This is a genomic window from Slackia isoflavoniconvertens (assembly GCF_003725955.1).
Classification (GTDB): Bacteria; Actinomycetota; Coriobacteriia; order Coriobacteriales; family Eggerthellaceae; genus Slackia; species Slackia isoflavoniconvertens.
Window position 1 is genome coordinate 172,605 of the sequence record NZ_QIBZ01000001.1, and the last position, 57,671, is coordinate 230,275.

General features: G+C 58.8%; 45 protein-coding genes, 2 tRNA genes, 2 other RNA genes and 1 riboswitch (1 of these 50 only partly in view). Of the genes, 42 read left to right on the top strand and 7 right to left on the bottom strand.

The features are described 5' to 3' along the window. Positions 1–2 precede the first annotated feature (2 nt). Positions 3–361, bottom strand: an RNA gene (gene rnpB / locus DMP05_RS00805) — RNase P RNA component class A. 108 nt (positions 362–469) lie between these two features. Here rnpB and DMP05_RS00810 point away from each other — a divergent pair. The 5 genes from DMP05_RS00810 to DMP05_RS00830 all read left to right on the top strand — a co-directional run bounded on the left by DMP05_RS00810 (position 470) and on the right by DMP05_RS00830 (position 4,335). Next, complete coding sequence (locus tag DMP05_RS00810; protein WP_161957430.1) at positions 470–1,123, top strand: thiamine diphosphokinase; 654 nt, start codon at positions 470–472, stop codon at positions 1,121–1,123. A gap of 61 nt (positions 1,124–1,184) precedes the next feature. Beyond that, a riboswitch (TPP riboswitch) is annotated at positions 1,185–1,294 on the top strand. After that, positions 1,285–2,160 carry a hydroxyethylthiazole kinase gene (gene thiM / locus DMP05_RS00815; protein WP_123218727.1) on the top strand — a complete coding sequence of 292 codons (876 nt, stop codon included), beginning with the start codon at positions 1,285–1,287 and terminating at the stop codon, positions 2,158–2,160. Its footprint overlaps the riboswitch before it by 10 nt. 2 nt (positions 2,161–2,162) lie before the next feature. Then, positions 2,163–2,846 (top strand): thiamine phosphate synthase, encoded by a 684-nt coding sequence (gene thiE / locus DMP05_RS00820; RefSeq protein WP_123218728.1) that lies wholly within the window; start codon positions 2,163–2,165, stop codon positions 2,844–2,846. A 156-nt stretch (positions 2,847–3,002) separates the two neighbouring features. After that, on the top strand, positions 3,003–3,803 hold the full coding sequence (gene thiD / locus DMP05_RS00825; RefSeq protein ID WP_123218729.1) for a bifunctional hydroxymethylpyrimidine kinase/phosphomethylpyrimidine kinase: 801 nt from the start codon (positions 3,003–3,005) through the stop codon (positions 3,801–3,803). A 169-nt stretch (positions 3,804–3,972) separates the two neighbouring features. After that, positions 3,973–4,335, top strand: coding sequence for a hypothetical protein (locus DMP05_RS00830; RefSeq protein ID WP_123218730.1), 363 nt, complete (start codon positions 3,973–3,975; stop codon positions 4,333–4,335). Between the two features lie 13 nt (positions 4,336–4,348). Here the strand turns inward: DMP05_RS00830 and DMP05_RS00835 are convergent. The 3 genes from DMP05_RS00835 to DMP05_RS00845 all read right to left on the bottom strand — a co-directional run bounded on the left by DMP05_RS00835 (position 4,349) and on the right by DMP05_RS00845 (position 5,930). Next, positions 4,349–4,425 (bottom strand) — tRNA-Glu (locus DMP05_RS00835). 5 nt (positions 4,426–4,430) lie between these two features. Next, positions 4,431–4,504 (bottom strand) — tRNA-Gln (locus DMP05_RS00840). 46 nt (positions 4,505–4,550) lie between these two features. Beyond that, complete coding sequence (locus DMP05_RS00845) at positions 4,551–5,930, bottom strand: CCA tRNA nucleotidyltransferase (protein WP_161957431.1); 1,380 nt, start codon at positions 5,928–5,930, stop codon at positions 4,551–4,553. A 371-nt stretch (positions 5,931–6,301) separates the two neighbouring features. On the opposite strand from DMP05_RS00845, the gene DMP05_RS00850 reads away from it, so the two are divergent. From DMP05_RS00850 to DMP05_RS00985, 29 genes are all read left to right on the top strand, one after another. Continuing rightward, positions 6,302–8,710, top strand: a complete 2,409-nt coding sequence (locus tag DMP05_RS00850; RefSeq protein WP_161957432.1) for a BTAD domain-containing putative transcriptional regulator — start codon at positions 6,302–6,304, stop codon at positions 8,708–8,710. Between the two features lie 162 nt (positions 8,711–8,872). After that, entirely contained in the window at positions 8,873–11,665 is a 2,793-nt protein-coding gene (gene secA, locus DMP05_RS00855) for a preprotein translocase subunit SecA (RefSeq protein ID WP_123218785.1), read from the top strand. Positions 11,666–11,913: 248 nt separating this feature from the next. After that, complete coding sequence (prfB, locus tag DMP05_RS00860) at positions 11,914–13,008, top strand: peptide chain release factor 2 (RefSeq protein WP_123218733.1); 1,095 nt, start codon at positions 11,914–11,916, stop codon at positions 13,006–13,008. 97 nt (positions 13,009–13,105) lie between these two features. After that, on the top strand, positions 13,106–13,939 hold the full coding sequence (locus DMP05_RS00865) for a transketolase (RefSeq protein ID WP_123218734.1): 834 nt from the start codon (positions 13,106–13,108) through the stop codon (positions 13,937–13,939). Continuing rightward, positions 13,939–14,880: a transketolase family protein gene (locus DMP05_RS00870; protein WP_123218735.1), complete on the top strand. Its 942-nt coding sequence runs from the start codon at positions 13,939–13,941 to the stop codon at positions 14,878–14,880. The genes DMP05_RS00865 and DMP05_RS00870 overlap by 1 nt, the downstream gene beginning before the upstream one ends. Positions 14,881–15,166: 286 nt before the next feature. After that, a complete protein-coding gene (gene ftsE, locus DMP05_RS00875) occupies positions 15,167–16,174 on the top strand; it encodes a cell division ATP-binding protein FtsE (protein ID WP_425303942.1) in 1,008 nt (335 codons plus the stop codon). Then, positions 16,167–17,075 (top strand): permease-like cell division protein FtsX, encoded by a 909-nt coding sequence (gene ftsX / locus DMP05_RS00880; RefSeq protein WP_123218736.1) that lies wholly within the window; start codon positions 16,167–16,169, stop codon positions 17,073–17,075. The genes ftsE and ftsX overlap by 8 nt, the downstream gene beginning before the upstream one ends. Positions 17,076–17,225: 150 nt before the next feature. Further along, entirely contained in the window at positions 17,226–18,350 is a 1,125-nt protein-coding gene (locus tag DMP05_RS00885; RefSeq protein ID WP_244594984.1) for a S41 family peptidase, read from the top strand. Positions 18,351–18,634: 284 nt separating this feature from the next. After that, positions 18,635–20,791, top strand: a complete 2,157-nt coding sequence (locus tag DMP05_RS00890) for a ribonuclease R family protein (protein ID WP_123218737.1) — start codon at positions 18,635–18,637, stop codon at positions 20,789–20,791. A gap of 81 nt (positions 20,792–20,872) precedes the next feature. Continuing rightward, positions 20,873–24,136 (top strand): DEAD/DEAH box helicase, encoded by a 3,264-nt coding sequence (locus tag DMP05_RS00895; RefSeq protein WP_123218738.1) that lies wholly within the window; start codon positions 20,873–20,875, stop codon positions 24,134–24,136. Positions 24,137–24,242: 106 nt separating this feature from the next. Next, positions 24,243–24,707 carry an SsrA-binding protein SmpB gene (smpB, locus tag DMP05_RS00900; RefSeq protein WP_114615995.1) on the top strand — a complete coding sequence of 155 codons (465 nt, stop codon included), beginning with the start codon at positions 24,243–24,245 and terminating at the stop codon, positions 24,705–24,707. 68 nt (positions 24,708–24,775) lie between these two features. Beyond that, on the top strand, positions 24,776–25,504 hold the full coding sequence (locus tag DMP05_RS00905) for a hypothetical protein (protein WP_123218739.1): 729 nt from the start codon (positions 24,776–24,778) through the stop codon (positions 25,502–25,504). A 140-nt stretch (positions 25,505–25,644) separates the two neighbouring features. Continuing rightward, positions 25,645–26,013: a transfer-messenger RNA gene (gene ssrA / locus DMP05_RS00910) on the top strand. After that, positions 25,980–26,252, top strand: coding sequence for a hypothetical protein (locus tag DMP05_RS09780; RefSeq protein WP_153070631.1), 273 nt, complete (start codon positions 25,980–25,982; stop codon positions 26,250–26,252). The genes ssrA and DMP05_RS09780 overlap by 34 nt, the downstream gene beginning before the upstream one ends. A gap of 58 nt (positions 26,253–26,310) precedes the next feature. Further along, complete coding sequence (murI, locus tag DMP05_RS00915; protein WP_114615998.1) at positions 26,311–27,210, top strand: glutamate racemase; 900 nt, start codon at positions 26,311–26,313, stop codon at positions 27,208–27,210. Positions 27,211–27,279: 69 nt separating this feature from the next. Continuing rightward, on the top strand, positions 27,280–28,005 hold the full coding sequence (gene rph / locus DMP05_RS00920; RefSeq protein WP_123218740.1) for a ribonuclease PH: 726 nt from the start codon (positions 27,280–27,282) through the stop codon (positions 28,003–28,005). Between the two features lie 68 nt (positions 28,006–28,073). Next, positions 28,074–28,664 (top strand): RdgB/HAM1 family non-canonical purine NTP pyrophosphatase, encoded by a 591-nt coding sequence (gene rdgB, locus DMP05_RS00925; protein ID WP_123218741.1) that lies wholly within the window; start codon positions 28,074–28,076, stop codon positions 28,662–28,664. Between the two features lie 183 nt (positions 28,665–28,847). Next, complete coding sequence (locus tag DMP05_RS00930) at positions 28,848–29,276, top strand: universal stress protein (RefSeq protein WP_123218742.1); 429 nt, start codon at positions 28,848–28,850, stop codon at positions 29,274–29,276. A gap of 121 nt (positions 29,277–29,397) precedes the next feature. Then, on the top strand, positions 29,398–29,835 hold the full coding sequence (gene mscL, locus DMP05_RS00935) for a large conductance mechanosensitive channel protein MscL (RefSeq protein ID WP_123218743.1): 438 nt from the start codon (positions 29,398–29,400) through the stop codon (positions 29,833–29,835). Between the two features lie 488 nt (positions 29,836–30,323). After that, the gene (rpsA, locus tag DMP05_RS00940; RefSeq protein ID WP_114616003.1) at positions 30,324–31,538 is read left to right on the top strand and encodes a 30S ribosomal protein S1; all 1,215 of its coding nucleotides are present in this window, start codon (positions 30,324–30,326) and stop codon (positions 31,536–31,538) included. Between the two features lie 774 nt (positions 31,539–32,312). After that, positions 32,313–37,280, top strand: coding sequence for a DUF4430 domain-containing protein (locus DMP05_RS00945; protein WP_123218744.1), 4,968 nt, complete (start codon positions 32,313–32,315; stop codon positions 37,278–37,280). Positions 37,281–37,286: 6 nt separating this feature from the next. After that, positions 37,287–38,255: a DUF4430 domain-containing protein gene (locus DMP05_RS00950; protein ID WP_123218745.1), complete on the top strand. Its 969-nt coding sequence runs from the start codon at positions 37,287–37,289 to the stop codon at positions 38,253–38,255. 1 nt (position 38,256) lies between these two features. Beyond that, positions 38,257–39,123, top strand: a complete 867-nt coding sequence (locus tag DMP05_RS00955) for an energy-coupling factor transporter transmembrane component T family protein (protein ID WP_123218746.1) — start codon at positions 38,257–38,259, stop codon at positions 39,121–39,123. Further along, positions 39,120–40,619: an ABC transporter ATP-binding protein gene (locus DMP05_RS00960; protein WP_244594985.1), complete on the top strand. Its 1,500-nt coding sequence runs from the start codon at positions 39,120–39,122 to the stop codon at positions 40,617–40,619. The genes DMP05_RS00955 and DMP05_RS00960 overlap by 4 nt, the downstream gene beginning before the upstream one ends. Next, entirely contained in the window at positions 40,619–41,512 is an 894-nt protein-coding gene (locus DMP05_RS00965; protein ID WP_123218748.1) for an ECF transporter S component, read from the top strand. Before DMP05_RS00960 ends, DMP05_RS00965 begins: the two co-directional genes overlap by 1 nt. 228 nt (positions 41,513–41,740) lie before the next feature. Continuing rightward, a complete protein-coding gene (locus DMP05_RS00970) occupies positions 41,741–43,096 on the top strand; it encodes a cytosine permease (protein ID WP_123218749.1) in 1,356 nt (451 codons plus the stop codon). Between the two features lie 148 nt (positions 43,097–43,244). Continuing rightward, positions 43,245–44,351, top strand: a complete 1,107-nt coding sequence (locus tag DMP05_RS00975; RefSeq protein WP_123218750.1) for an S-methyl thiohydantoin desulfurase family protein — start codon at positions 43,245–43,247, stop codon at positions 44,349–44,351. After that, the gene (locus DMP05_RS00980; RefSeq protein ID WP_123218751.1) at positions 44,344–45,432 is read left to right on the top strand and encodes an S-methyl thiohydantoin desulfurase family protein; all 1,089 of its coding nucleotides are present in this window, start codon (positions 44,344–44,346) and stop codon (positions 45,430–45,432) included. The genes DMP05_RS00975 and DMP05_RS00980 overlap by 8 nt, the downstream gene beginning before the upstream one ends. A gap of 367 nt (positions 45,433–45,799) precedes the next feature. Further along, the gene (locus tag DMP05_RS00985) at positions 45,800–47,359 is read left to right on the top strand and encodes a hydantoinase/oxoprolinase family protein (protein WP_114616011.1); all 1,560 of its coding nucleotides are present in this window, start codon (positions 45,800–45,802) and stop codon (positions 47,357–47,359) included. 103 nt (positions 47,360–47,462) lie between these two features. Here the strand turns inward: DMP05_RS00985 and DMP05_RS00990 are convergent, their stop codons facing one another. From DMP05_RS00990 to DMP05_RS09730, 3 genes are read right to left on the bottom strand one after another with little or no spacing between them, the layout of a single operon-like run. After that, positions 47,463–48,638, bottom strand: a complete 1,176-nt coding sequence (locus DMP05_RS00990) for a toxic anion resistance protein (protein WP_123218752.1) — start codon at positions 48,636–48,638, stop codon at positions 47,463–47,465. A gap of 41 nt (positions 48,639–48,679) precedes the next feature. Then, on the bottom strand, positions 48,680–49,843 hold the full coding sequence (locus DMP05_RS00995) for a 5-bromo-4-chloroindolyl phosphate hydrolysis family protein (protein WP_123218753.1): 1,164 nt from the start codon (positions 49,841–49,843) through the stop codon (positions 48,680–48,682). A 59-nt stretch (positions 49,844–49,902) separates the two neighbouring features. Next, on the bottom strand, positions 49,903–50,091 hold the full coding sequence (locus DMP05_RS09730) for a hypothetical protein (RefSeq protein ID WP_148039670.1): 189 nt from the start codon (positions 50,089–50,091) through the stop codon (positions 49,903–49,905). Positions 50,092–50,243: 152 nt separating this feature from the next. Here DMP05_RS09730 and DMP05_RS01005 point away from each other — a divergent pair, with 152 nt between their 5' ends. From DMP05_RS01005 to DMP05_RS01040, 8 genes are all read left to right on the top strand, one after another. Beyond that, entirely contained in the window at positions 50,244–51,440 is a 1,197-nt protein-coding gene (locus DMP05_RS01005; protein WP_123218755.1) for a putative ABC transporter permease, read from the top strand. Positions 51,441–51,448: 8 nt separating this feature from the next. After that, positions 51,449–52,042: a hydrogenase maturation protease gene (locus tag DMP05_RS01010; protein ID WP_123218756.1), complete on the top strand. Its 594-nt coding sequence runs from the start codon at positions 51,449–51,451 to the stop codon at positions 52,040–52,042. A 3-nt stretch (positions 52,043–52,045) separates the two neighbouring features. Beyond that, a complete protein-coding gene (locus tag DMP05_RS01015) occupies positions 52,046–52,513 on the top strand; it encodes a DUF2628 domain-containing protein (protein ID WP_123218757.1) in 468 nt (155 codons plus the stop codon). Between the two features lie 568 nt (positions 52,514–53,081). Then, complete coding sequence (gene pyrR, locus DMP05_RS01020; protein ID WP_114614952.1) at positions 53,082–53,669, top strand: bifunctional pyr operon transcriptional regulator/uracil phosphoribosyltransferase PyrR; 588 nt, start codon at positions 53,082–53,084, stop codon at positions 53,667–53,669. Positions 53,670–53,674: 5 nt separating this feature from the next. After that, positions 53,675–54,604, top strand: coding sequence for an aspartate carbamoyltransferase catalytic subunit (locus DMP05_RS01025; RefSeq protein WP_123218758.1), 930 nt, complete (start codon positions 53,675–53,677; stop codon positions 54,602–54,604). Next, positions 54,604–55,896, top strand: coding sequence for a dihydroorotase (locus tag DMP05_RS01030; protein ID WP_123218759.1), 1,293 nt, complete (start codon positions 54,604–54,606; stop codon positions 55,894–55,896). The genes DMP05_RS01025 and DMP05_RS01030 overlap by 1 nt, the downstream gene beginning before the upstream one ends. 106 nt (positions 55,897–56,002) lie before the next feature. Next, entirely contained in the window at positions 56,003–56,797 is a 795-nt protein-coding gene (locus tag DMP05_RS01035; RefSeq protein ID WP_123218760.1) for a dihydroorotate dehydrogenase electron transfer subunit, read from the top strand. After that, positions 56,797–57,671, top strand: partial view of a dihydroorotate dehydrogenase gene (locus tag DMP05_RS01040; protein ID WP_123218761.1) — the 5' portion only. It continues 40 nt past the right edge of the window; 875 of the gene's 915 nt are visible here — the first part of the coding sequence; the start codon lies at positions 56,797–56,799; the stop codon falls past the right edge of the window. Before DMP05_RS01035 ends, DMP05_RS01040 begins: the two co-directional genes overlap by 1 nt.

Sequence of the window (57,671 nt, forward strand, 5' to 3'; positions counted from 1 at the left end):
AATGCCTTAGCGGGCCTATGAGCCGGGTTCTGTCGTTGAAGACGGCCATTTATCTAGGACGTGCGTTACCACACGCCTCAAGCAGGCTACCCGCATGCACGGAGAGGCTCAACCGTATCGCATGCCTATTCGCCCTTGCTTCGGATGGGGTTTACCAAGCCACGCCATTACTGACGTGCTGGTGCGCTCTTACCGCACCTTCTCAGCTTTTCTCTTAACGCCCGAAGGCGCCAGTGGGAGTTTAAGTTTCTTCAGCACTTTCCATCGGGTTTCCCCGCCCGGCCGTTAGCCGGCATCCTGCCTCAAGAAGCCCGGACTTTCCTCGTTGGCGCAAGGCCACCGCGACCGTCCAGCCCGCATAGCGTCGGCTATTGTATCATTGCCTGCGCCGTATGTCGTGCATTCTGCACGGTGTTGCTACAATCTTGAGCAAAAGCCGCGGATCATGAACCGGGTTAGAAGGGAAGATATGCCAGAGAATCGTTTTTCATGTGCGCTTGTCGGTGCCGCGTCCTTTGATGCCGACCATTTTTCTGCCGAACATTTCGATAAGGCGATTGCGGTCGACGGTGGTTTTTCCTCGCTTTGCGCGATTGGCGTAACGCCCGATTTCGCCCTGGGCGATTTTGATTCGTTGGGGCATGTTCCGCAGGGCGTTCCTATTGAGAGGCATCCCGTTATGAAGGATGACAGCGATACCGCGCTTGCGCTCGAGTGGGCGCTCGCGCATGGCATGCGCGAGGTTGCGGTGTATGGCGCACTTGGAGGAAGGCTCGATCACACGCTTGCAACGCTTTCGGCCTTGGTGGGCGCGGCGCGCGCGGGCATGCATGCCGTCGCGGTAGGAGAGGGCAATGTCGTGGTCGCGCTCGCAGGCGGCATGTCGCTTGAGATTGCCGCAAAGGACGCGGGCACGTTCTCGGTCTTTTCTGCGCCCGACGCCTCGTGCGGCCTTACGGAGCGCGGCCCACTGTATGAAGTTGAGAACGCGACGCTTCGAAACGACGTGACGCTTGGCCTTTCCAATGAATTCGTGGGCAAGCCTGTGTCGATTTCTCTTGAGCGGGGCGCTGTCGTGGTCGTTTTGCCGCGAATGCCCTTGAGCGACATTCGCATCGGCTAAACGCGGCGCTGCCGTTTGCGGATTTTTGTGCTCCTTTCGCCGCGTGCGCCGTATAATTCACTTCGACATAACGGGGAGCTCGCCGAAGCGGGCTGAGAGGGGGCTTCTTGGCTCCGACCCACCGAACCTGATATGGGTAATGCCAACGAAGGGAGCATCGCATGACTGCGAACAATTCCACATATCAAACTGCATCTGAAATCACCGAATCCATCAAGGCGTTTGCCGATGATGTGCGCGCGACGACCCCGCTCGTCCACTGCATCACGAATTACGTGACCGTGGAGAGCTGCGCGAACGCCGTGCTCGCCGTGGGCGCAAGCCCTATCATGAGCGACGAGCCTGCCGATGTTGTTGACATCACGTCCATTTGCAACGCGCTCGTGCTGAATATTGGCACGCTCAATATGCAGACCATCGCCGGCATGAAGGCTGCGGGTGCCCGAGCCGCCGAACTCGAGCACGCCATTGTTCTTGACCCGGTAGGCGCGGGAGCTTCGGCGCTGCGCACGAAAACCGCAGGTGAGCTGCTTGACTCGCTGCCCGTCGCCTTGGTGCGCGGCAATATGAGCGAAGTGAAGGCTCTTGCCGGCCAGGCTGCCGCCACGCAAGGCGTCGATGTGAACCCGGCCGACGCCGTGATGAGCGAGGAAGATATCGCCGAGGCGGCTGCTTTCGCTCGCGATTTCGCCGCGAAGGCCAACTGCGCCGTTGCTATCACCGGCCCCATCGACATCGTCGCCGATGCGAATCGTGCATTTGCCGTTCGCAATGGGTCCGCGTTCCAGGGTCGCATCACGGGTTCGGGCTGCATGCTTTCCGCCATCACCGGCGCATATATGGCGCGCGCGAACGGCAACGCCGTTGAAGCCGCCCTTGCCGCGGTGGTGCACATGGGCGCTGCCGGCCAGGCTGCACAGGCGCGCATGAAGGAAGGCGACGGCACGGGAAGCTTCCACACCTATCTCATGGATGCCCTGTCGCTGCTTGAGGGCGACGATTTGGCCAAGGCCGCTTTGGTTGAAGAGGTTCGTTAACCATGACGGCGCTCACGCCGCGCGAGCGTTTTCGCCGTGCTCCCGAGTCGCTTTTGCTGTATGCCGTTTCCGATGATGCGTGGCTGGGCGAGCGTACGCTTGCGTCATGCTGCGCCCAGGCGGTGCGCGGAGGGGCGACGTTTCTGCAACTTCGTGCAAAGCGTGCCACAACTAAGGAGCTCATAAGCGCGTATGCGGAAATTCGCGACGAGCTCGAACGCGAAGGCCTTGCTGGGAAAGTTCCGTTTGTAATCGACGACGACGTAGAGGCGGCTCTTGCCGTAGGTGCCGATGGCGTGCATGTTGGCCAGTCGGATGAGTCGTGCGCGAGCGCGAGGGCACGTTTGGGCGAGGGCGCCATTGTGGGCGTGTCGGCGCAAACGGTGGAGCAAGCTCTTGCCGCGCAGGCTGCAGGCGCCGACTATTTGGGCGTGGGGGCGTTGTTCAAGACAGCAACCAAGCCCGAGGCGGCCGATGTGTCTTTGCGCACGCTGCGGGAAATATGTGCTGCCGTGAGCATTCCCGTGGTTGGCATTGGCGGCTTGAATGCGAGCACGCTTGCGTCGCTCGCCCATACGGGCGTGCATGGCGCTGCGGTCGTGTCGGCGATTTTTGCTGCGGGCGACATCGTATCCGCGACGCGGGACTTAAGACGCATCATGGATGGCGTTGACCTGCTCGTGTAGTTGCTTGCGAGCGGTTCGAACAGCGGGATAATCGATTGAATGGGACGGAAGCCGGCTTGCTGGCTTCCGTTTTCTTGCGGGCGCCTTTTCCGCCTTTATGCCCGGCGAATTGTATTATGGGTGCATGAGATTGCCGAGTTGCGTGTGAGGAGAGCTATGGGCTTTAAGATCCCTTCGGTCGTAAGTATCGCCGGTTCCGATTCCTCGGGTGGGGCGGGCATTCAGGCCGATTTGAAAACCATCGAGGCGTTGGGGCTGTTCGCCCAAACCGCGATCACGGCGCTTACCGCGCAAAATACCATGGGGGTTTCGGGCGTGCTCGATGTTCCGAGCGAATTTGTGGTGCAACAGATTGATGCGGTGTTCGAAGACATTCGCCCTGGCGCCGTGAAAATCGGTATGGTGTCATCGGCGTTGAATGTGGTTGCAATTGCGGAATCGCTGCGCGCGCATGCGGCTGAGAACATCGTGGTCGACCCCGTTATGGTGTCGACGAGTGGAAGCCGCCTTATAAGCGATGGCGCCTCTGAGGCGCTTACAGGGCGCTTGTTTCCGCTTGCGAGCGTGATAACGCCCAACATACCCGAAGCGGAAGTGCTCTGGGGGAGGAGCATAGCGACGAAGCGTGATATGGAGGCTGCGGCGGGCGAGTTGTCGGAGCGTTTCGGCGTTGCGGTTCTTGTGAAAGGCGGACACGGCATAAGCGATGCCGATGATGTGCTAGCTGAGCGCGGGTTTACGTGCTGGCTACCAGGTGAGCGCATCGAAAACGACAATACGCATGGCACGGGATGCACTCTTTCGAGCGCGATTGCGTGTGGGCTCGCGAAGGGTTTCACCGTGTTTGAGGCGTGCGAATATGCGAAGCGCTATATTTCGGGAGCGCTTGCTGCTCAGCTGGATTTGGGCAAAGGCTCGGGTCCGCTCGATCATATGTGGGAATATAGAGGTCGGTAATCGAGAAAACCGCTTACCGACCCAATGTGCCGTTCGCCAGTATGTGGATAACTTTTTTATGGTGTGGAAAAGCGATTTTTCATCAGTCTAACTAATAAATGAACGAAGACCGTTCTTTTGTTGCGATTCAAAGCAGGAGCCAAGACGGGAAAATGCGAGGAAAACGTCAATGAAATCGCGTGAAAAGGCTGTGGAAGAGAAAGGGACCAACGCAATCAAAATGTGGAAAAGTTTTTGTGGAAAACAAGCCGAGAGGGGAGTCAATAAACAAAATCGGTGGCACGAAATGCGGCGCCAGGGCATCGCGCAGCGGCAACAAAAAAGCCCGTTCGTCAGAATGGGCTTTAGAAACCATGGTAGCCTGGAGGGGATTCCTGGCCGCGCTGCGCGCGCCCCGAACCCTCAGGCTAAAGCCTTCGGGCGAATTCCTAAAAACTGCCCACTGGGCAGTTTTCTTGACGGAATTCCACCTCATCGGTTCGAATCCCCGCAACCTGACCAGAAATACAAAACAGGCCAGGCAATCGCCTGACCTGTAACAATCGTGGTAGCCTGGAGGGGATTCGAACCCCCGATCTCCGCCTTGAGAGGGCGGCGTCCTAAACCGCTAGACGACCAGGCCAAAAATGGCTGGGGTGGAAGGAGTCGAACCCTCACATACGGCACCAGAAACCGCTGTCCTGCCATTAGACGACACCCCAGTGATTTGTGCGCTCTTGCGGCGCGAGTTGGTATATTACGGACTTCCTAGCGTTTCGTCAAGAACTTTCGCAACTTTTTTTGAAAAATTTGTTCTTCGGCGTTTTCAATCGCGAAGTTCAGGTGAGAACGCAGCGCCTCGGGGGTGTTTTCGACCTCGCCTTCGACGACTGCGGCAAGCAGAGCATCGAGGGTTCTGCCGATTTCCGAACCATGAAGATTTCCCAAGTCTGCAACCTCTCTGCCCGACAGTGCGAGCTGTTTCGCGCCGAGCGGCTTTCCGCTGCATTCGAGCGCATCGAGCATGGCGAGTTCTTCATCGACCTCTTTTTCGCGCGCGTCTCCCTTTGGGCCGTGTCCACTCGCGTCGGCTCGCTGGAGCAGGAGTGCCCGTCGCGCGCGGGGTACATCGCCGCCTAGGCAGGCGACGAAAAGACGCAGGGCCTCCTCGCTTGGCGGGAAGCTCGTCGTATGCCACGCGATCGCGTCAGCGGCTTGCTGCGTCTGCTGCCGTCCGATTCGAAGCCGTTGCATGATGCGCGTGGCGGTGGTGCTGCTGCGCTGCGCGTGGTCGTGGTTCGATTCGGGCTTGGCGATGTCATGAAGGAGCGCCGCCCAACGGAGCGCCTCGTTTTCCGGCGCGGCGGAGACGCTATGGGCGAGATGTCCGAGTAAGTCGTAAGCGTGTCGTTTCGATTTCAGCTTAAAGCCTCGTGCTACCTTGAGCTCGTTTATAGCTTGCACGACGATGGGAAATTCGTTTTCAATGACACGTCCCGCATAGGGCCCGCATAAAAGCTTGGTCAATTCGCTTCCCGTGCGTTCGCGCGCAACGCTGTCAAGCAGGTGCGCGCACGAGAATGCGGCATCGCGCGTGGCGGGCTCGATCTCGAAGCCGGTTTGCGCTTCGAAGCGCGCCGCGCGGAGTATGCGCAAGGGGTCTTCCTCGAAACGCTTGCGCGCATCGCCCACGGCTCGAATCGTTCGGGCCTCGATGTCGCTCGCGCCGTCGAACGGGTCGAAGATGCCGCGTGTAGGGTGAAAGGCGATGGCGTTCATGGTGAAGTCGCGTCGTGCGAGGTCGAGTTCGATGCTGTCGACGAATTCCACGTAGTCGGGGTGTCGCGAGTCGGAATAGGGCCCTTCGATGCGATAAGTGGTGATCTCGATGGGTTCCCCGCTTACGATGGCGGTAACGGTGCCGTGCTTCACTCCCGTTTCGTGCACGGCGTATCCGGCGCCGCACATGATACGTTTGGTGTGCTCCCAGGGCGCGTTTGTCGCAATGTCGGCGTCATGGGGCATGCGCCCCATGAGCGTGTCGCGTACCCAGCCGCCTACAATCCACGCTTGGTAACCGCTTTTTTCAAGGGCGCGAATTGCCAATGCCGCAGGGGAGTGGGCTATTATGTCGATTCGAGTATCCATGGGGAAAGCATAGTGGAAAAGTGCTGGTTGAAGTCCGTGTTTTGCGATGTAGCACGTATTTTTTGCAAAGCTCGAAAACACTGATTGATACTTTCTTCGATTTTCTTCTTTAAATGGCTTCCCTGGCATTTTCGCTGATATTTCGCTGGAGCTTTTTCTTCTATAGAATCGCTGTCCGTTCCTCGAATCGCGCGACGATTGCCGCGCAAAACAACTCAGGCGTTGCGGATGATTAATGGGGCATTCGCGACTTGACACGAGGAGGAGATGGACTCATGGGGTACCTTGAAAATGCCGCTTGCAATGGGAGGCGTCCGAAGAAGATCGGGCCGCAAAGGATTTATTCAAGGCCTCGTCTCGTTAAGCGATTGGTGGCAGAGCGCGATGTCGCGAGATTCGTGGTCGCCCCTTCGGGTTTCGGCAAAACGAGTCTAGGACTCGAATATGCGGCATCGATGTTCTCGTTTCGCGGCGTTCATTGGCTCGATTGCTCGAGCCCATGCTTTCTGCGCGATTTGGATGCGGGGATAATTGCCAAAACGCTTATTGCGCGACCGGCGCAGTTGGACCTTGTGGTGTTCGACGACGTCCCCTTTTTGGCGGATGCACGTTCGGAGTGTTTCTCGCATGAAATTGATGCGCTTCTTGAGGCAGGTTGCGAAGTGCTCGTTACCACGACGCCTGCGTTCGGCGCTATCGCTGATGCCCAGCGCGATTGCGTTATCGTCGGAGCTCGCGACTTGCTTGTCGACGATTGCGAGCTTTCCTCGAGCCATGTGGCGTCGGTTGAGGGCTTGCGTGAATGCGATCGTGTTCCTGCCTTTTTATGGGGCGGGCAAGATGGCATGCGCGAGTTTTTGCGCGGTATGCGCCTTGGAGAGATGCCTTCGGAAATGCGCGCTCCCGTATTCGTGATGGAAGCCTTGCAAGTGGGCTCCTTCGATGACCTGTCGGCCGTTTCCGGAGGCGTGCGAGCCGATGTGCGCCGCTTCATCAGTGAACATTACCCTTATGTGGGCGTTGATTTAGCCGATGAGACTTTCGAGGCGCACGGGTTTGATGTAGCGCAGATGATGGAGGGTTTGGGGGAGTCGATTGATTCGCTTGGCCGAGTCGCAACCCCCTCTGCGCGCGATGCTCTTTCTGCGAAGGTCGCCTGCATGCTCGCTGCTCGTGGAATGGGGCCGCGCGCATGCGAAATCATGCAGATAGCCTGCGCCCGCAAGCGTCGAATTTCGTGGATTTTGCAGCAGCAGTGGCATCTGTTCGATTCGGGATGCGTGCGTCCTTTGCAGGAGCTCTTCGAAAGCTTGGGATCCCGAAGCACGGGTCTTGACGCCTCGATGGTAGCTGCTGCTTCGGGAAGATTGTTTGTGCTTGGCGAGAAGGAGCGCGCCTCGTCTGTCGCGTGCTGCGCATTGGGTATGCGGGGAATATCGTCAACCGATGCGCTCATGTGCGCGCTCGTCGCGCTTGATGCGGGCGGCGAATCGGCGCGAAGTGCGGCGCTCGAGACGCTCGGGAATATCGCGGCAGGCAAGGTCGAGGTTCTTGCGAACGACGCATTGGCGGGTCGTATCGCCGTCTCGGCGATCGCGCTTCATAAGGGAGACGTTGCGGCGGCGTGCCGGGCGTTGCGCAATGCAGGCGTCGATACCCATGTGCTGCGCACGGCGACGGTGTATTGCGCGACGCTGCTGAGGCGCGTCTCTCGCCGTGCGAACGGGGAGGACCTCGCCATGGTGCTTTCAGCCTCTCGCGCGCTTGTGGATCGCATGGTCGATTCGACCGAAGAGGCAACGGTGTGCGAAGCGATTTTGGTTGCAGCCGTTGTGGAATCCGGCGGGGATGTGCCTCTTTCGTCCGCCCGCCAGCATGCATGCGATGTGCTGGCGGCTGGACTCGCCGAGCAGCGACGCGGTCGAACGCGGCCGAGCCTTGCGCCGGCACAGATGCCTTTGAGCGATTGCGCCATGCAGAGCCCTCGCCCTGCCGTTATTCCCGAGATGCGCGTGAATATATTCGGAGGAATGGAAGTGACCATTGGCGGGGTTGCGGTCGACCCCCATTTGTTCGCGAAACAGCGTACGAAAACACTGTTGGCCGTGCTCGTGTTGTTTCGCGGGAAGGAAATCGCGCGGCCTGAATTGCTTCGCATTATGTGGCCCGATGCGACGCCCGAGCGCGCTACGAACAACTTCTATTCGCTATGGTGCCGACTTCGTCGGGCTCTTGGTGCCGAGCATGACGAAGATTGCCCCTACCTTGTGCGCCATCGCGCAAGCGTCATGGTAGATACGCGTTATGTGAAAAGCGACGTGGACGAATTCGATGCGCTTTGCCGCACGCTTCTGTTCGACGAGCCCAACGCCCGCGCATGGCTTGCCGTATTCGAGAAGATGGAGGAGTCGTTCTCGTGCGATTTGCTTCCGTCTGAAACGGAGAACGCTTTCATTGCCGCCATGCGCTTGAAGTATCGTGCGCGACGAATCGACGCGTACGTCAGTGCGGCGTTGCGGCTGGTAGATGCGGGCGAAGCGGATACGGCGTTGTGGTTTGCCGAGGTCGCGGCGGATGCGTGTCCCGGCCGCGAAGATGCCGCGTTTGCCCTTATGCGCGCGCAGGCGGCGAGTGGTCAGCGCGTCCAGGCTATGGAAACCTATCGGCTGTGCGCGAAGCATCTTGCCGAGGAGCTGGGCATCGACCCGGGCGATCGCATGCGGGAAATGTACTGCGAACTGCTCAATGGGAAAGAGCCGATGCAAAAGTCGGCCGAATGAAACCATCGGGTGACGGTTCTTTGTTTGCTTGATGCCCGTTTGCCTCTGTTCCTGTTCGCTGTGGTAAAGTTGCCGAACGTGTATAGCTACGCGTGTATTCGCGCATATCATTCGAAAATCGATGCCGCCCACTATGCGTTCGTGGGCGAGATGAGGAAGACCATGGGATTTCTTTCGAAGCTCCTCACGTTTGGCGAGGGCAAGCAGCTCAAGCGCTATCAATCGCTCGTTGACAAAATCGGCTCGCTTGAGCCATCCATGCAGGCGCTCACTGATGCCGAGCTCGTGGCTCTTACCGCTGCCTATAAGGAACGCGCGGCGAATGGCGAAAGCCTTGACAGCCTTCTGCCCGAGGCATTCGCCACGGTGCGCGAGGCCGGCCAGCGTGTTATGGGCATGCGTCATTTCGACGTGCAGCTCATTGGCGGCATGGCGCTTCATGAAGGCCAAATTGCCGAAATGAAAACCGGCGAAGGCAAAACGCTCGTTTCTACGCTCGCCGGTTATTTGAATGCGCTTTCCGGCGAAGGCGTGCACATCGTTACCGTGAACGACTACCTCGCTCGCCGAGACAGCGAGTGGATGGGCCGTTTGTATCGCTTCTTGGGTATGGAAGTGGGCTTGGTGCAAAATGGCATGCGCCAGTCCCAACGTATTCTCGCATATAAAGCCGACGTGACGTATGGCACCAATGCCGAATTCGGTTTCGACTACCTGCGCGACAACATGGTAACCCGCGCGAGCGCCCGTGTGCAGCGCGGCCACAACTTCGCCATCGTCGACGAGGTTGACTCCATCCTTATCGACGAGGCGCGCACCCCGCTCATCATTTCCGGCGCGGGCGTGAAGGCCGCCGATACCTACAAGAAGTTCTCCCAGGCGATGTTCGGTCTAGTTCGCGACGAAGACTATGAGCTCGATGAGGCGAAAAAGACCATCTTCGCGACTGAGACTGGCTTGGCGAAAATCGAGGCCCGCTTGGGCATCGACGATATCTACGACGACCCTTCGGGCCAGCTTGCGAACCACTTGCAACAGGCCTTGAAGGCCCACTTCATGTTCCATCGCGATATCGATTATGTCGTAGTGGGCGGCGAGGTGAAAATCGTCGACGAAAACACGGGCCGCATTATGGAAGGCCGTCGCTGGTCGGAAGGCCTGCATCAGGCGATGGAGGCGAAGGAAAACGTTCGCATTCGCGAAGAGAACCAAACCCTCGCGACCATCACATTGCAGAACTACTTCCGTCTCTACGACAAGCTCTCGGGCATGACGGGTACCGCCATGACCGAAGACGCCGAGTTCCGTCAGATCTACAAGCTGCCCGTCGTGGCCATTCCGCCGAACAAGCCCGTCATTCGTAAAGACGAAAACGACCTGGTGTACCGCACTATCGAGGCGAAATATCAAGCCGTGGCCGATGACGTGCAGCAACGCCATGCGGCCGGCCAGCCTTGTTTGGTTGGCACCGTTTCGGTTGAAAGCTCCGAGAAGCTCTCGCGTCTGCTCGACAAGCGCGGCATTCCCCACGAGACCTTGAACGCGAAGAACCACGAGCGCGAGGCGCATATCGTCGCGCAGGCGGGCCGCCTGGGCGCTGTGACCATCGCGACGAACATGGCTGGCCGCGGTACCGACATTTTGCTCGGCGGCAACCCCGAGGTGCTCGCTGACGACGTGCTGCGCCAGCGCGGCTTCGACCCCGAAGCAACCCCCGAGACCGAGGCGCAGGAAGGCGAGAACCAGCTGAAGGTTCCTACGCAGGCCGATCGCGATGCGGCGCTCGCCCAGGCGAAGGAAACGTGCAAGCGCGAGCAGGAACAGGTGCGCCGTGCGGGTGGCTTGGCCGTTATCGGCACCGAACGCCACGAGAGCCGACGCATCGACAACCAGCTGCGTGGCCGCGCCGGCCGCCAGGGCGACCCGGGCCTCACGCAGTTCTACCTCTCGCTCGAAGACGACCTCATGCGTCTGTTCGGCGGCAATCGCATGGATTCCATCAGCCGCATGATGGAAAAAACCGGCGCGACCGACGACATGCCGATTCAAGCGGGCATGGTGACCAAGGCTATCGAAAGCGCTCAGCGCCAGGTCGAGGCCATGCACTTCGCCGCTCGTAAAAACGTGCTCGAATACGACGACGTCATGAATCTACAGCGTAACGCCATCTATAAGGAGCGCAACGCGATTCTCGACGGCAAAGACTTGTCTTCTCGCATCGAGGAAATCGTCGACGACGAAGTCGATGCTGTGATTGACGAGAATTGCCCGGCCAAGCTGCCGAGCGACGACTGGGACATGAAGGCCGTCGACGTGTGGGCGGCGAATATGACGGGCGAAGCTTCCTTCAAGGCCGAGGAAGTCGACCATGAAGACGACCCCGAGGCTCTCGAAGACGCCCTTGAGGAATATCTCATGGGCACGTATCGTTCCAAGGAAGAAACCCTTGGTGCCGACGCGATGCGCCAGCTCGAAAGCCAGGTTATGCTGCGCATCATGGATGTGCGTTGGATGAACCACCTGCAGGCGATGGATTATTTGAAGACGGGCATTGGCCTGCGCGCCTTCGGCCAGCGCGACCCGCTCGTCGAATATAAAGAAGAAGCGCATCGCGCATTCTCGGAGCTCACGTCTTCGATGTACGAAGACTTCCTGCGCACGCTGCTGCGCCTGCGCATCGCTGTTCCCGTGGAGCAGGAAGAGTCGTCGCCCCTCGATGGCAAGGTGAGCTATTCCTCGCCCGAGGCCGCTCTTTCCGAAAATACCATCGCCGGCCGCGGTGTCCGTCCCACACAGGCAACCGCTGGCCAGCCGCCGAAGCCCGCGGCGACGGCGAAGCCGAAGACGTATCGCAAAGATGAAGATTCCGATCCCTATGTGAACGTGAAGCCGAACGATCCTTGCCCGTGCGGAAGCGGGAAGAAGTTCAAGAAGTGCCACGGCTTCAATAGGTGATGCAATATCGCGCCGTCTAGAGGGGCGGCGCGGTGATGGATGTCGTACACCGCTTGACGGCCAATCTCGCAGTGAGGCGCTGATTGCATTCGAATTGCATTTCGCTTTCTGCTGGATTCGGCGTTGGAACGATATCTGCTTTTGCTCGGCCCGATGTATTGTCGGGCCGTTGCTTGTATCAGGGCTTGCGTGCTCGCTTATGCGCGCGCTGCCGAAATGCTGTTTTTGAATTCTGAATGGTTTGAGCTATGGCTGAGAAAGAAAACCTGAATATCGACGATGTTGCCGAGCGTTTGGCTGCGGCGCGTGAATACCTGCATATCGAGGACTCCAAAGCCGAGCTCGTCAATCTCGACCATAAGGCTGCGCAGCCTGGTTTCTGGGATGACGCGGCTGCGGCACAGGAGGTTTCGAAGAAGGCGAGCAATCTGCGCGACACGCTTAATGCGTATGACGTCGCGTGCGGCCTGCTCGACGATGCGCGTGCTGCCGATGAACTCGCCAGTGAAGACGAAGGCTTCGCCGCCGAGGTTCAAATGTGCCTCTCGCGCCTCGATTCCATGCTCGATCAATTCGAAATCGATTCCTGGTTCGCCGACGACCTCGATTCCTCTGACGCCATCGTGTCGGTAAACCCTGGCCAAGGCGGGCTCGAAGCGCAGGACTGGACCGACATGCTCTATCGCATGTACTCGCGATACGTCGAGAAAAAGGGATGGAAACTCAAAGTGCTCGATGTGGTGCCGGGCGAGGGCATTGGCCTTGATCGCGCGGTGTTCCAGGTGGAAGGCAAAAACGCCTATGGCATGCTGCGCAGTGAGCATGGGGTGCACCGACTCGTGCGCATTTCGCCGACCGACATCAAGGGCCGCCGCCAAACGACGTTCGCCAGTGTGGAGGTCATGCCCGTGATGTCCGACGACATCGAGGTGAATTTGAACCCGAACGACGTGCGCGTCGACGTATACCGCTCGAGCGGTCCAGGCGGCCAGTGCGTGAACACCACCGATTCGGCCGTGCGACTCACGCATATTCCCACGGGTATCGTCGTTACTTGCCAAAACGAGAAAAGCCAGCTTATGAACAAGGAATCTGCGTTCAAGGTGCTGCGCGGCAGGTTGTATGAGCTTGAGCGCCAAAAGCGTGATGCCGAACTCGATGCCATTCGTGGCGAAAAACAGGAAAACGGCTTCGGTAGCCAGATTCGCAACTACGTGCTCTATCCGTATCAGCTTGTGAAAGATTTGCGCAGCGGCGTCGAAACGAGCAACGTCGATGCTGTGCTTGACGGCGATATCGATGAATTCGTTGTGGGCTATCATCGTTGGCGCGTATCCCAATAGCCCGAAACGCGAATTTGCGATACGATGCAATCAATTGCGTGATGAGGCGTCCCGCGCATGCGGGGCGCTTTTTTCTTGAACGACAGAAAGGGGCGTCGTGAATCTCGAAGAGCTGAAGAGCATGGCCGGCGATATCCGCGTCGATATCGTGAAAATGGTGGCCGAAGCGGGAAGCGGGCATCCGGGTGGCTCGCTTTCGGCGGCAGACATTATGTGTGCGTTGTATTTCGGGGGCGTGCTCAAGCACGATGCGGAAAATCCGAAGGCCGAAGACCGTGACCGTTTCCTTCTTTCGAAGGGCCATGCGGCACCGGCGCTTTACGCCACGCTTGCCGAGGCTGGCTACTTCCCGAAAGAAGAGCTCGCCACGCTGCGCAAGCTGCACAGCCGCCTTCAGGGTCATCCCGATTGCAGGAAGCTTCCGGGCGTTGAGGCATCTACGGGCTCGCTCGGCCAGGGCCTCTCTATCGCTGCCGGCATGGCGCTCGGCCTGAAGCTCAACGGTTCTGAGTCTTCGGTGTTCACCCTTATGGGCGACGGCGAATGCCAAGAGGGCCAGGTGTGGGAAGCTGCGATGTTCGCGGCTCACAAGGGCCTCGATAACTTGGTGGCCATCGTCGATCACAACCACCTGCAAATCGACGGCCGCATCGAAACCGTATGCTCGCCGGAAGACTTGGGCGACAAGTTCCGCTCGTTCGGCTGGCAGGTGTTCCAGTGCGACGGCAACGACATGGAAGCCATTCTCGCCACGCTTGAAAGCGCCAAGGAATCTCGCAGCGGCAAGCCGTGCGTAATCGTCGCCGAAACCACCAAGGGCAAGGGCGTTTCCTTTATGGAAGACCAGGCTGGCTGGCATGGCAAGGCGCCGAACGCCGAGCAAACCGAGCAGGCCCTCGCCGAACTCACCGCGAACAAGGAGGCTAAATAATGGCTGCAGAGAAAAAAGCAACCCGCGCCGCCTACGGTGAGACGCTGGTCGAATTGGTGGAACAGGGTATCGACGTCGTAGCCGTCGAGGCCGACCTTTCTGGTTCCACCACCACCAAAAAGCTGGGCGCTGCGCATCCCGAGCGCCTAGTGAACGTTGGCATCGCCGAACAAGATATGGTTGGCGTGGCCGCTGGTCTCTCGCTCACGGGCCACACCGCATTCACTGGCTCGTTCGCCGTGTTCGGCACCGGCCGTGTGTATGATCAAATTCGCAACACCGTGTGCTATGCGAATCTGAACGTGAAAATCGCCCCTACGCATGCCGGCATTTCCGTAGGCCCCGACGGCGGCAGCCATCAGATGGTCGAAGATATCGCCCTTATGCGCGTGCTGCCGAACATGCGCGTTCTCGTTCCCGCCGACTACTACGCTGCGAAGGCCGCCATTAAGCTGGCCGCCGAAACGCCGGGCCCCGTGTATGTGCGCATGGGCCGCGCATCGGTGCCGTGCGTCTATGAGCCGGGCAAAGAGCTCGAGATGGGTCGCGCATACGTGCTTCGCGAGGGCAGCGATGTTTCCATCGTCGCCTGCGGCGTCGAAATCGATGAGGCCCTGAAGGCCGCCGAGTTGCTGGCCGCTGAAGGCATTTCCGCAGAGGTTATCGACGCATTCTGCGTGAAGCCGCTCGACGAAGACACCATTTTGGCGTCGGTCGAGAAGACGGGCTGCATCGTGACCGCTGAAGAGCACTCCGTTATCGGCGGCCTTGGTGGCGCCGTGGCGGAATGCCTGGCCGCAAAGCATCCCGCTCCGCTCGAGCGCGTGGGCATGCAGGATTGCTTCGGCACGTCGGCAAGCTACGAGGAACTGCTCGTGGAATTCCACATGGATGCCGCCGCTATCGCCGAGGCGGCCAAAAAGGTTATCTCTCGCAAATAGCGCGTTAGAGCGTCGCTTGTTCAAGGCCGGGTTTATGCCCGGCCTTTTCTTTTAAAAATGGAACGCAGCCAGGCGAGCGCATAGTGAGCGCAGCGAACGGTAGCGAGCCGTGGTCCCGAGGAACCCCTCGGGGCGGCCGGCGAGTTTCTTGGGTGCGGCGCTCCGCTGTGCTTTTCAGGCTCTATTCAGTGCAGTGTTTGTTTCGTAGCGAAGCGAGCAGGGATTTGCGTATCTTGGTAGAATAAGCGGATTGAGTCCAGTAACCATTATTTGAACGGAGCACTCTGTGACGAACACCAATGACGCGCGACGTCGCGATCCCCTCGAAGCGGGGGCTACGTCGCGGGTGACGCCGCCTGTGGGCCGCCATGCCGCCCATGCAGGCTCCAACGTCGCTCAATCCGCGGGCGCCACTTCGGCAAACCGCGCTGTGAGCCCCCAGGCAACTGGCGCGCTCCCCGCAATGAACAAACTTGCACCCGGCCACGCTGGCCGCGGTCACCATGCTCCCGCCCAGCCGGCCATTCGTTCCGACTTGTCGGCGGCGCTTCCTTCTCTTTCGCTTGAAGACGCGCAGCAGTCCCAGCCCATGGGTGCGCCTGTCATCACCTTCGATCATGTGACGAAGGTCTACCAGGCGCAGCCGAACAAGCCTTCGCTGCACGATATCTCCCTGCAAATCTATGCGGGCGAGTTCGTCTTCCTCGTTGGCCATTCGGGTTCGGGTAAGTCTACCTTCATCAAGCTCATTACCCGCGAGCTCAAGCCGTCGAGCGGCCATATTTATGTTGCCGATGAAGATCTTACGACCATGCGCGACTGGCGCGTGCCCTATCTTCGCCGCAACATTGGCTGCGTTTTCCAAGACTTCAAATTGCTGCCGAACAAAACCGTTTTCGAGAACGTTTCGTTCGCGCTCGAGGTTATCGGCAAGAGCCGCCACGTGATTAAGACTCAGGTTCCCGAGGTTTTGCGCCTGGTTGGCCTGCAAGACAAGCTTAACAAGCGTCCCGATCAGCTTTCTGGTGGCGAGCAGCAGCGTGTTTCCATTGCGCGCGCCATCGTGAATCGTCCGCCGCTTCTGGTGTGCGACGAGCCCACGGGCAACCTCGACCCGCAAACTTCGCGCGGCATTATGGATCTGCTCGAGCGCATTAATCGCACCGGTACCACGGTGCTCGTGGCAACGCACGACCGCGAAATGGTCGACAACATGCGTCGTCGCGTTATTGCTCTCGACAACGGCCAGTTGACCCGCGACCAAGATAGGGGTGTGTACGGTTTCGATGTCTAGTCTTTTCTACTTCTTCAAAGAATCGCTCACGGGCTTTACGCGAAACCTTTCCACGACGCTCGGTTCGATTATCACGATTTTCCTATCCCTGCTCATCATCGGCATTTTCCTTGTTGGCGGCCTTATCGTCGACAACACGGTGAAGTCGGTGGAAGACAAGGTTTCTATCACGGCGTATGTGTCCGACGATGCCGAGCAATCCGACATCGATACGGTCATGAAGGCCATCGAGAAGATGGACGGCGTGCAAAGCGTCGGCTTCACCACGAAAGACGAAGCCCTGCAGAACTTCAGCAACTCTATGAGCTCCAGCGAAATCGTTGACCAGCTCGATGGCATGAATCCTCTGCCGGCTTCCATCGACGTCGAGCTCGCCGACCCGCAGATGGTTGAGGGCATCGCCTCTCAAATCGAGGGTAACTCCACGTTCGCGAAAATCGCCGACGAGGAAAACCCCGCCGACAGCATCAAGTATGGCCAGAGCAGCGTGAAACGCCTGTTCGAGCTCACGAACTACATTCGCTACATCGGCGTCGCGCTCGTTGCCCTGCTCATCTTCATTGCGCTGGTGTTCATCAACAACACCATCCGCTTGGCCATTTTGGCACGCCGCAAGGAAATCGCCATCATGCGTCTCGTGGGTGCGAGCAACGGCTTCATTCGTGGGCCTTTCCTTATGGAAGGCGCAATGCATGCCGTTATCGGTTCGGCCCTTGCCATTCTGTCCATTGAAATGCTGCGCCGCTTCGCGCTGCCGCAGGTTTCGAACACTTTGGCATGGCTGCCCATCGATTTGTCCATGACGTCGTATCTCATGATCTACGCCGCGCTTATTGTCGCCGGCTTGGTCATTGCTGGTATTGGTTCGCTGTTCGCTATGCGACGCTACTTGAAGGTGTAAATAGCCCCCATGTCTATGTCTGTGCGACACCGCAAAGGCCATATCGACGTAACGACCCGCAACGCGCGCATCATAAAGCAACTCGCTTTATGCATGTGCGCGGTTGCGCTTTTTTGCGCCGGTTTCGTCGTGCGCGGAAACCACGACCTTATGAGTCGTTTGGGAATTGAAGAGCCGGAAACGAAAGCCGCCGTCCAGGCGGCTTCGGCCGATTCTGGCGAAGTTGCCTCGCGTCTGAACGAGGTTGAAGGCATTTTGGCGAAATCGAGTCTCGATTCCTACGATACCGATGCCTGCACGTCTGCGGTTTTGGATTCGTTCCTGCAATCCACGAACGACACCTTCACGCGCTACTATTCCGCTGATCGCTATTCGACCTATGTCGACGTAACGGCGTCGGAGGATTATCCAGGCGTGGGCGTGTTCTTCTCGGAATACAACGGCCAAGCCTATGCGCTCGATGTGTTTGAGGGCTCTTCGGCGAGCGACGCGGGCGTTTTGCCGGGCGATTTCGTGGTGGCCATCGATGGCGATCGTTCGCAAGAATGGACGTCGACTGAAGTTATCAATGCCGTGCAGCGCGAGGCTGGCTCGACCGTCGTCATCACGTGGCGTCGGCCTACGTCCCTCGATGCTTCGGGCGGCGATGAATTCACCACGACGCTCGTGTGCACCGATTACACTGAGCCGAATGTGACTGCCCAGCTGCAGAACAACGTCGGCTATATCAAACTGCGCCAGTTCACGCAGAACGCCGATTCGCTCGTGCGCCAGGCGATAGAAGAGCTCTCTTCGCAAGGGGCTCAGTCGTTCGTGCTCGATTTGCGCGATAATCCTGGTGGCTATTTGAACAAGGCGGTCGACGTGGCTTCGCTGTTCGTGAAGAGCGGCGTCGTGGTCGAAATCGACACGGTCGACGCCCAAACTACCAAGCAAGTTTCGGGCAATGTGGCAACCGATGCGCCGGTCGTCGTTCTCGTGAACGGCAACACCGCAGGTTCCGCCGAGGTTCTCGCGGCTGCGTTGCGCGATTCGAACCGTGCGACGTTGGTGGGCGTCAATACCATGGGCCGCGGTTCTGTGCAGGTTACTAAGCCGCTTTCGTTCGGCGGCGCGTTGCGCTATACCGCCGCGCGTTACAAGAGTCCTTCGGGGTATACGATCGATGGCGTGGGCGTGTCGCCTGACGTGGTGATTTCCTTGCGCGAGGGATCGTCGGTCGATAATCAGAAGGAAATCGCCATCGAGACGGCTGGCTCGCTCGTTGTCGACTAGGACAGGCGCTGTATTTACATATGATTGCCTCCAAGCCGAGGTTGCGACGTTGTTCGTGACCTCGGCTTGTTGTTTCGTTGTGTAGGTTTGCCTTTGGCGGGACTCATGCCTCCTCGGCGCTTCATGGGTTTTTGCGGTTACGGTTCGCTTTCGACTCTTCCCTCTTGCTGAGTTCTATGCGAAAGTAATCTCGTTTTTGCTTATGCCTCGACAAACTGCGAACTTCGGTGGGCTTCGCAGCTGCTTCTTTTACTCATATTCCATTTGACCTATGAAGGGATGCTATGTCTCGTTCACGTACAAGAAAAAGCTCTGCCCGCCGCACCCCGCGCATTTTGCCGCAAGGCGTTCTGAAGATGTCGGGCGCTGGGTACGGTTTTGTGCAGACTTCTGAAGGGGAGTTTTTTATTCCCGCCTCTAAAACGGCCGACGCTTTCGATGGCGATGTGGTGGAGGTTGCTCGCATTCACGATGGCGAACGCGAGGGCGGCTTTGAAGACAGGCTTCGAGGGCGCGTGGTTCGCGTGGTTGGCCGTGCTCACGAAACGGTTGTCGGGCGATATGAAATCGCCGAACCCTTTGGGGTCGTTGTTCCTGAAGACCCCCGCATCAAGCATGACATCTTCACCTTGCGCAGCGATGCTCCTCATGTGAAAGATGGCGACATCGTGCGCGTGCGCATGACCTCGTTCCCGTCGCGGCGAGAGCCCGCGCAGGGCGTGGTCGAGGAAGTGCTTGGGCATGAAGGCCAGCCTGGGGCCGATGTCGAGCTCATTATTGCTCGCCATAAGCTGGCAACATCGTTTTCGGCAACATCGCTTGCCGAAGTTGAAGGCGCTGCCGTCGATGCCGACGCCGCTTTCAACAGCGGACGCTATGTCGATTTGAGAAGCGAGCTCGCGTTTACGGTCGACCCCGATGATGCAAAAGATTTCGACGATGCCGTAAGCGCGGCGTGCGTTTGGCTTGATGGCCCCGCAATGCTTCGCAGTGCCCATAGGGCGCTTGCCGCCAAGAAGGAGGGCAGCTCCGAGCCGGGCATTGCCTGCGCGGCAGACGATGCTTCTTCGGCTGCAGGCGCGCGGTTCTTCATTCTGGGCGTTCATATTGCCGATGTATCGCACTACGTTCCTTGGAATTCTCAGGTCGACTTCGAGGCTCGCGAACGCGCGACGAGCGTGTATTTGGTCGATCGCGTGCTGCCCATGCTTCCCGAGGCGCTTTCGAACGATGTGTGCTCGCTGCGGCCACATGAAGAACGCCGCGCGATGAGCGTCGAGATGCTCATCGATGAAAAGGGCTTTGTTCGGGATGCGCGCATAACCCCGTCGGTCATCAAGTCGAAAGCGCGGCTTACGTATGGTGCCGTGCAAGTTTCCATTGACGCTTTGCAGGCTGGCGATTTTCAGGCGGCGGTTGCGGCCCTGCGGCCTATGGCTGGCGCGTTTGCCGAAGACATCGCGCAATCGATTGGCGTTCTGCATGAAATCGCTCAGGCACTCCATGCCAATCGCGTGCGTCGTGGAGGCATGGATTTTGAGAGTGAAGAGGCCAAGGTCCGCCTGAACGATGAAGGCGTGCCCGTCAGCGTGTCTATTCGTCGCAAAACCGATGCGACGGCGCTTGTCGAAGAGGCCATGATCGCCGCCAATGAGGCGGTTGCTCGATATTTGCGCGATGCGGGAATTCCGTCGATTTTTCGCGTGCATGAGCCGCCTTCGTCGGGCGATTTGGCAGAACTCGTGCCAATTCTTCAGGAATTTGGCTACGACAGGCATGTATCGCTTGCGAATTTCAAGGCGGGCGATCCGTTCGCCATCCAGCAGGTGCTCTCGTTCGCGCGTGGGCGCAGCGAGGAATTCCTCGTGTCGTCGCTTGTGGTGCGCGCAATGAAGCGCGCGGTGTACGTTGATTCGTGCGAGGGGCACTTCGGGCTCGCGAGCACGGCATACACGCATTTCACGAGCCCCATTCGCCGCTATCCCGACCTTATGGTGCATCGCATGCTGAAAGTGGCGCTTTTCGGCCGCACGGGTGAGACCTCGGCTTTGGAATCGGCCCTGGCGCGCATTGCCGACCATGCATCGACCGCGGAACGCACCGCCGAAGAAGCCGCGCGCGAATCTCAGGAGCTCAAGCTGTTCGAGCTGCTCGAGCAGCGCATTGGCGATGAGGTCGATGGCATGATTTCGGGCGTTATGGCCCAGGGCTTCTTCGTGCGCCTGGCCGATACGTGCGAAGGCTTCGTTTCGCTGCGTGATACGGGGGAATACTTTGTGCTCGATGCGGCGCGACGCGTGCTGTTCGGCTCCGATTCGGGCGTGGTCTATCGCTTGGGCACGAAGGTGCGCGTGCGCATTTCGTCGGTGTACCCCTATGCTCGCCGCGCCGACTTCGACCTTGTGCGCCGCATCGGCCCCAGGCTCGTCGCCCGAAAGTAATGCGCTGTTTCTGGCGCGCCTTTTCTCTTCGCGGCGTCGCGGTATACTCAAGGTTCGCAATACCGTAGGGAAGGGGCCATCGTGCTTTCTGAGGAATCGCTTTCTCATATGTGCGCGCCGCGCGTTTTGCATCGCGGGCGCTCGATTGCTGCAGGCGGGCGCTCGGTATACGATCGCCGCGTGCGCTACGATGGCGAGTCGACCATCATCAACGCGGTCGTGGCTTCCCAAACGAGCTCAACCGAAGGCTACCGCGTTATGGTCGAGCTCAACGAGGGCGCCGATTTCGTCGAAGATTACTCCTGTACGTGTCCGGCGGCGTTTCAGTACGACGGCATGTGCAAGCATGCCGTGGCGCTCGCGCTCGATTACGCAGCTCGTTCCGATAGCTATGCGGGCTTTCGCCGCGATCGTTCTGCCGTATCTTCCGACTGCATCGCTGCGTTCATGGAGCGAGCCGAACGCCTCGAGCGTGACGACACGCCCGATGGAAGCGTCGATGTGCTGTGCGATTTCACCGTGGAATACGGCGAATGGTCCATGGGGTTGCGCGTGGCGACCGACGATGCGACGTACATCGTAAAGAACATCTCCGATTTTTGCCGCCGCCTCGATGAGGGCACGTTTTTCGAGTATGGAAAGAAGCTCGCATTCACCCACGTGCCTTCGCGTTTCACGGAGCGCGGTCGCGCGATAGTCCAGCTTGTCGCGGGCATTGTCGATGCCCAGCGCCGTACGGCACCGCTTTCCTCGTGGCGATACGCTGCTCCGAGCATTGGCCGTACCATGTCCCTTTCCGAAAGCGATATGGTCGATGTGCTTTCAGCCCTGGCGGGCGAGACGTTTTCCATCAAAGGCGCCGATGGCATTGCACCGAGCGTGGCGCGCGTGCGTGTGATCGATGCCGACCCTGAAATCGCGCTTGCGGTTCGGCCCTCGTCGCGGGGCGGCTTTACCGTTGAGCGCGGCAGCCGCATTTGGCTTGCGGGCCGTGGTTCGAAGCTTTTCGTGTGGCTTGGCGGCAGTGAATTCTATCGATGTTCGAACGACTTCATGAAGTGCGCCGATTTTCTACGCGGCGTTTATGGAAGCGAGGAAAACCGCCCCTTTGTAGCCGAGCGCGACATGCCGCTTTTTTGCGCGACGGCGTTGCCTGCGATTGAGAAGCGTTTGCGCGTCGACCTTCCTTCCGATATCGATAAATACCGCCCTGTCACGTGCTCGCTCGAGTTCTTTTTCGACAAAGACAAAACGAGCGTGACTATGCGCGCCCAGGCTGTGTATGGCGCGATTCGTTACGATTTGGTGGGCGAACTCACCGATCGCCCCGAGCCTGTGGGTGTGCCTCTTCCCGTGCGCGATGTGAAGCGCGAAGCGAAGGCTCGCTCTCTTGCCGCGCGTTATTTTGGTGCAGGCACATCGCTCGCGCTTTCCGATGGAGATGCGGTGGGCGCGCTGCTTTTCGGCGGCCTTGTGGAATTCCGCGAGGCGGGTACGGTGTTCACCACGCCCGCGTTCGATCGTCTTATTCGCGACGTGAAGCCGCGCGTTACTATGGGCGTATCGCTTTCGGGCAACTTGATTAACCTTGTGGTCGATGCGGGCGATTTGCCGGCGTCGGAGCTTTCAGCGCTGCTTTCGAGCTATCGACGCCGCAAGCGCTACCACCGCTTGCGTTCGGGCGCGTTCATCGATTTGAAGGAAGCCGATCTTTCTCAACTCGATCGCCTTGCGGGCGATTTGGGCCTTACGGCGCGCGAGCTTGCGAGCGGGCAGGCGCTTTTGCCGGCATATCGCGCATTCTATTTGAACGAAGAAGCGAACCTTGAGCGTGATCGAAGCTTTCAGGAATATATAGACCACTTCAAGGCCGTGAACGAGGCCGATTATGCTGTGCCGCCAACGCTTGCAGGGGTGCTCAGGCCGTATCAGGAGTCGGGCTTCCGTTGGCTTTCGGCGCGCTGCGATGCCGATTTTGGGGGCGTTTTGGCCGATGAGATGGGCTTAGGCAAGTCGCTGCAGCTCATTTCCCTTCTTTTGGCCCGCCATGCCAAGCGGCAGCCGTATCCGAGCCTTATCGTGTGCCCGGCGTCGCTTGTGTACAACTGGACGGCCGAGTTCGAGCGATTCGCGCCCGAGCTTTCCGTGGTCGCCGTGGCGGGCGGCGCGCAAGAGCGCCGAGCTGCGCGCCTCGAGGCATTCGGCGGCCATCGACGCGTTGACGTGCTGGTCACCTCATATGACCTGCTTCGTATCGATATCGACGATTGGTCGAGCCACCGCCTGTTCATATGCGCGCTCGACGAGGCGCAATATATCAAAAACCCCGCTGCGCTCACGACGCGCGCGGTGAAAAGCCTTGAAGCCGACCACAAGTTCGCGCTCACGGGCACGCCTATGGAAAACCGTCTTTCGGAGCTGTGGAGCATTTTCGACTTTCTCATGCCCGGGTTGCTGGGACCTTATGCGCGCTTTCGCGAGCGCTTCGAGTCTCCCATCGTGGGCGGCGACGACGCGGTGGCTCGCCGGCTGCAGGCCATCGTCGCCCCCTTCATGCTGCGTCGCTTGAAGGCCGACGTGCTCACCGATTTGCCCGATAAGCTCGAATCGGTGGTGTATGCGAACATGGATGTCGAGCAGAGGAAGCTCTACGACGCGCACGAGCAGCGCCTTCGCGAAGAGCTTACCGCGCAGCGCATGTTCCGCAAAGAACGCGAAGCGGCCCGCGCCGCGGGAAAGCCTGTGTCAACCGTCGAGGTGCTCGCCGAAATCACGCGCTTGCGCCAGTTGTGCTGCGACCCGCGTTTGGTGTATGAAGATTACCGCGGGCCTTCCGCCAAGCTCGACGCGATTGTCGATTTGGTTTCGTCCGCCGTGGAGGGCGGGGAAAAGACGCTCGTGTTCTCACAATTCACGAGTTTCCTTGAGCTGATTGCCGAACGGCTGCGCAAGGCTGGCATCGCACATTATTCCATCACGGGCGCTACGCCGAAGAAAGAGCGCGTGCGGCTCGTCGATGCGTTCAATGAAGACGACACCCCTGCGTTTCTCGTTTCTCTGAAGGCGGGCGGCACGGGTTTGAACCTTACGGGCGCGTCGGTCGTGATTCATGCCGACCCGTGGTGGAACGCCGCGGCGCAAAGCCAGGCGACCGACCGCGCGCACCGCATTGGGCAAACGCGCGTGGTGAGCGTCGAGAAGGTTGTGGCGAAAAACACGATCGAGGAGCGCATCGTGCGTCTGCAGCAAACGAAAAGCGAACTCGCCGACCAAGTTGTGGGCGCGGGCGGAATTTCGCTCGCATCGCTCGATGCCGACGATTTGTACGAGTTGTTGCAGGGGTAGGGGCGGTTTCCTTAATCTGCATGACACTCCATGAGCGCATCGAACGGTATAATGGCGCGAGCTGCCGCGTTTTCCGGCGGCGTGAAGCACGAATGAGAGGTGGCGCGTGGCGCGCGAAAAGAAGCAAATCGCGAAAAACCGCAAGGCTTTCCACGATTACGAAATAATTGAAACGTTTGAGGCGGGCATCGCGCTCACGGGCACCGAGGTGTGCTCGCTGCGCGAGAACAACTGCCAGCTTACCGACTGCTTCGTGCTCATTCGCAAGGGCGAGGCGTGGCTCAACGGGCTGCATATCTCGCCGTATTCGCATGGCAATTTGAACAATCCCGACCCCGACCGCAAGCGCAAGCTGCTGCTTCATCGCAAGCAGATTCGCTATTTGGAGCAGAAAACGCGCGAGGCGGGACTGGCAATTGTTCCCATTGGAATTTACTTCTCGACAAATGGCTTGGTGAAGCTTGAAATCGCGCTTGCCCGTGGCAAGAAGCTGCATGATAAGCGCCAGGCGATGGCGGAACGCGATTCCAAACGCGAAATCGCTCGTGCGTTGAAGATGCGTTCTCGTTAATTGGCAAGGTGCCCTGCGGGGCTTGAACAGGGGGTTCATACATGGGTATTTTCAGGAAAGCAACTCGCTTGGGCAGTCGCGTGGCAAAAAACGCCGCGAGGCAGATCGTCATGCCTGAAGACGAGAAGTCCAAGAAGAGCAAAGGCGATAAGTCTGCCGAGCCGGCAGCGCCGCAGCATTCTGACGCCGAATACGATGAGCTGCAGGAGAAATACAATGCGCTCATGACCGAAAAGTGGAAGGAATACTACAAAACCAGCTGCGACGGCGAGTGCGAGACATGCGAATACTACGACTGGTGCCCTGACGATTTCGACGGCGTGTTTGAGGACGATGCCGACGACGCGAAGGCCGAGTCTGCCGCAGCTGAAGGCGAGGGAGCCGTGGCTCCCGACGTCGACGAGGGCGCTGAGGGCGCAGCCGCCGAGGAGGCCGACGAAGCCGCTGAAGTTGAGGTCGAAGACGAGGATGACGAGGCCGTTGAAGTCGAGGCCGAAGAGGAAAACGACGTCGAACTCACCGATGAGGAACGTGCCGCGAAGGCTGCCGCCGAGGCGTATTACGAAGATGGCTGCGATGGCGACTGCGATAACTGCGAGCACTACGACTGGTGCCCGGCCGAAGAGGAAGACGAAGACGATAAAGTCCTTTTCAAGGGCGTCACGCAGGGCGACGTGAAGAATGCTGCCAAGGGCGGCGTCGAGCTTGCGCGCGAGACCGCGCTTGCGGCGCGCGATTTGAAGGAAGCCCTCGACGACATCACGGGCGGCATGAACCTCAAGGAACTGTTGAAATAAGGTTTCAGGAGCGTGTCGGCATTTGACATTGGCCGCCGCCTCGATACAATAGGTTTTCCGCTGGGGCAACCCGGCATGGTGCTTGACAAAAGCATATCGCATGGTGGACAGTACCCTCGGTGCCCGCGCGGCACGCATTTGGGGGCGACTGGTTTCGACATGGTACGTTTGAACTGAGGAGCAGGTCGTGGTCTCCTCGCCACGTTAAACAGGGGTAAAGTCAAGTTAATTGGCAAAAAATCTTATCAGAGCGCTCCTGCGCTCGCCATGGCTGCTTAATAGCACCTGGCACGTCAACCTCGGGTTGTCCCCGACTCGAGCGCGACGTCATTTCAGGGGACTGCTTCAAAGCACGTAGTCTGTATGGCTTTGGAAAAGAAAGAACGGGCTAGGAAGCTCGACGTTGGTTCGCGAACCGACATCTTCCGAAATTCGATCGCGAAATAAGCTTGTAGAGCCTGAGCAAGAACGTAGTATGGACCGGAGTTCGATTCTCCGCGCCTCCACCAGAATCAATAAACGCCGTTCTTTTGAGCGGCGTTTTTTGTGGATGTCCGTAAGGGTTGGGCGTCTTGAGGGCTTGGCAAAAGAGGCTTCTGACGTGCGCTTTCGTGCTTTTAAGGAGGCATGCGCCCGTCTAATCGCCGTTTTGCCGCGCATTTTGGATTCCGCTATTCGCGTGCGTGCCAATGCTCGTTTTACGGTTTGTGCGATAGGCTTTATTATGAAAATGGCAATTGCTTGGTAACGAGCGACATTATTCAGCCCAGGGCAAATAAACTGGGCATTGATTAAAAAGAGGATGCATGATCGTTTCTTCTGACAGGGTACTATCAAACAGGCCGTTTAATGACGCCCCTATCGGTATCTTCGATTCCGGTTTTGGCGGTCTTACGGTGGCGCGCGAAATCGCCAAGGAGCTGCCCGAGGAATCCATCGTATATTTTGGCGATACGGCGCGATGCCCCTATGGCCCCCGCAGCCAAGACGAGGTCGATGGCTTCGTGCAGCAAATTTGCACATGGCTCGTTGGCCGCGACGTGAAGCTGCTCGTTATCGCGTGCAACACCGCGACCGCTGCGGGCCTTGAACACGCGCAGCAACGTTTCAGCATTCCCGTGATTGGCGCCGTTATTCCTGGCGCTCGCGCCGCCGCGCGTGCGACGAAAAACCGCCGCGTGGGCGTCATCGCCACGAAGGGCACGGTTGAATCGGGCTGCTATCCTCAGGCTATTCGCAATATCGACGCGGGCATCACGGTGTTTTCCACGGCTACGCCGAAGTTCGTCGACATCGTCGAGCAGGGAATTCGCATGTCGAGAGGCCCCATCGAAGACCTCACGAGCCTTGCGAGCAAGGTTTACATTCGCCCGGCGTTCCAGGAAATTGCCCGCGACTATCTTGAACCGCTGCGTCGTTGCGAAATCGACACGCTCGTGCTTGGCTGCACGCATTACCCCATGCTTAAAGCGCTTATCGGCGGCGTTATCGGCCACAATGTGCTGCTCGTTTCTTCCGCCGAGGAAATGGCGAAAGAGGTGCGCGAAACGTTGAGCATGCGCGGTGAGCTTGCCCATGAGGGCAATATCGCAAAACACGAGTTCTTCACCTCGGCGCCGAATCTGGATGAATTCCAGTCGTTCGGGTCGCGGGTGTTCAGCGAACCCATCGAGCGCCCGACCCATATCGATCTTTCTCGCTTATAATCTGAAGGCCGACGTCGCGTCGGCCTTTTCTGTATGTATGCGGGCTTGCCCGCTTGATAGGAGGAAACCATGCTTGCTAACAGGGCAAACGATCGCGACGATCGCGCGATGCGCGACGTGAAGCTTACGCGCGGCATTATGAAGAACGCCAACGGCAGCTGTCTTGCCGAATTCGGCGACACGCGTGTGTTGTGCACCGCTACCATCGAAGATCGTGCGCCAGCCTGGCGCAAAGGCTCGGGCAAAGGCTGGCTTACGGCCGAATACGCCATGCTTCCCGCTGCGGGCAACAAACGCACGCGCCGCGAGACGAACGGCCGCAATGGTCGCAGCATGGAAATCGAGCGCCTCATTGGTCGCAGCCTGCGCAATGTGTGCGACTTGAACGCTATGGGCGGCGAGGTGACCATGACCATCGACTGCGACGTGCTGCAGGCCGATGGCGGCACGCGCACGGCCGCCATCACGGGCGCGTGGGTCGCGGCCTATGATGCGTTCGAGATGTGGAAGACCGCAGGCCGCATTAAGACGAACCCCTTGTTTGGCCAGGTTGCCGCCATCAGCGTTGGTTTGGTTGAAGGCCGCCTTATGCTCGACCTCGATTACGAGGAAGATTCGAACGCCGAAATCGACATGAACGTCGTGATGAACGCGAAAGGCGAGATTGTCGAGATTCAGGGCACCGGCGAGCAGGTGAGCTTCTCGCGCGACCGTTTGAACGAGTTCTTGGATGTGGCTGAAGAGGGCATCAAGGTGCTGCTGGCCGCTCAGAAAGATGTGCTTGGCATCGAATAGCAGGAAAGCGGCCGCGTGCGGGATTTGTGGCGCACGCGTTTTTGTTCGCGGAATGGAGTAGAAGAGAAATGAAAGTCGTCATTGCAACCAACAATAAGCACAAGGTTGAAGAAATCGAGACCGCGCTCGACTTTCCGGGCTGGGAGTTTCTGACTCTGTCGCAGGTTGAGTCGTATCCCGAGCCCGAGGAAGACGCCGATACGTTCGTCGGCAATGCGCTCATCAAAGCCCGCGCTGCCCACGAGGCCACGGGCATGGCCGCGCTCGCAGACGATTCGGGGCTTGTAGTCGATGCCCTCGATGGCAGGCCGGGCGTGTACTCGGCGCGCTATGCGGGCACGCATGGCGACGATGCCGCGAACAACGCCAAGGTACTCGCCGAACTTGAGGGTGTGCCCGACGAGCAGCGCACGGGGCGCTTCGTGTGTGCTCTCGCATTCATCAACGAGGCGGGAGACGAAACGACGGTCGAGGGCACGGTCGAAGGCCGCATTGGGCACGAGCTGCGCGGCAGCGAGGGCTTTGGTTACGACCCCATGTTCATGCCCGAGAAATTTGGTTTTGAACGCTCGCTTGCTGAGGTTTCCCAAGACGAGAAAAACGCTATCAGCCATCGCGGCAACGCGCTGCGCATCCTGCGCGCGAAGCTCGCGGAGTAAGCGAGGCCGCCGACCTGTTAAATGCTCGTAGCGTTTAACAGGTTTTCGAGCCTGCGGCGGCATCTTTGGCAACGGCCGAATAACGTTTCGCCAGCAGGCGTATTTGCGGGCGTGCAGCGCTATACTTGAGACGAGCGTTGGCAGGGGATTGTCGCCAGCGCACATAAGAAGGAGGTTTTTGCCATGAAGAACATTCTCGTCGCCTATGACGGCTCTGAGACCTCGAAGCGCGCAATCGACACCGCCGCCGACCTCATCGCGTCCGACGCCCGCATTCATCTCGACATCGTGAACGTGGTCTCCATTCCCATGCTTTCCGATGATCAGGCTTCGAGCTTCGCCGCGATTTTGGACCTTATGAAATCTGACGCCGAAGAGGTGCTCGCCGACGCTTTGAATCAGTTCGAAGGAAAGCATCAGCAAAACGGCGTGGACACGCTGCTTGTTTTGGGAACCGACGTCGCATCGGAAATCGCCAAGCTTATCGAAAAGAATGGCTATGACATGGTGGTTATCGGTTCGCGCGGGCTTTCTGGCATGAAGCAGTATCTGGGTAGCGTGAGCCATAAGCTGCTCGGCGCAACCAAGGTGCCTGTGCTCGTTGTGAAATAACGCCGAAAATCAGGTAAAACATATCATGCGCAGGAAGGCTTCGCCTATGGCGAGGCCTTCCTCTTTTTCTGTCCCGCTGCGTTTACAATGTGCCCGCAGGCAAAGAAAGGAAGGAAGCGCCATGAAGAAGTTCTTCAGCGAATTCAAGGAGTTCATCAACCGCGGCAACGTGATGGATTTGGCCGTTGCGGTCATCATCGGCGGCGCATTCACGTCCATCGTTACCGCGCTCACCACGAACATCATCAACCCGCTCATCTCGGTTATCGCAGGCGGCGGCGCCGACACCATTTCGGGCCTCGTTGTTCCCGGCACCGACATCGACTTCGGTGCGTTCATCAGCGCCTGCATCAATTTCCTCATCGTTGCTTTCGTTGTGTTCCTGCTCGTGAAAGCGGTGAACAAGGCTCAGGATTTGGGCAGCAAGCTTACGGGCAAGGAAGAAGAAGCTCCCAAGGCTGCGCCCGTGTGCCCGTATTGCTTGGAGGAAGTCAAGGAAGGCGCCACACGTTGCCCGCATTGCGCTGGCGTATTCGACGCGCCCGCTAAGGCCAAGTAGGCTTACTGGACTGAAAACGCCGCAAGCAAGCGATGCGGAAGGCGCCTCGACGGGAGGCGGCGGCTGAAGGTTGCGATCCGCGGTGGTGATTGAGCGTTGTGCAGCAGTCGGAACTAAACGCTTCGGCCGAACGCTGAAATCGAAAGCTGCGATCGATCGCCTCGATCGGCGTTGAGGCTGGAAGCTGCGCCGGATGCTGGAAGCAAATGCTTCGGCTGAACGATCGAGCCGAAAATTGCGATTGACCGCTGCGGCGGAGGGCTGCGACCGCTTACCGACGCGGTTTGCAAAAACCTTGTGAAGCTGCGCATATGCGCAAAATAGTGGGTCTCGAAAACGTGCGCGTTATGGTAAACTAACCGAGCTTGTGCGCCGAAAGGTGCCAGGTCCCGTTCGGAAAACCGAGCGGGTTTGTATCTGTAGGCCCCCGAGACATGTTGAGTTCAACCACCATGACGAAGGGTCCCTGTACTTGAAAGGGGTCCGTTTTGACCGAAATCAAGAACACGAATGTCATCGATTTCGAGGACATCTCCGACGACGAGATGAACGCGATGATCGATGGCACCCTGACCGAGTTCGACGAAGGCGATCTGGTCAAGGGCACTGTCGTGAAGATCGAGCATGACGAGTGCTTGCTCGACATCGGCTTCAAGAGCGAGGGCGTTATCCCTGCTCGCGAGCTGTCTATCCGCAAGGATGCCGATCCCTCCGAGATCGTTGCCCTGGGCGACGAAATCGAGGCTCTTGTTCTTCAGAAGGAAGACAAGGACGGCCGCCTGATCCTCTCCAAGAAGCGTGCTGAGTACGAGCGCGCATGGATCAGCGTCGAAGAGAAGTTCAAGGCCGGCGAGACCGTCACCGGCGAGGTTATCGAAGTCGTCAAGGGCGGCCTCATCCTCGACATCGGCCTGCGTGGCTTCCTGCCTGCTTCCCTCGTTGACCTTCGCCGTGTGAAAGATCTCGACGCCTACCTGGGCACCGAAATCGAAGCTCGCGTCATCGAGATGGATCGCAACCGCAACAACGTCGTGCTGTCCCGCCGCGTGCTGCTCGAGGAAGGCCGCAAGAACGAGCGCGCCGAAATCCTCTCCAAGCTCGTCAAGGGCATGCGCCTCAAGGGCACCGTTTCCTCCATCGTCGACTTCGGCGCCTTCGTTGACTTGGGCGGCATCGACGGTCTGGTTCACATCTCCGAGCTGTCTTGGAACCATGTCAACCATCCCTCCGAGGTCGTCAAGGTTGGCGACGAGGTTGAGGTTGAGGTTCTCGACGTCGACCTGCAGCGCGAGCGCATCTCGCTCGGCCTGAAGCAGACCACCGAGGATCCGTGGCTGAAGCTCATCGAGAGCTACCCCGTGGGCACCATCGTTGATGGCAAGGTCACCAAGGTTGTTCCGTTCGGCGCCTTCGTCGAGCTCGGCAACAACGTCGAGGGCCTGGTTCACATCTCCGAGATGGCTGCCAAGCACATCGACACCCCGGCGCAGGTCGTCAAGGTCGGCCAGGACGTCAAGGTCAAGGTTATGGACATCAACCCCGACCGTCGTCGCATCAGCCTGTCCATGAAGGCTGCTGCTCACGACCTGGGCTTTGAGGTTGAGGTCGACGAGACCATTCAGGCTCCCGAGCCGCGTCAGCCCAAGAAGAAGGCTGCTGCTCCCAAGGCTGAGAAGCCCGCGACCGAAGAGGCCGCTGAGTAAACCTCGCGCCGAGCACGTTCTTGATCGAAGGCTTGGGATGGTTGAACCCAAGCCCGGTTGAAACTTCGCATGGTTTTATAGAAAGCCGCTCCACGTTTGTGGGGCGGCTTTTTTCTGTCTAGAAGGGGATGCTTTCGGGATTGGATGGCGCGCAGAGCATGGGGGATACTCTGGGCAAGCATATTGGATGGCGCGTCTTCGGAATGGGCTTTTTGAGCGGGGCATTGTTGGAAGCCGAGCGTTAAGAAGAGACTTCTTGGGTGGATATTGTTGGATGCCAGCTGATCAAGACTTTTGCATAAAAAGGGGCTCGAATGTGGCATGTTTGGCTCTTTTCTGGCGCTGTGCCGTAGTGGGCTTGGATGTGGTCGTGCTACCGGCTCTTTGGCCTGGGAAAACAGAAGGCGTGAGCGTAAGTGCGATTTGATGCTGCGGAACTATGCCACATTCGAGGGTGCTTTTGCGCATGCGTATACGAGTCATGGTAGAATCCAGGGGTTATTGGCAAAGATGGTTGCGTCGGGCACGATGCGGGCGTGGGCGAAGAGCGTGCACGCTTGAGGGAATGCGGGTGAGAGTCCTGCGCTCTACCAGGAACCGTATACGCTGATGGACGGGTTGGCCGTTGCGTAAGAGAGCGTGCATGCGATAGTTATGATGTGCATGCTCCATGTTGCAATGGCTTGCAAGTAAAACCGCGGGCACGTGGGCCGTTCAAGTGAGGCAAAGTCGGAACACTCATCCATCGCACTGAGCCCTGGAAGTGAGGTACCGATGAGATTCGGACCATATTTCGCACGCACGAAAGCGGGCGATGCGACGCACTCTCATGTGGGTGCGGACATGCCGCCATCTGCGGCTGCGCAAAACTCATTGAACACAACGCTGTGGCAGCGTGCGCTGGCGGCATGCATGTCGGTGGTGCTGGCCGTTTCCATGACGCCCAGCGCGGCTTTGGCTAGCGACGATGCCACAGGGGCCGATTCTGCCGAGCCTGCGCTGAGCGCCTCCGACGAGGAAAGCCAAGATGCTTCGGCTGACGAGGCATCCGTTGCGGAAGAACCTGTTGCACAAGAGGTTCCGGCGGATAATGCTGGCGCAAGCGTGGTCGCGCAACTACCCGCTGCAATCGAGCCCAGCTTTGCGGTTGCCGCATATGCCGATTTTAGTGATATCGCGACGCAATCCACGGTGTATATCGACTCTGTTGCCATCGTGGATGCAAAGGATAGAACGCTCTCGTACGCGTCGAGCCCCGCCGCAAAGGTTGGAGATACCATTCGTGTGGCTGCCTATCAGGAGGATGATTACGGCGACGATGAGGAAATAACGTCCTCCGAGTATGCTCAGTTGCGCTACCAGTGGTATGTCGGTTCGAACCAATACTCTACCTCGTCTTATACCGCGATTGAGAATGCTACGTCGCGCGAGCTGAAAATCGCCGCCGACCTCGCCGGAAAATACGTGTATTGCCGCGTATTCTATGGAAGCAACTATAAGAATACCGATTCCTTGGCAAAGGCTATTGAGGCGAATTCCACGACTCCCGAGACTCCTCAAACCGAGGAGCAAAAAACGCTTGCCAAGATAGTGGCAAAAGCGAAATCGGTTACTTACAACAACGGATGGCGCCCCAACCCCACCTACGGCACCGATTCCAATATTTGCGATATGCTTGCCGCCAAAATTAAGGAATGGGGCGGCTATGCGGGTGAAGATTGGTCTGGCGTTCGTGTATCGCTGAAGAAGGTTGAATACAATAGCACCGACCCTAAGCAACTTGGCGGCATTTCGCCTGAAGGCGACATAACGTATTTCTTCTTGTCTCCGGCAGATAAAACCACCAATTCCGACTATTCGATTCTTCGTCAATTTAAGCCCACGTATACACTGACGCTTGGCGATGCCTCGGTCGATTACGCAGCCGACAGCTATTCAACGTTCGGCTGGGATAATGGCAAGGTGCAGTCGTATCTCGACGAGTTACTTTCGAGCGCCGATGTGCCTGGCTCTTTGACGTCGGGAGTCGCCTCGGCCGAAACTTCGAGCGAATCGCTTCCTTCGGTGCTGTATGCGAATGGCAAGAAGGTTGCCGAAGTTGCGTGGTTGTCGAGTAATTCGTCTGCCGCGAAGGTCTCATCGTCCTGTGACGATAGCTACAACACGGTGTATTCCGTCGCGTACGTTCATGGAAATACGCAGCAGAGCGCCACGTTGACTGCGCGGGCCACGCTTGTGGTGCCCGGTTATGGAAACGCCCCGTCTACGAGTCTTTCCAAAGATTACGCCGTATCGGTTTCCAAGAAGTCTGATGCGCAAATTGCTGCGGAAAAGAAAGAGCTCGAGGACGCTCTTGCCAAAATTACGCTGACCGATTATTCCACGAAGGAAACCGTCGACCCGTCTGCCGTGGAAGCCGATTTTACGTTGCCGCGCGTAGGCAAAATTGGCGCAGGCAATGCCAAAATCTCGTATTCCTCGAGCAATTCCGATGTGGCAAAGGTCAACGGATATCGCGTGTATGTGACGCGCGATATCGAGGGCGGAACGAATCAGGCCACCATCACCGCCACTCTGACGCGTGATGGCATTACCGCGACGCGCGACATTGCTATCGACATCAAGCCGATTGACGAGGCTGAAATCGATGCCGCCGTCTCGTTCATGGAGAGCGTGAAGGCCGGTTACCGCAATGCTCTGCTTGGCGATAACGCATCGCCCGACAGCGTGGACAAAAATCTGTCGCCATTCCGTGAGGCGTCTCAGGCCGAGGACGGTTCAATTACGTACTCGCGTGCGTATGAAAACGATACCAACAACGGCATTCGCGCGGTCGATTTGCCCGGCTACGATTCGATGGCTGGAACGAATTGGCGCACCTATAAATCGAGCGACCCAAGCATTATCTCCGATGAAATGCTGCGCCTGAAGCGACCTTCCGCCGATGCGCTGGTTACGGTTACGAGCAACCTAACGTACGAGAAGTACGAATCGCTCGCCAAGGCGCACCCTGAAAACGCCAAGCTCCAGAGCTTGGTTAACCAGGAAGTAACCGCGACCTATCGCGTCGTGGACACGACCGACCATAGCGACCCGAAAATCGCAGTTTCGTTCGAGCTGGTTGGCGAAGACGCCGATGGGTTCTCGCAAATTTGGTCTGACAGCACTCAGCAAATTGCTTACGGTTCTACCGCCGATGCCTTGATTGAGCAGGCGCTTGATGTAGCCGGCTTCGAACATACTTCATACTATGCCCCGGATTTCTACATGCTGTCCGACGTTACGTCGCCCGATGGCGTGAAGCTTGGTTGGAATTTCGACACCAAGAAATACTGGCAGCTGTTTGTGAACGGCCAAGCGGCATCGGAATATGCCAACCATGTTTCGCTCAACGCGGGCGATTCCGTGGTTCTGTATTATTCCGCTGACGGGGCGTCGCTTGAAGACCTGGATACGGCAAACGTATCGGTGAGCATGAGCTTCATCGGCCCCGATGTCAACGGCAACACCGCAGTGTGGATGAACAATGCCAAGGCGAAAATGCCGAATGGATCTACCGTTGCGGATCTCACCGAAAGCTTGCTGAGCGAAGCGAAGCAAAACGGTTCGGTAGACGATTACCTTATTACGGGCCCCTCGTTCTACCTATCGAGCATTACTCATGCGGGTGTTACGTATGAGTGGAACAACCCGGTTCAGGGCAGCTATTGGCAGTTGTTCATTAACGGCGCTTCGTCTGACAAGGGCGCCGACGGCGTTCAGCTGAAGGCCGGAATGAGCGTCCAATGGATCTATTCTGGTTGGGACTACAATCCTTCCGATGATGTGATTGTCGACCCGGGCGCGGCGCGTCCCAATTACGACGCAGATTGGAACGGTTTCGGCAACGGCGGCAACAGTACGCTGGTGAATGTGCCCACTCCGGGCGATGCTGCCGATTTGAAGTGGTCGGTGAATTTGGCTACTGAATCGGATAAATGGGTTTCCATCGGCGATCCGATTATTGTGAACGGCGAGATGTTCGTAACGTCGGACTCTGAGCTCATTAGAATCGATGCCAATGGCGCTATTGTGGGACGTGTGAAGAAGGGCGGTACGACCAGCTACTTCTCGCGTCCGGTATATGCCGATGGTTTGATTATCTGTGCTTCCGACGACGGAACCATTGCGGCGTTTACGGCCGACACGCTTACGTGCGTGTGGAAGACGAAGCCTTTGGCTGCTTCCGAAAAGGGTCGTTACCAGGCTAATTCGACCATGACGGTTGCCAATGGATGCGTGTATGCCGAATTTGTTGCCGGAGCGGGCGCAACGGGGCAAGCGAGCGCGGGCGCTATGGTGTGCGTTGATATTGCGACCGGCGCCGTGAAGTGGCAGAACGCCACGGTGAAGGGCACAGACGACTTCGGAGCAGGTTATTATTGGGCTGGCGCATGCGCCTCGGGCAACGACCTTGTTATTGGCGACGAATCGGGCGAGGTGAAGCTGGTTGATGGTTCGACTGGCGAGGTGAAATCCTCTGCGGCTCTTGTTGCCGCGAACGGCTCCCTTGTTCCATGTCGCGCTACCATCGTTTCCGCTGGCATCGAAAACGGCAAAGAGACATTCTTGGCTGTAGGTCGAGAGCCTGCAACCTTGTTCAAGGTTGTTCGCGACGGTGGTTCTCTGCAAGTGGTTTCGTCGGTAGAGTTTGGCGGAACGTCTACCTCTACGCCCGCCATTGCGAATGGCAAGGCGTTTATTGGCGGCAACGACTCGAGCAAAGTTGGGCAATTGGCGGTAATCGATTTGGCTACTATGTCGGTTGAGGATGTCGTCAAGACCGAAAAATATGCCGAAGTGAAGGCGTCCCCGCTGGCTTCTGTTCAGGGTGACGACACGTATGTGTACTTCACCGCCAATAAGAGGCCGGGCGAGCTGTACCGCTATAGTGTGAACGACAAGTCGGTTACTTCAATCTATACGCCGTCGGGCAGCAATGCGAATTACTGTACGGCAAGTGTTATTGCCGATGCCGATGGCAATCTGTATTACAGCAACGATTCGGGTACCGTGTTTGCGCTGCAGGGCGTTGAAGGGTGTAAGGTGACGCTGAATTTTGGCGACGACACGAAGGTCGCAACGCCCGCCAAGGGCAAGAAAATGACGCGGCCGAACGACCCCGAGCGTGATGGCTACACTTTCACCGGTTGGTACACCGATGAAGCTTGCACTCAGGCCTATAACTTCGACACCCCTGTGACCGCAGCGTTTACGCTGTATGCCGGCTGGAAACAGAACCCCGTTGTTGTGCCAGGCGGCGATGACAACGGTTCCGGCACCAACAGTGGCGCCAACAATGGCAATGGCGCCAATAATGGTGGCGGCAATGGCTCGAACGGCAACGGCGGCTCCAAGGGTGCCGGTGCTTCGAATGCCGGTTCGGTTGCCCCTTCGGCCACGCCGATTTCGGCTGCTTCCAACGAGGCTGCCGGCGATAGCGCCGATGCGAATGCGAAGTCTGACGAATCTGCCTCCAGCAAGGATGAAAAGTCTTCTTTCGACAAGGCTACGGCGCGTTCTTCTTCTAAGGCCGAAAACGATGCTGCCACCAAATCGGCGGCTGCTGTAGACGACGGCGCATCTTCAACTGAGAGCGCTCCCATTTGGCCTTACATTGTTTTGGCGGTCGGCGTTGCTGGTCTTGCTGCCGCCACTGTGTGGTTTGTCGTCGCCCGTCGCAAGCGCGATAGGGATGAGTAGCGAAGCATGTCTGACGAAATGAAACCCACTTCGGAAGATACGAAAATCATGGCGGGGAACGCTCCTCGCCATGATTCGGCGGAAGCGGCGGCCCTTACCGTGGGGTCGCCGTCTTCGTCTTCCTCATTCCAAACGGCACGTTCGGGCTCGGCGTCGAAGCACGCATCGCTCTCTTTGGCGACGCGTGCGGGCATCACGGCTCTCGCGGTGGTGTCGGTGCTGTTCATCGGCGCTTCGGCATTCGCTTTGACGAATGGCTTTGGCCTTCCGGGCGACTCTCCTATTGTTAAGGCCGCGGAAAGCGTCGGAATCGTGCGCTCGGCCGATGTTGAGGCCGCATCTGCCGAGGGCTCCGACCAGGCGAAAGCCGACAAGGATGAAGCGTCGAACGAAGCCAATGCCGCCGATAAGGAATCCGAAGACAAGAAAGACGCGTCGAGTGACGCCTCTGGAAGCGACGAATCGAAATCGAAGGGCGATGGATCATCGTCTGACAACTCGGACTCCAGTGGATCTTCCGATTCAGGCTCGGGCCCCTCTTCGTCTTCGAACGCCGATTCAGGCTCGAGCTCCTCTTCCTCGGGCGCCTCTTCGAGCTCGTCGGGCTCTTCAGGCTCGAGTTCTTCGGCGGGTGGATCTTCGCAACCGGGCACTTCCGCACCTGCCGGCACGGTAACCGTGTATGTTTCCGTATCGAGCTCTGCGGTGGGCAACCCCGTTTCGGGCGGCGGAACCTTCACGTTCAACCAAGGTGCGACGGTCTACGATGCCCTGTGCGCGTGCGGCCTTTCGATGAACGCATCGAACACGGGTTACGGCATATACGTAAGTGCCATTGGCGGCCTTGCCGAAAAAGAGCACGGCGGACACAGCGGCTGGATGTACTCAGTTAACGGCGCCGTTCCCATGACGGCGTGCAGCAATTATGTGCTCTTAAATGGCGATTCCGTTTCCTGGTATTACGTGACAGGTTAGTATGACCAACGTTTTCCATACATATCACCCTGCAGTGGCGTTCGTCTTTTTGGCGAGCGCCCTTGCGCTGTCTATGGCGTGTCTGCATCCCGTGTTTACGGCCTTGTCGCTCGCGGGTGCCCTTGCGTGTTCGTGCGTGTGCCGAGGCGGTCGCGCCACGCTGCTGTCTCTTCGGTGGATTGTTCCGTTGTGCCTGGTCGTTGCCGCAGCGAACCCGTTTTTCGTTGCATCGGGCTCAACCGAGCTGTTCCGCATAGGGCAGCGCGCCATCTATGCCGAAGCGCTTTTGTACGGCCTGTGCTCGGGCGGCATGTTCGCGTCGGTGTTTCTGTGGTTCGCGTCGTATTCCTCCTGCATGGATTCCGAAAACTCGCTCGCGCTGTTCGGAAACGCCGCGCCCGTCGTTACGCTCATGGTCTCGCAGGTTTTGCGTTTGGTGCCGCAATTCGTTTCGCGCGGCCGCGCCATCGCCGACGTGCAAGACGGCATGAGCGCCGCGGCGCCCCGCACGAAGAAAGATGCCGCGCAGGGACGCATGCGCATCGTGAGCGTGCTCATGGGGTGGGGCATGGAAGACGCCCTGGAGCGAAGCTGCGCCATGCGCGCATGCGGCTACGATTGCGGTGCGCGGCGCACGACATATGCTCGTTTTCGCCTGGGCGCATCTGACACCGCGGTGCTTGCTGCGGTGGCCGCCCTCGCGCTTGCAAGCGCGGTGTGCGCGTGGCTGGCGTTTTCTGGCTTCTCGTTTTATCCCGTGGTCGCGGGCGTCGCGCCGTTTTGGCTGTATCTTCCCTATGCGCTGCTTATGTTGGTGCCTCCGGCGTTGTGGCTGCGCGATTGGTTGCAATGGAGGTCGTGCGAATGACGAACGAACACAATACCGCGCCCGCCGTGGAAACGCGTGGGCTTGCGTTCGCATACCCTGCGGGCAGCGGCGAGCCCGCGTTTGAGATTTCGTGGCCCGACCTGCGCATTGATCAAGGCGCTTTTTGCGTCGTGGTGGGTTCGACGGGTTCGGGCAAAACCACGCTCTTGCGCTCGTTGAAGCCCGAGCTTGTGCCTGCGGGCGCATATCGCGGCTGGGCACGCGTTTTGGGCCGTGTTGCAAGTGGGGAAGGCGTGCGGGGCGAGCAAGCGTTTACGGCGCTTGAGTCGGCGCAGTCGATTGGCTTCGTGATGCAAGATCCCGCCGCGCAAATCGTATGCGACACGGTATGGCATGAGCTTGCGTTCGGGCTTGAAAACGTCGGCATGCCGCAAAATGAAATGCGCAGGCGTGTGGCCGAAGTCGCGCACTTCTTTGGCATTGAACCATGGGTGCGCAAGAAAACTGAAGACCTCTCGGGAGGCCAGAAGCAAATCGTGAACCTGGCCAGCGTACTGGCATTGCGTCCGCGCGTGCTGCTGCTCGACGAGCCCACGGCGCAGCTCGATCCGAATGCCGTGAAGCAGTTCTTGTTCCTTCTGGGCCGCGTGAATCGCGAGCTTGGCATTACCGTGGTCGTCGCGACGCATTCCCCTGAAGATGTTGAGGCGTATGCGACGCAGCGCATCGATTTAGATGCGTCGGGCGCTCCTGCGCCGCGCGAATTGGCAGAAGCGGCCCTTGCGCCCCGTTGGGAAGCGCGTGCGGCGGCATGTGCGCATGCCGATGCGGCGATTCGCGTTCGCGATGCACATTTTCGCTTCGACCGCCGCGAGCCGTGGGTGCTGCGCGGCATCGATTTGAATATCGCGCGCGGTTGCGTGCATGCGCTCGTGGGCGGCAACGGCTGCGGTAAGACCACGCTTCTGCGCTGCCTGGCGGGCGTGTTGAAGCCGCAACGCGGCCATATCGACAACGCTCTAAGGTATTCCCAGGCCTTGCTTCCCCAAGATCCGAAGGCGCTGTTTGTATGCGATTCGGTGCGCGAGGAGCTTATGGAGTGGTCGACTCGCTGCGGCTATGGGCAGCGTGAAGCCGTAGCTATGGCGCGGCGCTTCGGGCTTGAAAGCTTGGGAGTGCGCCACCCGTATGACCTTTCGGGCGGCCAGCAGCAAAAACTTGCGCTTGCGAAGCTTCTGCTCGCGAACCCCGAGGTGCTCTTTCTCGATGAGCCCACCAAGGGACTCGACCCGGCGTCGTGCGCCGATTTCTCCCGAACGGTGCGCGAGCTTGCCGATGAGGGCAAAACGATCGTTTTCGTGACGCACGATCTTGATTTCGCGCTCGTCACGGCCGATTTCGTGTCGATGCCCTTCGATGGCGAAATAGCGTGCACCGAACCTGTTCAGGCGTTCTTTGCAAACAACATCGTCTATCGCCCGAACGCCGAAAGCCGCCTTTTCGGCGAAATTGCGGCAGAAGGCGGGCGTGCATAATGGGAGCGGCACACGGGAATGCCGGCGTTCACACTCGCATCGCGGCCGAAATCGTCGCCATTTTCGCCACGCCTGTTGTGTTGGCGGTGTGCGCCATCGCGAATTTCGAGCAGACCGCCTTGCTCACGCTCGTCGTGGTGCTTGCGAGCATAGGTGTCTTTTTCGCGAGCTACGAGGCGTCGCGCCCCCGTCTGAGCGACATCATGCCCACGGTAGTGTTGGCCGCCCTTGCCGCAGCGGGCCGCATCCTGTTCGCGCCCATTCCCGATTTCAAACCGGTGAGCGCCATCGCGATTATCGCCGGCGTCGCATTCGGGCGTAAAAGCGGGTTCATGGTGGGTGCTTTAGCGGCGCTCGCTTCGAATTTCTTCTTCGGCCAAGGCCCGTGGACGCCGTGGCAAATGTATGCCTGGGGCTTGGTTGGCTATGGGGCCGGGTTGCTCGCGATGGTGCCTGCAAAGCGGCGGGCGGTGGAGTCGAAGGGCTCTTGCTGGGCTCGTAGCGGGGAAGCGCACGGCATCGTGAGCGATTCAGCGTACCCTGTTGCGCCTGATGAAGAAACCGAAAGTGCCCTCTCATTGCCGTCTCGAGTGCGCATTGAGAAGGAAAACCGCGCCTTGGCCACTCGCCGCCTGATCGATGCGCATCCCACCATCGTGTACGCATACGGTTTTCTGGCTTGCCTCGGGTACGGCTTCATTCTGAATGCGTGGAGCATCTTGAGCTTCTTCCACGCTCAGGCGTCAGGATGGGCGGGCATCTTGGCGGTGTATGCGACGGCCCTGCCTTTCGATATCGTGCATGGCGTAGCGACGGTTGTGTTCTTGCTCGCTTTGTATGGCCCGTGGCGTCGCAAGCTCGAGCGCGTGCGCAGGAAGTTCGGTTTGGCGTAGGAGCAGGCAATGCGGCGAATGCTCGCCACCGAAGCTCATGGCCGCCTTGCCTTGGCGTGCAAGGTGAGGCGCGTCCACGCGCCCCGTTTTCGAACGGGACTCTGAATATTCTTCTGTAATATGCATTTTCTTGAATATGCTGTTATGACGTGCCTTCTTTCCTACATTCGTGCTTTAGTGTGCTAAACTGCCCGAATTATTGCCCCGTATGGAAAGAAGGAATTACCCATGTCTTCTGAACAAGAAGCCATGAGCTTTGAGACCGAGGGCCTGTACGTTTCGGAATCGGAACGTCAGGGTTGGTGGTCAATCGCTCGCATTTGGATTGGCAACGGCTTCAATGTCTCTACGCTTATTACTGGTGCCGCGCTCGGCGCGGGCCTCACGTTGTTCGATAGTTTCTTGGCTGCGTTTATCGGCTTCGGCATTATCGTTGCCTATATGAGTTTCGTGGCTATGGAATCGGCCGATGTGGGACTTCCCACGGCGCCCCTTTCCACGGCGGCGCTCGGCAAGAAGGGCGGACGCTACATCGTTGGCTTCATCATGGGCGTGTCGCTCGTGGGCTGGTTCGGCGTGCAGGCGGCCGTGTGCGGCGCGTCGTTCTCGGTCGCTTTCGCCGACCTTACGGGCTTCGAGATTCCTGTATGGATTTCCGCTGTCGTGCTTGGCGCGCTTATGCTCGCATCCGCGATTTACGGCTTCGATGGCGTGAAGTGGGTGAACACGGTTTCTGCTGTGCTGCTGTTCGTCATTTGCGTGTACGGCTTGGGCATTTCTATCGCGGGTACTGGCGCCGATTCCATTTTCAACTATGTGCCCGTCGAGGGCATGGGTTTGGCTGCTGGCATTAGCGTCTCCGTCGGCCTGTTTGCCGTAGGCGGTGCTAGCGTGGGAGACTTCACCCGTTACGCGAAAGACCGCAAAGCGGCCGTGGTTTCGAGCGTCGTTGGCGTGTGGCCGGTGAACATCCTTGTGCTCATGATGGGCGCTGTGCTCGCTATCGCCGTTCCTGAATCGGGCGGCGACATCACTATCGTGCTTTCGAGCATGGGCTTGGCACTTATTTCCGTGGTCGCCATCGTGGCTTCCACGTGGGCCGTAAACGTTGGTAACGCCTATTCCGCCGGTTTGGCATTTACGGCCATGGCGGGCAAGGGCGAGGAATCGTACAAGCTCACCACGATGATCGCCGGTATTGTCGGCCTCGTCGCCGCTGCTGTGGGCATCATGGATTACTTCACCACGTTTCTTACGTTCCTTTCGGCCATGGTCCCCGCGCTCGCTGGCACCATGATTGCCGACTACTTCTTCATTCGCAAAGGCCGCCCCGAGAACTTCAAGCCTCTCGAGGGCATCTCGGCGCCGGGCGTCGTGAGCTTCGCGGTGGGCGCCGTGTTTGCCATGGTGACGGGCGGCACGTTCGTGGGCACGCCGCTCGAAATGCTCGATTTCCCGCTGTTTATTGGACCTGTGAACGGCATTGTCGTTTCCATGATTTTGTACGTGATTATCTACAAAGCCATGAAGTTGCCTGCATTTGACGGTTCTATCGTGCTTTTCACGAAGAAGTCGGCTGAATAGGGTAGTCTGGAACTACTACGCTACAAGCCGCTCGCAAGGGCGGCTTTGCTTTAATCGGGGTGCCCCGCGGGGGCACCTGAAGGTAAGCGGCATATGTCGCAAAGTACCCTGCCGCGTGCGGCGGGGCTGAACTAGGAAGGGGGCTCGCGTGAGGAAAATCGGAATCGAAGATATCGACGACATCGCGCTTGGCTCATCGCTTTTGGGTTCGGGTGGCGGCGGCGATCCATATATGGGTCGCTTGGAGGCCATCGCAGCCGTGAAGAAGTATGGTCCGGTCGAGCTGCTTGACATTGACGAAGTGCCTGACACCTGGACCGTCGCGCCTATTTGCGGCGTCGGCGCTCCGAGCGTGTCGCTCGAGAAAGGCACGAACGGAGTCGAGTATCCCAAGGTTCGCGCCATGATGGAGCGCATACTTGGCCGCAAGCTCGATGCGTTTTTGCTTTCCGAGGCGGGCGGCATGAACTCCATGGTGCCTATTTCCGCCGCCGCTCGAGCGGGCCTGCCGCTCATTAACGCCGACGGCATGGGCCGCGCGTTTCCGGGCATTCAGCAAGACACGTTCACGCTGAACGGCGTGTCCACCAACCCCTTCATCATTGCCGATGAAAAGGGCAACTGCACGGTGCTCACGACCATCAACAACGACTGGACCGAGGAAATCGGCCGTGAAATCACCACCGCATGCGGCGGCCAGGTGACTACGCTCGCATCTCCCATGAGCGGCGAGAAAATGAAGACGAGCGTCGTCGTTGGCACAGTCGATTACGCGCAGAAGCTCGGCCGCATCATTCGTACGGCGACCGACGCCGACAATCCCGAGCAGTTCTTCCTCGGCGAAAGCGGGGCCTTCCGCTTCTTCAAGGGTAAAATCACCGACGTGCTGCGCGAAACGCGCGACGGCTTCAACTTCGGCCGCGTGACGCTTGAAGGCATCGGTGAAGACAAGGGCAAGAAAGCCGTGGTCGAGTTCCAGAACGAGAACATCTACGCCGAGGTCGACGGCGAAATCGTGGCTACGGTGCCCGATCTTATTTGTCTGGTCGATTCTGAGACGTTCGTGCCCATTACCACCGAGAACCTGAAATACGGCAAGCGCGCCCTCGTCGTTGGTCTGCCGTGCGATGCCGCATGGCGCACGCCTCGCGGCTTAGAACTCGCCGGCCCCGCGTGGTTCGGCTTGAAAGACGTCGAATATCGCCCCGTTGAGGAGCGTTACGCCGAGTTTTCGAAGGAGGAGAGCCATGCGTAAAATCGGCATTTCCGATATCGAAGACATCGCTTTGGGCGCAGCGCTTTTGGGCGCGGGCGGCGGCGGCGACCCCTACATTGGCAAGTTGCTCGCCATTGGTGCCGTGAAGGAATGCGGTGAGGTGTCGCTCATCGACGTCGACGAGCTTTCTGACGACGACGTCGTTGTTCCCGTTGCAAGCGTGGGTGCTCCGACGATTCTCACCGAGAAGGGCGTGGGTTCCAACGAGTTCACCAAGCTTATCGATATGGTGGGTTCCTACTACGGCAAGAAAATCACGGCCATCATGCCCATCGAGGCTGGCGGCGTGAACTCCATGTTGCCCATCGCCGCGGCAGCGCGCCTGGGCCTTCCCATGGTCGACGTCGACGGCATGGGTCGCGCGTTCCCCGAAATTCAAATGGTCACGTTCACCATTGGCGGTGTGTCGGCAAGCCCCATGCTCTTCATTGATGAAAAGGGCAACATGGGTCTTATGGAGACCATCAACAACAAATGGGTCGAGAACATTTGCCGTGCCGGCTGCACCGCATGCGGCGGCAGCGTGGTGTCGACCGAGTACGTCATGACTGCCTCGCAGGTGCGCGAGTTCGGCGTGCGCGGCATCGTCACGCGCAGCCAGGAACTGGGCCGTGCGATTCGCGGCATCAAGAACTGCCCCGAGAATATGACGCCCGAAGAATACTTCTTCGACTACACCGGCGGCTTCCGCCTGTTCAAGGGCAAGATTGCCGACGTGCTGCGCGAGACCCGCGGCGGCTTCAACTTCGGCAAGGTCGTGCTCGAGGGCATCGGCGAAGACAAGGGCGGCCATGCGGAAGTCGATTTCCAGAATGAGAACCTGTGTGCGACGGTGAACGGCGAAATTCTTGCCACGACGCCCGACCTCATTTGCTTGGTCGACACCGAAACGTTCACGCCCGTGCCCACCGACGCGTTGAAGTACGGCAAGCGCGTGCTGGTCGTTGGCCTTCCGTGCTACCACTTGTGGCGCACCGAGAAGGGCATTGAGCTGGTGGGACCGCGCTATTTCGGTCTGAATACCGATTACATCCCTGTCGAAGAGAGATGTAAGGGGTAGCGAATCCCGCCCGCGTATTCGATGCCGAGGGTTCCGCAAAACGCGGCGCGCCTAACGCTCGCTTTGCTCGCTTTGCGTTGCGCCTCGTTTTCTCAGTTTTTGAATAAAGAAGAGTGAGAAAAACGAAGTTTTGCTCCACCCTCGCCACCGAATACGCTGCATGTTTATTGTCCGTAGGCCGCCCCTCGCGCCGCGCCTGTTTCGAAGCTTCGCATTTCTCAATCTTCTTTTTCTAGAATTGGAAATGCGAGGAGCGACGCATAGCGAGCAAAGCGAGCGGTAGGAGCTCCGCGCTTCGCGAACAGGCGCGGCGCGAGGGGCGGCCGGGCAGCAACGTTGAATGCAACTTGAAGAAAGTTGAGGAGATATGTACAAACTTGGCATTGATGTCGGCGGCACCAACACCGACGCCGTTTTGATCGACGAGAATCTGAAGGTTGTCGCCGCGGTGAAGAATCCCACCTCGGGCGATATCTACGAAGGCATCATGGGCGCGGTTGACGCCGTGCTCGCCCAGGCGAACATCGATCGCAAACTCATCAAGCAGGCTATGCTCGGCACCACGCAGTGCACGAACGCCATCGTCGAGCGCAAGGGGTTGGCTCCTATTGCCATCCTGCGCATCGGCGCACCTGCTTCTGTGGGCATTCCTCCCATGGTCGATTGGTCCGACGATATTGCCGCGGTTGCCGTTGATACTGCCATTATTGGCGGCGGCTTTGAATTCGACGGCAAGCGTTTGGCCGACTTCGATGAGGCTGCATGCCGCGCCTTCTTCGAGGGCGTGAAGGGCAAGGTCGAATCGGTCGCCATTAGCTGCGTGTTCGCCGGCGTGCGCAACGATGACGAGCTCGCCGCCGCCGCGATTGCCCGCGAAGTGCTCGGCGACGATGTGCGCATTTCCATCTCGAGCGAGATTGGCTCCATGGGCTTGGTTGAGCGCGAAAACGCCACCATCTTGAACGCTGCGCTCCACCTGGTTGCTGAGCGCTTCACCGAGGGCTTTGCGAAGAGCTTGGCCGAGCGTGGCATTACTGAGGCCGACGTGTATCTGTCCCAGAACGACGGCACGCTCATGACTATTGATCACGCGCGCCGTTACCCGATTCTGACCATCGCATGCGGCCCCACGAACTCCATTCGCGGTGCAAGCTATCTGAGCCGCATGGATGACGCCATCGTCATTGACGTGGGCGGTACCACCACCGACCTGGGTGTTCTGCAGGCCGGCTTCCCGCGCGAGAGCGGCGTTGCCGTGACCATCGGCGGCGTGCGTACTAACTTCCGCATGCCCGACGTTATCTCCATCGGTTTGGGCGGCGGCTCCATCGTTCGCGAGCACGAAGACGGCACCGTGACCGTTGGCCCCGATTCCGTGGGCTATGAAATCACCAAGAAGGCGCTCGTGTTCGGCGGCGACACCCTTACCGCAACCGACATTGCGGTGCGCCTTGGCATGGCCGAAGTGGGCGATGCGAGCAAGGTCGCTCACATCGACGAGGAGTTTGCCAAGAAGGCCATGGCCGTTATGCGCGAGATGGTCGAAGAGGGCATCGATATGATGAAGGTGTCCAACGATGACATCGACGCCATTCTGGTGGGCGGCGGCTGCATCATTCTGCCGACCGATCTCGCTGGCACCGCGACCTGCGTGAAGCCCGAGTTCTCGGGATGCGCGAACGCGATCGGTTCCGCCATCTCGAAGGTGAGCGGCACCTATGAGGCGCTCGTCGATTATGACGAGACCCCTCGCGATCAGGCGCTCGAGGCCGCTCGCGCTGCCGCGATCGAGGCTGCTGTCGAGGCTGGCGCTGTGCGCGAAACCGTCGAGATCATCGATTCCGAAGACGTTCCGCTGCAGTATTACCCCGGTCATACCAACCGTGTGAAGGTGAAGGCTGCGGGCGATTTGAGCGCAGCTCTCTAAGCCGCAAGCCATTAAAAGCAAAGGCGCCGTCCCTGCGAGAGGGGCGGCGCCTTTTTCGTGCGGCACAAACGCGTGGCACGTGATGTGGTGAAGTGGGGTCGGCTTAAGGAAGCTGCGGAATTTCGAGCATCTTTTGTTTGAGCTCGGCCTCGATGCGGCGCATCTCCACTTCGGCCTCGGCGCGCTTCTGGCGGCCTTCGGCCTGAATTTGCAGCACCTCGTCGAACGTCTTGATAAGCGTTTCGTTAGTCTGCTTCAGCGTTTCGATATCGACGATGCCGCGCTCCGATTCTTTCGCCACCTCGACGGTGGAGGAGTGCAGCATCTCGGAATTCTTCTTCAGCAAATCGTTCGTCATGTTGGTGACGGCGGTTTGTGCGCGCACGGCCTCTTGTGAATTCGCGATGCCGAGCGCCAGAACCATCTGGCTTTTCCACAGTGGAATGGTATTCACGATGGTGGTTTGGATTTTCTCGACCAACGTGATTTCATTGTTTTGCACGAGACGAATCTGCGGTGCGGTTTGCATGGCGATGGTGCGCGTGAGGTCGAGGTCGGAAAGCTTCTTCTCGAAGCGCGTGCACATGGCGTCGAGGTCTTGTGCGGCTTGCGCGTCTTCAGCGCGACCCGTGGCTTTCGCCTTGTCCACGAGTTCCTTCAGCTCGACTTCGCGCACTTCAGCGAGTTTTTTCTTGCCGGCCAGAATGTACATGGTGAGCTCTTTGAAGTAGGCAAGATTGAGCTCATACATCTTGTCGAGCGTGGCGGCGTCTTTCATAAGGGTCATCTGGTGGCCCTGCAGCGCTTTCACGATTTTGTCGACGTTGGCCTCGGCCTTGTCGTAGCGGGCGCGCAGCGATTCGATTTTGTTGGCGCCTTTCTTGAAGAAGCCGAACAGGCCCTTCTCCTCGGTCGCATCGAAGCTGCGCAGCTCGGTCACGGCATCGCTAAGAAGGCCACCGACCTCGCCTAAGTCTTTCGTTCGCACGCTTTCGAGCGCTGTGTCGCTGAAATCGGCCATTTTCTTTTGGGCGCCGGCGCCGTACTGCAGAACCATCGCGGTGTCGCGCACGTTGATCTGCTGCGAGAAGCTTTCTACCATCTTCTTCTCTTCTTCGGTCAGCATGCTGTCGTCGAGCTTTGCGGGTACTTCGGCGGCATCGCTCGCGGGAGCTAGGGCGTCGCCGCTCGTGTTAGCGAGCGTGGGCACCGGCGCGGCATCGAGCGTCGGCGCGAGCGTGAGCTCGACGGTGGGGGTTTCGGTTTTGACGTCGGTCATGGTTGTGCCTTTCTTTGAGACTCGCGCGCCCCTAGAGGGGGCTATTCGCTCTTTTGCTTATCGAACGGGCTTTCTACCAGGCCTTCCTGTGCAAGCACGGTATGCAGCACCGAAATGTCTGAGGAAACGTCGATTGCCATATCGCGGAACACCGAATCGAGCAGCTTCTCGAATGCGACGTTCAGGCTGTCGAGCGCGCCTTCGATCTCGCGTTTCGACTGCGAGATGGTTTCGCTTTGGATAGGCTGCGCGTCCAGGTCGCGGTAGGCATCAAGAAGTTTGACCGTGGTTGGCAGGTAGTAATCCATCAAATGGTCCAGGTCGTCGATGACTTCGGGCCGCTCGGCCGCGCGATCGAAAATCGTACGTACCACGTGTTCGATCTGGTCGATCTTCTTGCTGAATTCCGGGTTTGGAATTGCCTTGTTGCTCTCGCGAATTTGCGCGATATAGGCATTTCCACGTGCGAGCAAGGCTTGCGTTTCGGCGTCAAGCTGCGAATGCTCGCTTTGCGTGAGCGCTCGCTGCTGTTTCTTTTCGAGCGCCTTGCCGCGTGCCTGGCGGTATTGCTGATAGGCGTCGTTGGTAAGCGCCAGGAAGTTTTCGCCGTCGCCGAGTGCCGCCTGCTTGAAAAGCCCGTGCGAGAGCATCGCCTTCACGTTTTGGCGCACGCTTTCGGTTGTATCGGCGGTGCTGGCCGCGATTTCGTCGAGGTAGCAGAAATCGCGCAGGCCAATGGCGTCGCGGTAGCGCTCGAAGCGGTTTACGAGGTTCAGGCGTTTAATGCCCATCGCGAACAGAGCGCCGCCTGCGACCGTCGCCGCAGCAAGAATACTTCCCACAAGAATTGAGCCCGCGCTAATCATGAAGCCCGCGCCAATCGTGAAAATTGTGCCAGCGAGGCCCGGTACGCCCAAAACAACGCCCCAACCGACGAGCGCGATGCCAACGCTGCGTTGCCCGCTGGGGTTCGCGTAAATCGTTGCCATCTGTTCTTCGCGACGCTTCTTGGCCTGTGCGAGGGCATATTGTTCCCGGCCTCGTCGAATACCATCCGATGCAGAGCTTAGGCTGCGCGCGATTCCCTCGGCGGCGATGCCGATGCTTTTTTCGATGGTTGACTGAAGATTGCTGAAATCTTGCGAGTCCACGGCGTTTTGCACCGCATTGAAAATCTGGTCGCCGATGTTTTTGGAAGAAGCCATAGCTGCCTCTCTGGAAGCGAATAATGCGTACGTGTTCGTACTTGTTTCTTACGCCGATTCTATCGCAAGAAGGTAACGGTGACGTAACCAACTTGGCGGTGCGTGACGATGCCGTAACCAAACCGGTGCAGCGCGTTGCGCGGCATCGCACTCGAACCATGCAGGTTCCGATGCATTTTGCTTTCACGATTGCGTGTTGGGTTGCGTTGTTCGGTCGCTGTTTTCGCCCCGATTCCCGATTGCATCATGCGATGCGGCACATTTCTGCGACGCGGTATTCGCCTGGGCAACTTGGCTTTTGAGCGAAGAACGGTTGTCTGCGTGCTTTTGATGCGCTGTTCATGGTTATTATAGGAGCATTGTTGTGCATGCTTAAAAGACTGGGAAGGGCCCAAGGTATATGACCGCATCGAATTCGCTTGCGACGCCTCCAAAAAAGAAACTCCCGCTGCTGCTTAAGATATATGCGGTTGCGCTTATCGCGCTCTCGGTAATCTCGATTCCGATTGCGGCGATTTTGGGCTTCTACCTGCCGTCGCTTACTAGTGATGCCGGAACGCCGATCGACACGACGACCCTCGTTATCGCCATAGTTCAAATCGCTCTTACGGGCGTTGGCGCGATTATGTCCATTGTTTTGGGCGTGCGCATGCTTCGCGACCGCCGTCGCGGTGCGCGCATTGCGGCTGAAATTCTCGTAGCGATCAACGTCGCCGTTATGGTGTGCGAGGTCATGCTTTCGGGCTTGCATGGCCCGGGCCTCTATGAAGTGCTGCATTTGGTGTTCCTCGTCGCCCTGTTGTCGTATATCGACCCCTCTCTTTCGGAAGAGCGCCGCCTTCAGCGCAAGCTGGCCGACCTTGAGACGCGCGAGCGTGCCGAAGATGGAACCCTCGGCCGCGACGAGACGGGCAAAGGCTATATCGAGCTGAACTTCTTCAACTTGTTCTGGATTTTCGTGGTGTGCTGCGTACTCGGTTTGATTATCGAGGTCGTCTATCACATGGCCGTTGTTGAACCGGGCGTCTACCAAGACCGTGCGGGTCTTCTGTATGGACCGTTTTCGCCGATCTACGGTATTGGGGCGGTGCTCATGACCATTGCGCTCAATCGTTTCCATAAAGCCAATTTCCTCGTGATTTTTTTGGTGAGTGCCGTCATCGGCGGCGCGTTCGAGTACTTGGTGAGCTGGTTCTTCCAGTTCGCATTCGGCATTATGGCCTGGGATTATACGGGCACGTTCCTCTCTATCGACGGCCGAACCAACGGCATGTTCATGGCCATGTGGGGCGTTTTGGGCTGCGTGTGGATCAAGCTGCTTTTGCCGCGCATGCTCAAGGTCGTGAATGCGATTCCCTGGAAATGGCGATACGGTCTTACCTCGGTGTGCGCCCTGCTCATGCTCGTCAACGCCGTTATGACCATGCTCGCGTTCGACTGTTGGTATCAGCGCGAGGCTGGAATGGAGCCGGTGAACGCCATGGAGCAATTCTTCGAGGAATATTACGGCAACGATTTCATGGCCGATCGCTTCCAGAGCATGACCATTGACCCGAGTCGCTCGACGCGTGTGACGCCCGTGGAACTCGGCCAGTAGGGGGATTGATGAAAATCGCGATTCTCTGCATTGGCAATCGCCTTATGCTTGACGACGGTGTGGGTCCGGCGGTGTACGACGCGCTTGAAGCGGGCTATCGTTTCGGCGACGATGTCGCGCTCTATGATGCAGGGTGCATGACTATGGATTTGTTGCCGCATGTGTGCAAAGCCGATTTCGTCGTCGTCGTTGATGCGGTAGACGGAACGGGCGAGCAGCCTGGCACGGTATTTCGTTTCGCCCCGGGCGACATCGCGGGCCACGGCGTCATGCAGTCGTTGCACGACATGCGCCTGTCCGATTTGCTCGCGTCTGCATCGCTTTTAGGCCACGAGGCCGATGGCGTGTGCTTCGGCATTCAGGTGGAGAACATGAGCCCTGCGAGCTTTATCGAGGGCCTCACGCCTCGGGTTCATGCGGCTTTGCCCCTGCTTGTCGATTCAGTGCTCGCCGAGCTTGTGCGTCTGGGCGTGCAATTCCATAACGCCGACGGCACTTCCTTTGTGCCGCCTTCGCCAAGCGACGCCGAGCGCGTTGATGCTATCGAGGCAATCGAGCCCGCGAAGCCTGCCGATTTCGGATTTTCGACCCGTAAGGAATAGATTGTGAGCAAACGCAACGAGGCGGCGCAGGGCGCGCCAGTCATCACGGAAGAGCAATATGCTGCCGAAGAGCGCCTTTTGCAGGGCGTGCCGCGCGTGAATATCGGCGCGCTGTTCATGCCGCCCATCTGGGGAGCAGCACATGGAATGTGGGCGACCATCATCTTCTATCCGTTGTGGATCGTGGCCGATACGTGTTTCGTGAACGCCATCGCCTTCCATACACCCGTGGCCATCGCGCTGGGCATTCTGGTATTCGCCATGCTTACGGCGGGAACGGTGGCGTTTTCCGTCGCCTCGCAGCCGTTCGCGCTCCATCGCGCCTTGAGCAGAGGGGCATCGAAGGAAACCTATCTGAAACGTCAAAAAATCTGGGCCGTTGCGAGCGTTGTCGTGGGACTTATCGCCATTGCGCTTGCGACGTATTACAACCTGTTCATGAACCCGAAGCTCGCAGGCTTGCTGGGGTAGGGCAGGGCATTCTGCCTCGCTCAACTCGGCAAGCTCGATTATGGGATTGTTTGCCGCGCGCGCCATGTGGTTGTGGCGTGCGCGGCATTGCTTTGCATTGGGGCCCATCGTGCCATTGGCATGTGCGTCAGTTGTCCCACCCGGCATAGGCCCGCGCTGAAACCCCCTGCGTTCAAGTGGGCTCTTTTTTCAAAGTTGAACGCAGCGAGGTGAGCGCATAGTGAGCCGAAGGCGAACGATAGCGAACCGTGGTTCCGCGCGGGCCTATGCTGGGCGGGACAACGTCGGTTTGGGCGATGTTGAAAGCCGATTCTCGCACGCGTCGCTCGCCATCATTTTCCGTAAATTCGCGCAAGGGGGGTTACGTGCGTGCGGGTGGGTGTGTATACTGACAAGCGTCCTTTAAGACGGTACAGAGAGACCGGCAAGGCACGCGATAGGCACCGATCGTGAACATAATGGTGCCCACGGAAGCCTTAGCCTGCCCTGGCCAAGGCATTTTTTTTGCCCTGGTGGGCCGGCAGCACGGGTCAGCTGTACGCACTCAGTCAAAGAGAGGAGAGTGTGTATGAAAGACGCCTACCAGGTGAAATCGATCGTGATGGATGAGTCCGAGATCGAGCGATCGCTTACGCGCATCGCGCACCAAATTCTGGAGGCGAACCACGGCGCGCATGAAATTGTGCTCGTGGGCATCGTCACCCGCGGCGACGTTTTGGCCAAGCGCTTGGCCGACAAGATTGCCGAAATCGAAGGTGAGCAGCCGCCTTTGGGAAGCTTGGACATCAGCTTCTATCGCGACGACTTCCTGACCTACCTTTCCCCCGAAGTGCACGGCACGCACATCCCGTTTTCGCTTGACGGCAAAACCGTCGTGCTTATAGACGACGTGCTCTATACCGGTCGCACCATCCGCGCCGCGCTCGACGCCCTCATGGATTTGGGCCGTCCTGCCTCCATCCAACTTGCGGTGCTCGTTGACCGTGGCCACCGCGAGCTTCCCATCCGCGCCGACTACGTGGGTAAAAACGTGCCCTCGTCGCGCGACGAGAACGTCCGCCTGTTCCTCGAAGAGGTCGACGGAACATCTGCGGTTGAAATTCTGGATATGAAGCCGGGCGACCGCGCGCATGCGGCGCCGCTGGGGGGTGAATAAGTCGTATGGCTTTCGAACACAAGCATCTCATCGACATCAATGAGTATTCCGATACCGACATCATGACGATTCTCGAGACGGCCAAAACGCTGTCCGAGATCAATCAGCGCAAGATCAAGAAGGTCCCCACGCTCAAGGGCCTCACGGTCGTGAACATGTTCAACGAGCCTTCCACGCGCACGCGCTCGTCGTTTGAGCTGGCAGAGAAGCGCCTTTCTTGCGACAGCCTGAATTTTGGCGGCTCCTCCACGAGCTCCGTGAAGGGCGAGAGCCTCATCGATACGGTGGAAACGCTCAACGCGTACAAGATCGACATGATCATCGTTCGCGACAAGCATGCGGGCGCACCGCGCATCATTTCCGAGCATACGCCGGCAAGCGTCGTTGACGCGGGCGACGGCAAGCACCAGCATCCTACGCAGGCGCTGCTCGACCTGTACACCATCTGGGAGCACAAACACGACTTCAACGGCCTGAAGGTCGGCATCGTGGGCGACATCGGACACTCTCGCGTGTGCGGCTCGCTCATTCCCGCACTGAAAATCATGGGTGCCGAAGTCACCGTTGTCGGTCCCGCCACGCTTATGCCGGCATGCCCCGAGGTGCTGGGCGCCGACCATGTGACGCCGTATCTCGACGATGTTTTGCCCGAGTTCGATGTGGTGTACATGCTGCGCATCCAACGCGAACGCCTCGAGGGCGCGCCGTTCCCGAGCCTTCGTGAATACCATGAGCTGTTCGGCCTCACGAAGAAGCGCGAGCATCTCATGCGTCCCGACGCCATCGTGTGCCACCCGGGTCCCATCAACCGCGGCGTGGAATTCGACAGCTACATGGCCGACCACCCCGAGCGCTCGGTCATTCTCGAACAGGTCTATGCGGGCATCTGCGTGCGCATGGCCGTGCTGTATCTGCTTTTGGGAGGTGCCGAATAATGGCAATGCTGCTTAAGAACGCCCGCGTTATCGATCCCCAGGTTGAGCTCGACTGCGTGTGCGACGTGTTGGTCGAAGATGGCAAAATCGCCCAGGTGGGCGAGGGCATTGCCGCCGAAGGCGCCGAGGTGAAAGACCTTACGGGCAAGGTACTCGTGCCCGGCCTTGTCGACATGCATGTGCATCTGCGCGAACCCGGCTATGAGTTCAAAGAAGACATCGCGAGCGGCACGCGCGCGGCTGCCCATGGCGGCTTCACGGGCGTTTGCTCTATGCCCAATACCGATCCCGTTGCCGACGATGGCGCGGTTATCGAATACGTGAAGAGCCGCGCTGCCGAGGTTGGCAAGTGCCGCGTGTACCCGTCGGGCGCCATCACCCACGGTCTGAAGGGCGAGATCATCGCCGAGATGGGCGACATGGTAGCCCATGGCGCCGTTGCCTTCACCGATGACGGCAAGGGCGTGCAGGACGCCGGCATGATGCGTCGCGCCATGGATTACGGCAAGATGTTCGGCAAGGTTTTCATGGCGCACTGCCAAGATAACGGCCTTGTCGCCGACGGCCAGGTCAACGAGGGCGTCGTTTCCACGCGCCTTGGCATGCTCGGCTGGCCAGCTGCAGGCGAGGAGCTCGAAATCGCTCGCGACATCCAGCTGTGCGAGCTCACGGGCTGCCCGTTGCACATTCAGCACATCACCACGGCCAAGGGCCTCGAGATGGTTCGCAAGGCCAAGGAATCCGGCCTGCCCGTGACCTGCGAGGTTACGCCGCATCACCTCTTCCTTACCGAAGATGCGCTGACCGATGCCTATGAAACCAACTTGAAGGTGAACCCGCCGCTGCGTACCGCCGCCGATGCCGCCGCTCTTATCGAGGGCGTTAAAGATGGCACGGTCGACGCTATCGTCACCGACCATGCGCCGCATGCTGCATGGGAGAAGGCTCGCGAATTCGAGCTCGCGCCCTTTGGCATGACGGGCCTCGAGACGAGCCTTGGCCTGGTGCTTACGAACCTCGTTGAGCCGGGCATCATCGACCTGTCCGACATGGTCGACCTCATGGCTGTTGCTCCGCGCGATATTCTTGGCCTGGAGCCGGTGAAGATCGCCGAGGGCAGCGTCGCTGACATCACCGTGTTCGACCCGAGCGTCGAATGGACCGTGGCCGTCGACGACTTCTGCTCGAAGGCGCACAATTCCGGCTTCGTCGGATGCGCGCTCAAGGGCCGCGCGACCGACGTGTTCGTCGGTGGCGAAGCAACGCTTTGCGACGGCGCTATCGTCGAATAGCAAACATGTGCGCGGGCGGAATCGTGGCTCGCTCGCGTATGATATATCGGGCAAAGGCGCGCATGCGCCTTTGCCCTCGTCTGTATTATGAAGTGAAGGGTTTTCCATGTGTGAATGCGAAGCGCATAACGGCACCCCGGCGTTTGAGGAGCGCGCATGCGTAGTCTCGAACGAGAACCTGGGTCCACGCCTGTATAAAATCACGCTGGCCGCTCCGAAAACCGCTGCGGCCATTCGTCCCGGCCAGTTCGTTCACATGCTGCTGCCGGGCTTCGGCGCCCATATTCTGCGCCGTCCGTTCTCGGTGTATGCCGCCAAGGGCGACAACGTCGAAATCATCTACCAAACGGTGGGCGAGGGCACGGCGTATTTGACCGAGGTTGAGACGGGCGCCGTATGCTCGCTTATCTCGCCTTTGGGCCGTGGTTGGCAGCCGAGCGAGGGCAAAAGCCTCATCGTGGGCGGTGGCGTGGGCGCCGCGCCTTTGTTCATGTTCACCGAGCAGCTCGTGCGCGAAGGCCGTGAGGTCGAAGTTGTGCTTGGTGCCCAAACTGCCAGCATGATGGTGACGCGTGACGACTATGCGAGCCTGTTGGGCCGCGATCCCATTGTGGCTACCGACGACGGCTCCCTTGGTTACGCGGGTTTTTGCACCGAACCTGTGCGCGAAGAGCTTGCGCGCGGCGACTATTCCGCAGTGTATTGCTGCGGCCCCACTCCGCTCATGCGTGCAGTTGCGGCTATCGCCGAAGAGGCGGGCGTGCCGTGCTGGGTTTCGATGGAAAAGCGCATGGCGTGCGGCGTAGGCGCATGCCTTTCGTGCGTGGTTGAAACGCAGGCGGGTAAGCGCCGCTCGTGCGTTGACGGCCCGGTGTTCAACGCGAAGGAGCTGGTGTGGTAATGGCCGTGAATATGCAGGTGAACCTGGGTGGCCTCGTTATGGCCAACCCCGTGACCGATGCGAGCGGCACGTTTGCCGCCGGTCGTGAATATTCCGACTTCGTGAACGTTGCAGGAATGGGCGCGGTCACCACCAAGGGCGTTTCGCTCAATGGTTGGGAAGGCAATGAATCGCCGCGCATCGCCGAGACCCCCTCGGGCATGCTCAATTCCATCGGTTTGCAAAACCCCGGCGTGAAGCACTTGTGCGAGGTCGATTTGCCGTGGCTTAAGAGCCAGGGCGTGCCGGCGATCGTGAACGTGTCGGGCCACAGCCTTGAAGAATACGTTTCCGTGGTCGAGGCGCTTGAAGAGGACGGTCAGGCCGACGCGTACGAGATCAATATCTCGTGTCCGAACGTTGACGCCGGCGGCCTTACGTTCGGAACGCATGTGCCTAGCGTCGAACGCGTGGTTTCTGCATGCCGCGAGGCTGCCACTAAGCCCATGATCGTGAAGCTCACCCCGAACGTGACCGACATCACCGAAATCGCGAAGGCCGCCGAAGCTTCCGGCGCCGATGCCATTTCGCTTATCAACACGCTTTTGGGCATGGCAATCGATGCCCGCACGCGCAAGCCCGTGCTCGCTCGCGTGGTGGGCGGCCTTTCCGGCCCCGCTGTGAAACCTGTTGCTTTGCGCATGGTGTGGCAGTGCCACAACGCGGTGAAGGTTCCCATTTTGGGCATGGGCGGCATTTCCACTGCAACCGACGCGGTGGAATTCATGCTCGCCGGCGCTACCGCCGTGGCCGTTGGCACCGCGAACTTCACCAATCCCCATGCGGTCGACGAGGTTATCGCCGGCATTGAGGCATATTGTGAAGAGCAAGGCGT

Bases quoted from the DNA above. Each gene is read 5' to 3' on its own strand.
- DMP05_RS00810 (WP_161957430.1), top strand. From the start codon at position 470: ATGCCAGAGAATCGTTTTTCATGTGCGCTTGTCGGTGCCGCGTCCTTT.
- ftsX (WP_123218736.1), top strand. From the start codon at position 16,167: ATGTCTAGTCTTTTCTACTTCTTCAAAGAATCGCTCACGGGCTTTACG.
- DMP05_RS00830 (WP_123218730.1), top strand. From the start codon at position 3,973: ATGAAATCGCGTGAAAAGGCTGTGGAAGAGAAAGGGACCAACGCAATC.
- murI (WP_114615998.1), top strand. From the start codon at position 26,311: ATGATCGTTTCTTCTGACAGGGTACTATCAAACAGGCCGTTTAATGAC.
- prfB (WP_123218733.1), top strand. From the start codon at position 11,914: ATGGCTGAGAAAGAAAACCTGAATATCGACGATGTTGCCGAGCGTTTG.
- thiM (WP_123218727.1), top strand. From the start codon at position 1,285: ATGACTGCGAACAATTCCACATATCAAACTGCATCTGAAATCACCGAA.
- DMP05_RS01010 (WP_123218756.1), top strand. From the start codon at position 51,449: ATGAAAATCGCGATTCTCTGCATTGGCAATCGCCTTATGCTTGACGAC.
- DMP05_RS00885 (WP_244594984.1), top strand. From the start codon at position 17,226: ATGAGTCGTTTGGGAATTGAAGAGCCGGAAACGAAAGCCGCCGTCCAG.
- mscL (WP_123218743.1), top strand. From the start codon at position 29,398: ATGAAGAAGTTCTTCAGCGAATTCAAGGAGTTCATCAACCGCGGCAAC.
- DMP05_RS00960 (WP_244594985.1), top strand. From the start codon at position 39,120: ATGACGAACGAACACAATACCGCGCCCGCCGTGGAAACGCGTGGGCTT.
- thiD (WP_123218729.1), top strand. From the start codon at position 3,003: ATGGGCTTTAAGATCCCTTCGGTCGTAAGTATCGCCGGTTCCGATTCC.
- rph (WP_123218740.1), top strand. From the start codon at position 27,280: ATGCTTGCTAACAGGGCAAACGATCGCGACGATCGCGCGATGCGCGAC.
- DMP05_RS00970 (WP_123218749.1), top strand. From the start codon at position 41,741: ATGTCTTCTGAACAAGAAGCCATGAGCTTTGAGACCGAGGGCCTGTAC.
- DMP05_RS00985 (WP_114616011.1), top strand. From the start codon at position 45,800: ATGTACAAACTTGGCATTGATGTCGGCGGCACCAACACCGACGCCGTT.
- DMP05_RS01035 (WP_123218760.1), top strand. From the start codon at position 56,003: ATGTGTGAATGCGAAGCGCATAACGGCACCCCGGCGTTTGAGGAGCGC.
- rdgB (WP_123218741.1), top strand. From the start codon at position 28,074: ATGAAAGTCGTCATTGCAACCAACAATAAGCACAAGGTTGAAGAAATC.
- thiE (WP_123218728.1), top strand. From the start codon at position 2,163: ATGACGGCGCTCACGCCGCGCGAGCGTTTTCGCCGTGCTCCCGAGTCG.
- pyrR (WP_114614952.1), top strand. From the start codon at position 53,082: ATGAAAGACGCCTACCAGGTGAAATCGATCGTGATGGATGAGTCCGAG.
- DMP05_RS09780 (WP_153070631.1), top strand. From the start codon at position 25,980: ATGGACCGGAGTTCGATTCTCCGCGCCTCCACCAGAATCAATAAACGC.
- DMP05_RS01005 (WP_123218755.1), top strand. From the start codon at position 50,244: ATGACCGCATCGAATTCGCTTGCGACGCCTCCAAAAAAGAAACTCCCG.
- DMP05_RS09730 (WP_148039670.1), bottom strand. From the start codon at position 50,091: ATGATGCAATCGGGAATCGGGGCGAAAACAGCGACCGAACAACGCAAC.
- DMP05_RS00890 (WP_123218737.1), top strand. From the start codon at position 18,635: ATGTCTCGTTCACGTACAAGAAAAAGCTCTGCCCGCCGCACCCCGCGC.
- DMP05_RS00980 (WP_123218751.1), top strand. From the start codon at position 44,344: ATGCGTAAAATCGGCATTTCCGATATCGAAGACATCGCTTTGGGCGCA.
- DMP05_RS00930 (WP_123218742.1), top strand. From the start codon at position 28,848: ATGAAGAACATTCTCGTCGCCTATGACGGCTCTGAGACCTCGAAGCGC.
- DMP05_RS00965 (WP_123218748.1), top strand. From the start codon at position 40,619: ATGGGAGCGGCACACGGGAATGCCGGCGTTCACACTCGCATCGCGGCC.
- DMP05_RS00990 (WP_123218752.1), bottom strand. From the start codon at position 48,638: ATGACCGACGTCAAAACCGAAACCCCCACCGTCGAGCTCACGCTCGCG.
- DMP05_RS00950 (WP_123218745.1), top strand. From the start codon at position 37,287: ATGTCTGACGAAATGAAACCCACTTCGGAAGATACGAAAATCATGGCG.
- DMP05_RS01025 (WP_123218758.1), top strand. From the start codon at position 53,675: ATGGCTTTCGAACACAAGCATCTCATCGACATCAATGAGTATTCCGAT.
- DMP05_RS00945 (WP_123218744.1), top strand. From the start codon at position 32,313: ATGAGATTCGGACCATATTTCGCACGCACGAAAGCGGGCGATGCGACG.
- secA (WP_123218785.1), top strand. From the start codon at position 8,873: ATGGGATTTCTTTCGAAGCTCCTCACGTTTGGCGAGGGCAAGCAGCTC.
- DMP05_RS00870 (WP_123218735.1), top strand. From the start codon at position 13,939: ATGGCTGCAGAGAAAAAAGCAACCCGCGCCGCCTACGGTGAGACGCTG.
- DMP05_RS01030 (WP_123218759.1), top strand. From the start codon at position 54,604: ATGGCAATGCTGCTTAAGAACGCCCGCGTTATCGATCCCCAGGTTGAG.
- DMP05_RS00995 (WP_123218753.1), bottom strand. From the start codon at position 49,843: ATGGCTTCTTCCAAAAACATCGGCGACCAGATTTTCAATGCGGTGCAA.
- DMP05_RS00955 (WP_123218746.1), top strand. From the start codon at position 38,257: ATGACCAACGTTTTCCATACATATCACCCTGCAGTGGCGTTCGTCTTT.
- DMP05_RS00845 (WP_161957431.1), bottom strand. From the start codon at position 5,930: ATGGATACTCGAATCGACATAATAGCCCACTCCCCTGCGGCATTGGCA.